This window comes from Streptomyces spongiicola (genome assembly GCF_003122365.1).
Classification (GTDB): Bacteria; Actinomycetota; Actinomycetes; order Streptomycetales; family Streptomycetaceae; genus Streptomyces; species Streptomyces spongiicola.
Map to the genome: position 1 here is coordinate 4,050,898 of NZ_CP029254.1, position 56,787 is coordinate 4,107,684.

At 73.0% G+C, this 56,787-nt stretch carries 49 protein-coding genes and 3 pseudogenes (2 of these 52 cut by a window edge); 31 read left to right on the forward strand and 21 right to left on the reverse strand.

What is annotated here, in order from left to right; translation table 11 throughout:
* The 6 genes from dacB (DDQ41_RS17840) to folE all read left to right on the forward strand — a co-directional run.
* On the forward strand, positions 1–773 hold the 3' portion of the coding sequence (dacB, locus tag DDQ41_RS17840) for a D-alanyl-D-alanine carboxypeptidase/D-alanyl-D-alanine endopeptidase (protein WP_262508492.1). The gene continues 637 nt to the left of window position 1, outside the view; the window shows 773 of its 1,410 coding nt (coding positions 638–1,410); its start codon lies beyond the left edge, outside the window; it ends in the stop codon at positions 771–773.
* A gap of 328 nt (positions 774–1,101) precedes the next feature.
* A complete protein-coding gene (locus DDQ41_RS17845) occupies positions 1,102–2,229 on the forward strand; it encodes a zinc-dependent metalloprotease (protein WP_109295381.1) in 1,128 nt (375 codons plus the stop codon).
* Between the two features lie 219 nt (positions 2,230–2,448).
* The gene (gene tilS / locus DDQ41_RS17850) at positions 2,449–3,501 is read left to right on the forward strand and encodes a tRNA lysidine(34) synthetase TilS (protein ID WP_109295382.1); all 1,053 of its coding nucleotides are present in this window, start codon (positions 2,449–2,451) and stop codon (positions 3,499–3,501) included.
* A 63-nt stretch (positions 3,502–3,564) separates the two neighbouring features.
* A complete protein-coding gene (hpt, locus tag DDQ41_RS17855; RefSeq protein WP_109297800.1) occupies positions 3,565–4,104 on the forward strand; it encodes a hypoxanthine phosphoribosyltransferase in 540 nt (179 codons plus the stop codon).
* A 182-nt stretch (positions 4,105–4,286) separates the two neighbouring features.
* Complete coding sequence (gene ftsH, locus DDQ41_RS17860) at positions 4,287–6,311, forward strand: ATP-dependent zinc metalloprotease FtsH (protein WP_109295383.1); 2,025 nt, start codon at positions 4,287–4,289, stop codon at positions 6,309–6,311.
* Positions 6,312–6,429: 118 nt separating this feature from the next.
* Positions 6,430–7,035 carry a GTP cyclohydrolase I FolE gene (gene folE, locus DDQ41_RS17865; protein WP_109295384.1) on the forward strand — a complete coding sequence of 202 codons (606 nt, stop codon included), beginning with the start codon at positions 6,430–6,432 and terminating at the stop codon, positions 7,033–7,035.
* A gap of 149 nt (positions 7,036–7,184) precedes the next feature.
* Here folE and DDQ41_RS17870 read toward each other — a convergent pair whose 3' ends face one another.
* From DDQ41_RS17870 to DDQ41_RS17900, 6 genes are all read right to left on the reverse strand, one after another.
* Entirely contained in the window at positions 7,185–7,670 is a 486-nt protein-coding gene (locus tag DDQ41_RS17870) for a DUF3180 domain-containing protein (protein WP_174720365.1), read from the reverse strand.
* A gap of 54 nt (positions 7,671–7,724) precedes the next feature.
* Positions 7,725–8,312 (reverse strand): 2-amino-4-hydroxy-6-hydroxymethyldihydropteridine diphosphokinase, encoded by a 588-nt coding sequence (folK, locus tag DDQ41_RS17875; RefSeq protein WP_109295386.1) that lies wholly within the window; start codon positions 8,310–8,312, stop codon positions 7,725–7,727.
* Positions 8,309–8,668: a dihydroneopterin aldolase gene (folB, locus tag DDQ41_RS17880; RefSeq protein WP_109295387.1), complete on the reverse strand. Its 360-nt coding sequence runs from the start codon at positions 8,666–8,668 to the stop codon at positions 8,309–8,311. Before folB ends, folK begins: the two co-directional genes overlap by 4 nt.
* Before the next feature lie 192 nt (positions 8,669–8,860).
* On the reverse strand, positions 8,861–9,322 hold the full coding sequence (locus DDQ41_RS17885; protein WP_109295388.1) for a nuclear transport factor 2 family protein: 462 nt from the start codon (positions 9,320–9,322) through the stop codon (positions 8,861–8,863).
* Positions 9,319–10,179 (reverse strand): dihydropteroate synthase, encoded by an 861-nt coding sequence (gene folP / locus DDQ41_RS17890; protein WP_109295389.1) that lies wholly within the window; start codon positions 10,177–10,179, stop codon positions 9,319–9,321. Before folP ends, DDQ41_RS17885 begins: the two co-directional genes overlap by 4 nt.
* A 644-nt stretch (positions 10,180–10,823) precedes the next feature.
* Positions 10,824–11,969, reverse strand: coding sequence for an ABC transporter ATP-binding protein (locus DDQ41_RS17900; protein ID WP_109295390.1), 1,146 nt, complete (start codon positions 11,967–11,969; stop codon positions 10,824–10,826).
* A 205-nt stretch (positions 11,970–12,174) separates the two neighbouring features.
* Here DDQ41_RS17900 and DDQ41_RS17905 point away from each other — a divergent pair, with 205 nt between their 5' ends.
* The 4 genes from DDQ41_RS17905 (at position 12,175) to DDQ41_RS17920 (ending at position 15,927) form a co-directional block, all read left to right on the forward strand.
* The gene (locus DDQ41_RS17905) at positions 12,175–12,867 is read left to right on the forward strand and encodes an ABC transporter permease (RefSeq protein ID WP_109295391.1); all 693 of its coding nucleotides are present in this window, start codon (positions 12,175–12,177) and stop codon (positions 12,865–12,867) included.
* Positions 12,867–13,535 (forward strand): ABC transporter permease, encoded by a 669-nt coding sequence (locus DDQ41_RS17910; RefSeq protein ID WP_109295392.1) that lies wholly within the window; start codon positions 12,867–12,869, stop codon positions 13,533–13,535. The genes DDQ41_RS17905 and DDQ41_RS17910 overlap by 1 nt, the downstream gene beginning before the upstream one ends.
* A gap of 28 nt (positions 13,536–13,563) precedes the next feature.
* Entirely contained in the window at positions 13,564–14,553 is a 990-nt protein-coding gene (locus DDQ41_RS17915) for an ABC transporter substrate-binding protein (RefSeq protein WP_109295393.1), read from the forward strand.
* Positions 14,554–14,841: 288 nt separating this feature from the next.
* Positions 14,842–15,927, forward strand: coding sequence for a hypothetical protein (locus DDQ41_RS17920; protein WP_172607804.1), 1,086 nt, complete (start codon positions 14,842–14,844; stop codon positions 15,925–15,927).
* Between the two features lie 188 nt (positions 15,928–16,115).
* Here the strand turns inward: DDQ41_RS17920 and DDQ41_RS17925 are convergent, their stop codons facing one another.
* Positions 16,116–17,258, reverse strand: a complete 1,143-nt coding sequence (locus DDQ41_RS17925) for an NADH-quinone oxidoreductase subunit D (protein WP_109295395.1) — start codon at positions 17,256–17,258, stop codon at positions 16,116–16,118.
* Positions 17,259–18,177: 919 nt separating this feature from the next.
* Complete coding sequence (locus DDQ41_RS17930; protein ID WP_109295396.1) at positions 18,178–19,173, reverse strand: SAM-dependent methyltransferase; 996 nt, start codon at positions 19,171–19,173, stop codon at positions 18,178–18,180.
* A 96-nt stretch (positions 19,174–19,269) separates the two neighbouring features.
* Here DDQ41_RS17930 and DDQ41_RS17935 point away from each other — a divergent pair, with 96 nt between their 5' ends.
* Together DDQ41_RS17935 and DDQ41_RS17940 are read left to right on the forward strand one after the other, a co-directional pair.
* Positions 19,270–20,469, forward strand: coding sequence for a sensor histidine kinase (locus DDQ41_RS17935; protein ID WP_109295397.1), 1,200 nt, complete (start codon positions 19,270–19,272; stop codon positions 20,467–20,469).
* Between the two features lie 370 nt (positions 20,470–20,839).
* Complete coding sequence (locus DDQ41_RS17940; protein ID WP_109295398.1) at positions 20,840–21,517, forward strand: response regulator transcription factor; 678 nt, start codon at positions 20,840–20,842, stop codon at positions 21,515–21,517.
* 374 nt (positions 21,518–21,891) lie between these two features.
* Here the strand turns inward: DDQ41_RS17940 and DDQ41_RS17945 are convergent, their stop codons facing one another.
* Positions 21,892–23,208 carry a threonine aldolase family protein gene (locus DDQ41_RS17945; RefSeq protein ID WP_109297801.1) on the reverse strand — a complete coding sequence of 439 codons (1,317 nt, stop codon included), beginning with the start codon at positions 23,206–23,208 and terminating at the stop codon, positions 21,892–21,894.
* A 248-nt stretch (positions 23,209–23,456) separates the two neighbouring features.
* Here DDQ41_RS17945 and DDQ41_RS17950 point away from each other — a divergent pair, with 248 nt between their 5' ends.
* From DDQ41_RS17950 to DDQ41_RS17995, 10 genes are all read left to right on the forward strand, one after another.
* Positions 23,457–24,374 (forward strand): Rossmann-like and DUF2520 domain-containing protein, encoded by a 918-nt coding sequence (locus DDQ41_RS17950; protein ID WP_245991449.1) that lies wholly within the window; start codon positions 23,457–23,459, stop codon positions 24,372–24,374.
* Positions 24,371–25,369, forward strand: a complete 999-nt coding sequence (gene panC, locus DDQ41_RS17955; protein ID WP_109295400.1) for a pantoate--beta-alanine ligase — start codon at positions 24,371–24,373, stop codon at positions 25,367–25,369. The genes DDQ41_RS17950 and panC overlap by 4 nt, the downstream gene beginning before the upstream one ends.
* A complete protein-coding gene (locus DDQ41_RS17960) occupies positions 25,366–27,195 on the forward strand; it encodes an L-aspartate oxidase (protein ID WP_109295401.1) in 1,830 nt (609 codons plus the stop codon). Before panC ends, DDQ41_RS17960 begins: the two co-directional genes overlap by 4 nt.
* Complete coding sequence (gene nadC / locus DDQ41_RS17965; RefSeq protein ID WP_109295402.1) at positions 27,192–28,217, forward strand: carboxylating nicotinate-nucleotide diphosphorylase; 1,026 nt, start codon at positions 27,192–27,194, stop codon at positions 28,215–28,217. Before DDQ41_RS17960 ends, nadC begins: the two co-directional genes overlap by 4 nt.
* Before the next feature lie 4 nt (positions 28,218–28,221).
* Entirely contained in the window at positions 28,222–29,019 is a 798-nt protein-coding gene (locus DDQ41_RS17970; protein ID WP_109295403.1) for a type III pantothenate kinase, read from the forward strand.
* 385 nt (positions 29,020–29,404) lie between these two features.
* A complete protein-coding gene (locus DDQ41_RS17975) occupies positions 29,405–30,052 on the forward strand; it encodes a hypothetical protein (protein ID WP_262508493.1) in 648 nt (215 codons plus the stop codon).
* 13 nt (positions 30,053–30,065) lie between these two features.
* Positions 30,066–30,257, forward strand: coding sequence for a hypothetical protein (locus DDQ41_RS17980; RefSeq protein ID WP_109295405.1), 192 nt, complete (start codon positions 30,066–30,068; stop codon positions 30,255–30,257).
* A 149-nt stretch (positions 30,258–30,406) separates the two neighbouring features.
* Entirely contained in the window at positions 30,407–30,880 is a 474-nt protein-coding gene (locus tag DDQ41_RS17985; protein ID WP_109295406.1) for a BlaI/MecI/CopY family transcriptional regulator, read from the forward strand.
* A gap of 9 nt (positions 30,881–30,889) precedes the next feature.
* Entirely contained in the window at positions 30,890–31,429 is a 540-nt protein-coding gene (locus DDQ41_RS17990; RefSeq protein ID WP_109295407.1) for an amino-acid N-acetyltransferase, read from the forward strand.
* A gap of 171 nt (positions 31,430–31,600) precedes the next feature.
* Positions 31,601–31,939 carry a histone-like nucleoid-structuring protein Lsr2 gene (locus DDQ41_RS17995; protein ID WP_109295408.1) on the forward strand — a complete coding sequence of 113 codons (339 nt, stop codon included), beginning with the start codon at positions 31,601–31,603 and terminating at the stop codon, positions 31,937–31,939.
* On the opposite strand, the gene DDQ41_RS18000 is transcribed toward DDQ41_RS17995, so the two are convergent.
* Entirely contained in the window at positions 31,918–32,520 is a 603-nt protein-coding gene (locus DDQ41_RS18000) for an SCO3374 family protein (protein WP_109295409.1), read from the reverse strand. The genes DDQ41_RS17995 and DDQ41_RS18000 overlap by 22 nt on opposite strands.
* Before the next feature lie 429 nt (positions 32,521–32,949).
* On the opposite strand from DDQ41_RS18000, the gene DDQ41_RS18010 reads away from it, so the two are divergent.
* Positions 32,950–35,475 (forward strand): ATP-dependent Clp protease ATP-binding subunit, encoded by a 2,526-nt coding sequence (locus DDQ41_RS18010; protein WP_109295410.1) that lies wholly within the window; start codon positions 32,950–32,952, stop codon positions 35,473–35,475.
* A gap of 282 nt (positions 35,476–35,757) precedes the next feature.
* Here DDQ41_RS18010 and dacB (DDQ41_RS18015) read toward each other — a convergent pair whose 3' ends face one another.
* Positions 35,758–37,386 carry a D-alanyl-D-alanine carboxypeptidase/D-alanyl-D-alanine endopeptidase gene (dacB, locus tag DDQ41_RS18015; protein WP_109295411.1) on the reverse strand — a complete coding sequence of 543 codons (1,629 nt, stop codon included), beginning with the start codon at positions 37,384–37,386 and terminating at the stop codon, positions 35,758–35,760.
* A 993-nt stretch (positions 37,387–38,379) separates the two neighbouring features.
* Here dacB (DDQ41_RS18015) and DDQ41_RS18025 point away from each other — a divergent pair.
* On the forward strand, positions 38,380–38,982 hold the full coding sequence (locus tag DDQ41_RS18025; protein WP_109295413.1) for a M23 family metallopeptidase: 603 nt from the start codon (positions 38,380–38,382) through the stop codon (positions 38,980–38,982).
* A 212-nt stretch (positions 38,983–39,194) separates the two neighbouring features.
* On the opposite strand, the gene cseC is transcribed toward DDQ41_RS18025, so the two are convergent.
* From cseC to DDQ41_RS18050, 5 genes are all read right to left on the reverse strand, one after another.
* Positions 39,195–40,550, reverse strand: a complete 1,356-nt coding sequence (cseC, locus tag DDQ41_RS18030; RefSeq protein ID WP_109295414.1) for a two-component system sensor histidine kinase CseC — start codon at positions 40,548–40,550, stop codon at positions 39,195–39,197.
* Positions 40,547–41,251, reverse strand: a complete 705-nt coding sequence (cseB, locus tag DDQ41_RS18035; RefSeq protein WP_109295415.1) for a two-component system response regulator CseB — start codon at positions 41,249–41,251, stop codon at positions 40,547–40,549. Before cseB ends, cseC begins: the two co-directional genes overlap by 4 nt.
* 192 nt (positions 41,252–41,443) lie before the next feature.
* Entirely contained in the window at positions 41,444–42,052 is a 609-nt protein-coding gene (locus tag DDQ41_RS18040) for a hypothetical protein (RefSeq protein ID WP_109295416.1), read from the reverse strand.
* Positions 42,053–42,144: 92 nt separating this feature from the next.
* Positions 42,145–42,723 (reverse strand): SigE family RNA polymerase sigma factor, encoded by a 579-nt coding sequence (locus tag DDQ41_RS18045; RefSeq protein WP_109295417.1) that lies wholly within the window; start codon positions 42,721–42,723, stop codon positions 42,145–42,147.
* Positions 42,724–42,967: 244 nt separating this feature from the next.
* Positions 42,968–43,936 (reverse strand): HhH-GPD family protein, encoded by a 969-nt coding sequence (locus DDQ41_RS18050; RefSeq protein ID WP_109295418.1) that lies wholly within the window; start codon positions 43,934–43,936, stop codon positions 42,968–42,970.
* Between the two features lie 873 nt (positions 43,937–44,809).
* Between DDQ41_RS18050 and DDQ41_RS18055 the strand changes: the two genes are divergently transcribed.
* Positions 44,810–45,664: a hypothetical protein gene (locus tag DDQ41_RS18055; RefSeq protein ID WP_109295419.1), complete on the forward strand. Its 855-nt coding sequence runs from the start codon at positions 44,810–44,812 to the stop codon at positions 45,662–45,664.
* A 170-nt stretch (positions 45,665–45,834) separates the two neighbouring features.
* Here DDQ41_RS18055 and DDQ41_RS32550 read toward each other — a convergent pair.
* Positions 45,835–46,227: pseudogene (locus tag DDQ41_RS32550) on the reverse strand (IS982 family transposase); the annotation flags it as partial.
* Between DDQ41_RS32550 and DDQ41_RS32555 the strand changes: the two are divergent.
* Positions 46,209–46,417 (forward strand): annotated as a pseudogene (locus tag DDQ41_RS32555) (zinc ribbon domain-containing protein); the annotation flags it as partial. The pseudogenes DDQ41_RS32550 and DDQ41_RS32555 overlap by 19 nt on opposite strands.
* 31 nt (positions 46,418–46,448) lie before the next feature.
* Here the strand turns inward: DDQ41_RS32555 and DDQ41_RS32560 are convergent.
* The 3 genes and pseudogenes from DDQ41_RS32560 to radA form a co-directional block, all read right to left on the reverse strand.
* A pseudogene (locus DDQ41_RS32560) lies at positions 46,449–46,606 on the reverse strand (alpha/beta fold hydrolase); the annotation flags it as partial.
* A 324-nt stretch (positions 46,607–46,930) separates the two neighbouring features.
* Entirely contained in the window at positions 46,931–48,064 is a 1,134-nt protein-coding gene (gene disA / locus DDQ41_RS18070; protein ID WP_109295420.1) for a DNA integrity scanning diadenylate cyclase DisA, read from the reverse strand.
* 44 nt (positions 48,065–48,108) lie between these two features.
* Entirely contained in the window at positions 48,109–49,518 is a 1,410-nt protein-coding gene (radA, locus tag DDQ41_RS18075) for a DNA repair protein RadA (RefSeq protein ID WP_109295421.1), read from the reverse strand.
* A gap of 312 nt (positions 49,519–49,830) precedes the next feature.
* On the opposite strand from radA, the gene DDQ41_RS18080 reads away from it, so the two are divergent.
* A complete protein-coding gene (locus tag DDQ41_RS18080) occupies positions 49,831–51,717 on the forward strand; it encodes a hypothetical protein (protein WP_109295422.1) in 1,887 nt (628 codons plus the stop codon).
* Positions 51,718–51,979: 262 nt separating this feature from the next.
* Here DDQ41_RS18080 and DDQ41_RS18085 read toward each other — a convergent pair whose 3' ends face one another.
* The gene (locus tag DDQ41_RS18085) at positions 51,980–52,840 is read right to left on the reverse strand and encodes a hypothetical protein (protein ID WP_245991439.1); all 861 of its coding nucleotides are present in this window, start codon (positions 52,838–52,840) and stop codon (positions 51,980–51,982) included.
* Between the two features lie 40 nt (positions 52,841–52,880).
* Between DDQ41_RS18085 and DDQ41_RS18090 the strand changes: the two genes are divergently transcribed.
* The 4 genes from DDQ41_RS18090 to ilvD form a co-directional block, all read left to right on the forward strand.
* On the forward strand, positions 52,881–53,813 hold the full coding sequence (locus DDQ41_RS18090; RefSeq protein WP_172607802.1) for a Ppx/GppA phosphatase family protein: 933 nt from the start codon (positions 52,881–52,883) through the stop codon (positions 53,811–53,813).
* Between the two features lie 23 nt (positions 53,814–53,836).
* Positions 53,837–54,694, forward strand: coding sequence for a sugar phosphate isomerase/epimerase family protein (locus DDQ41_RS18095; RefSeq protein WP_109297805.1), 858 nt, complete (start codon positions 53,837–53,839; stop codon positions 54,692–54,694).
* Positions 54,691–55,302, forward strand: a complete 612-nt coding sequence (locus DDQ41_RS18100; RefSeq protein WP_109295423.1) for a TetR/AcrR family transcriptional regulator — start codon at positions 54,691–54,693, stop codon at positions 55,300–55,302. Before DDQ41_RS18095 ends, DDQ41_RS18100 begins: the two co-directional genes overlap by 4 nt.
* Positions 55,303–55,724: 422 nt before the next feature.
* Positions 55,725–56,787, forward strand: the 5' portion of a protein-coding gene (gene ilvD / locus DDQ41_RS18105) for a dihydroxy-acid dehydratase (protein WP_109295424.1). The gene runs 788 nt beyond the window's last position; the window shows 1,063 of its 1,851 coding nt (coding positions 1–1,063); it begins with the start codon at positions 55,725–55,727; its stop codon lies beyond the right edge, outside the window.

The following is a 56,787-nucleotide window of genomic DNA, read 5'->3' on the forward strand; positions in this document are numbered from 1 at the left end:
CGCTCTACCAGGGCCCCGCCAGCCACCCCATCGGCCCAGGCAACGACAACATCGCCCCCGTCACCGCCCTGATGGTCAACGCGGGGCGCCTCGACGACTCGACGGAGGGCACCGCACCCCGCAGCACCGACCCCGCGGGCGACGCCGCCCGCGCCTTCGTCGGCCTGCTCAGCGAGCACGGCGTGAACACCGAGTCGGGCCCCGTCCCGGGCAGGGCACCGGCGAAGGGGCCCGCCCTCGCCGCCACCCACTCGGCGCCGGTCCCGGTACTCGTCGAGCGGATGCTGACCAGCAGCGACAACGACATCGCCGAGGCACTGGCCCGGCAGACCGCCCTCGCCACGCGCCGCCCGGCGAGCTTCGCCGGGGCGGAGGCCGCGGTGACCGACCGGCTCAGGCGGCTGAAGCTGCCCCTGGCCGGAGCGCGCTTCGCCGACGGCAGCGGGCTGAACCGCGCCGACAGGGTCTCGGCCGCACTCCTCACCACGCTGCTGGTCCGGGCCGCCGATCCCGCCCACCCCGAGCTGCGCCCCGTACTCACCGGACTGCCCGTCGCCGGCTTCACCGGCACGCTCAGCGGGCGCGCCGCCGCCGGGTCCGGCGGCCTGGTGAGGGCCAAGACCGGCACGCTCAGGGGCGTGGACACGCTCGCCGGAACGGTCATGTCCGCCGACGGCCGGTTGCTCGCGTTCGCCTTCCTCGCCGGTGACACGCCGTCCGCGTCCGCGGCCCGCCCCGCCCTCGACCGCCTCGCGGCCGCCCTGCTGCCCTGACCGCCCCGCCGTTCCCGGGTGCCGTCGCCGTTCCCGGGTGCCGTCGCCGTAGCCGGGTGCCGCCGGCGTCCCCGCCGCTGCGTCCCCGGTGTCCCCGCGGCACTTCCCGCGGCCGTGTTCCCGGCGTCCTCGCCACCGCTTCCGGGGCTCCCGCGTGCGCGCCGACGCCGCCCCGTTGTCCCGGGCACCGGCCGTGGGACGCCCGGTCGCGCGCCCGCCCTCGTCCGGTCGCCCGCCCTCGTCTGGCGCCCCGCCCCCGCCCGCCCGGCCGCGGGCCCGGGGAGCCGACACCTCACCGCGCGCCGGGGCGACAACGTACGGTTGACGCATGACGAGCATCGGTGGTGCCCAGATGGTCGACTGGAACCTCGCGGTCGCGACCGCGATCCGCCTCGTCCGGCCGGGGCCGGACGTCACCCGGGAAGAGGCCCGTGCCGTCGTCGCCGAACTGCGGCGGCACGCCAGGGCCTCCGAGGCGCACGTCCGCGACTTCACCCGGATGATCCCCGACGGACACGAACCCGAGGACACCCCGGTCCTCGTCGTCGACAGGCCGGGCTGGGTCAGGGCCAACGTCGCGGGCTTCCGCGAACTGCTGAAACCCCTGCTCGACAAGATGCAGGAGCGCCGGGCCGGCACCGCCGGCGGAGCCGTGCTCGGCGCCGTCGGCGGCAAGGTGACCGGAGTCGAGCTGGGCATGCTGCTGTCGTTCCTCGCCTCCCGGGTCCTCGGCCAGTACGAGACGTTCGCCCCGCCGACGCGCGAGCTGCCCGGGGCGCCCGGCAGCGGCGGCAGACTGCTCCTGGTCGCTCCCAACATCGTCCACGTGGAACGCGAACTCGACGTCGCCCCGCACGACTTCCGCCTGTGGGTGAGCCTGCACGAGGAGACCCACCGCACCCAGTTCACCGCCGTGCCCTGGCTGCGCGACCATCTCGAGGGCGAGATCCAGTCGTTCCTCGCCGAGACCGACGTGGACCCCATGACCGTGCTGGAGCGGCTGCGCGAGGCCGCCCAGACGCTCGCCGGCGGCCGTCCCGAGGGCGAGGGGGACGAGGGGCGCTCGCTGGTCGAGATCGTCCAGAGCCCCGAGCAGCGCGAGATCCTCGGCCGGCTCACCGCGGTGATGTCCCTGCTCGAGGGCCATGCCGACTTCGTGATGGACGGCGTGGGGCCGCAGGTCGTGCCGTCCGTGGCGGAGATCCGCGAGAAGTTCCAGCAGCGCCGCGCCCGGGGGGCCTCCCGCCTCGACCTGGCGCTGCGCAAGCTCCTCGGCCTGGACGCCAAGCTCCGCCAGTACCGGGACGGCGAGCGGTTCGTGCGGGCCGTCGCCGAGGAGGTCGGAATGGACGGCTTCAACCGGGTCTGGACCTCGCCGAACACCCTGCCCACCAAGGCCGAGATCACCAAACCGGCGGACTGGATCGCGAGGGTGCACCGGAGGGCGGACTCCTGAGCCTGCGGAGCCTCCTGGGCCCCGTGCGGCCGGTGGCAGACGGACGCCCCGGTAATCACCCGTCCGAGGGACCGTAGGCGCTGGGTAGGCGTGCGATGCTCGGGGAACGGCGCGGTTCTGTCACCATCGAGACACTCTGAGTGACCAAATCCCCCCTCGCCTCCGCCTCCTCCACTTGGAGGCACCCCGACCACCCCCGACTCCACGAAGGGCACGGACATGGGTCCGCATCCCGCGGTCGCGGCGATACGCCTGGCGGTCCGCCGCGTACTGCACGACGTACTGAACGAACTGCACACGATCCCGAGCGCCGCACCCCGCTCCGGGAGGCGCTCCACCACAGCGCCGAGCCCGGACGGCCGCCCCGTCGTGCTGGTCGCCTGCTCCGGCGGCGCCGACTCCATGGCGCTCGCCTCCGCGCTCGCCTTCGAGGCCCCCAAGCTGTCCGTCCGTGCCGGCGCCGTCACCGTCGACCACGGCCTGCAGGCCGGATCCGACCTCCGCGCCGCCGAGGTCGCCGCCCGGCTCACCGCCATGGGGCTGGACCCCGTCGAGTCCGCCGCCGTGACCGTCGGCCGCGCCGGCGGCCCCGAGGCCGCCGCCCGGGACGCCCGGTACGCCGCCCTGGACGAGGCCGCCGAGCGGCACGGCGCGGCCGCCGTGCTCCTCGGCCACACCCGCGACGACCAGGCGGAGACGGTGCTCCTCGGCCTCGCCAGGGGCTCCGGCATCCGCTCGCTGTCCGGCATGGCGGACGTCTCCGGCGCCGGCCGCCGCTACCGGCGCCCCTTCCTCCGGCTCGACCGCCAGACGGCCCGCAAGGCGTGCCTGGTCCAGCACCTGCCCGTCTGGGACGACCCGATGAACGACGATCCCGCCTACACCCGCTCCCGGCTGCGCCACGAGGGCCTGCCCGCGCTGGAGAAGGCGCTCGGCAAGGGCGTGGTCGAGGCGCTGGCGCGCACCGCCCGGCTCTCCCGGGACGACGCCGACGCGCTGGACGCCTGGGCCGCGCAGGCCGATGAGAGCGTCCGCGACGACGCCGGACTGCTCGAATGCGCGAAGCTGTACGCACTGCCCCCCGCCGTCCGCCGCCGGGTGCTCCGCCGGGCTCTGGTGGCGGCCGGTTCACCTGCGGGTTCGCTGTTCGCCCGGCACGTCGAGGAGGTCGAGCGACTCATCGTGGGATGGCGGGGGCAGAAGCCCCTGAACCTGCCCGGCCGGGTCGAGGCGCTCCGCCAGGGTGGCAGACTGGTCATTCGGCAGAGCTGAGCCGGAAGCGGGCCGGGTGCCGGGACGCCGAGACAGAAAGCGACGCGGGTGAACGAGAAGGACATGGGAGCCGATCTCAAATCGGTGCTCATCACCAAGGAAGAGATCGACGCGAAGCTGGCCGAGCTGGCCGCGAAGATCGATGCGGAGTACGCGGGCAAGGACCTGCTCATCATCGGGGTCCTCAAGGGCGCCGTGATGGTGATGGCGGACCTGGCGCGTGCCCTGTCCACGCCCGTCACCATGGACTGGATGGCGGTTTCCTCGTACGGCGCGGGCACCCAGTCCTCCGGAGTGGTCCGCATCCTCAAGGACCTGGACACCGACATCAAGGGCAGGCACGTCCTGATCGTCGAGGACATCATCGACTCCGGTCTGACCCTGTCCTGGCTGCTGTCGAACCTCGGCTCCCGCGAGCCGGCCTCGCTCGAGGTCTGCACGCTGCTCCGCAAGCCGGACGCCGCCAAGGTGGCGATCGACGTGAGGTGGATCGGGTTCGACATCCCGAACGAGTTCGTCGTGGGCTACGGCCTCGACTACGCGGAGAAGTACCGCAACCTCCCGTTCGTGGGTACCCTCGCGCCCCACGTGTACGGGGGCTGAGGCGAGGACGCGCCCCGGGGAACCCCGGCCGCCCTCCCGCCGTTGGAGCATGGGAAGGCGGTCCCGAGTGACAATGCTGGGGTACCGTCCGAAGAGCAGTCTTTCAGTCAGTCTCACAGCAGCAGTCTCAGAGCAGCATTTACCTACGGGCAGGAGGGACGGGGCGGCACCGCTCCGTATGGATGGACGTGAAGCGATACTTCCGTGGGCCGGTCATGTGGATCGTGCTGGCCGTCCTCGCCGTGGTCGTGCTGATGCAGGTCGTCGGCTCGTCGGGCGGCTACAAGACGGTGGACACCGCAAAGGTCGTCCAGGCGATCACCAAGAACCAGGTAGATCAGGCCAGGCTGACCACCGGCGACGAGCAGATCATCAAGATCGAGCTGAAGGACGGCCAGAAGGTCGACGGCAGCGACAAGGTCCAGGCGAGCTACATCGGCGACCAGGGCGTCGAGCTGGCCACGACCCTGCAGCAGAAGTACGACGCGGGTGAGATCGAGAAGGGCTACACGGTCACGCCCGAGCGGCAGAGCCCGTTCCTCTCGGTTCTCCTCTCGCTACTCCCCTTCGTGCTCATCGTGGTCGTCTTCCTGTTCCTGATGAACCAGATGCAGGGCGGCGGCTCCCGGGTCATGAACTTCGGGAAGTCCAAGGCCAAGCTCATCACCAAGGACACGCCGAAGACCACCTTCTCCGACGTGGCCGGGTCGGAGGAGGCCGTCGAGGAACTCCACGAGATCAAGGAGTTCCTGCAGGAGCCGGCGAAGTTCCAGGCCGTCGGCGCCAAGATCCCGAAGGGCGTGCTGCTGTACGGCCCGCCCGGCACGGGCAAGACGCTGCTCGCCCGTGCCGTCGCGGGCGAGGCGGGCGTGCCGTTCTACTCGATCTCCGGCTCCGACTTCGTCGAGATGTTCGTCGGCGTCGGCGCCTCCCGGGTCCGCGACCTCTTCGAGCAGGCCAAGGCGAACGCCCCGGCAATCGTCTTCGTCGACGAGATCGACGCGGTGGGCCGCCACCGCGGCGCCGGCCTCGGCGGCGGTCACGACGAGCGGGAGCAGACCCTGAACCAGCTCCTCGTCGAGATGGACGGCTTCGACGTGAAGGGCGGCGTCATTCTGATCGCCGCCACGAACCGGCCCGACATCCTCGACCCGGCACTGCTCCGCCCGGGCCGCTTCGACCGGCAGATCGCCGTCGACCGCCCGGACATGCAGGGCCGTCTGGAGATCCTCAAGGTCCACCAGAAGGGCAAGCCGGTCGCACCGGACGTCGACCTCTCGGCCGTCGCCCGCCGCACCCCCGGCTTCACCGGCGCCGATCTGTCGAACGTGCTGAACGAGGCCGCCCTGCTGACGGCCCGCAGTGACAAGAAGCTGATCGACAACCACTTCCTGGACGAGGCCATCGACCGCGTGGTCGCGGGCCCGCAGAAGCGGACCCGGATCATGTCCGACAAGGAGAAGAAGATCACCGCGTACCACGAGGGCGGACATGCCCTGGTGGCGGCGGCCTCCCCCAACTCGGACCCGGTCCACAAGATCACGATTCTGTCCCGCGGCCGGGCACTCGGCTACACGATGGTGCTCCCGGACGAGGACAAGTACTCCACCACCCGCAACGAGATGCTGGACCAGCTGGCGTACATGCTGGGCGGTCGAGCGGCCGAGGAGCTCGTGTTCCACGACCCGACCACGGGCGCGGCGAACGACATCGAGAAGGCCACGACCACCGCCCGCGCGATGGTCACGCAGTACGGCATGACCGAGCGCCTCGGGGCGATCAAGTTCGGCGGCGACAACTCGGAGCCGTTCCTCGGCCGCGAGATGGCGCACCAGCGCGACTACTCCGAGGAGGTCGCCGCGCTGGTCGACGAGGAGGTCAAGAAGCTCATCGAGGCCGCGCACAACGAGGCGTGGGAGATCCTCGTCGAGAACCGCGACGTCCTCGACAACCTCGTCCTCGCGCTGCTGGAGAAGGAGACCCTCGGCAAGGAGGAGATCGCGGAGATCTTCGCCCCGATCGTGAAGCGCCCGGCCCGTCCGGCGTGGACCGGTTCCTCCCGCCGTACGCCGTCCACCCGTCCGCCGGTGCTGTCGCCGAAGGAACTCGCGCTCACCAACGGCGCCAACGGAGCCTCCGCGCCGACGGTGACCGATGTCACCAAGGCGCCCAAGGAGGCGGTCCAGGACGAGCGTCCGGAAGCCTGACCAGGCATGATGCGGCGGTGAGAGCCGCCGTGCCGGAATGAACGCCGCACCTCCCGGGTTCTAGCCTGGGAGGTGCGGCGTTTTTCGTGCCGCGGCAGAGCACAGGAACGAGGCACAGATGACCGACCCGGTGACGCTGGACGGCGAGGGTTCGATCGGCGAGTTCGACGAGAAGCGCGCCGAGAACGCCGTACGCGAGCTCCTCATCGCCGTCGGAGAGGACCCGGACCGCGAGGGCCTGAGGGAGACCCCGTCGCGGGTGGCACGGGCGTACAGGGAGATATTCGCGGGACTCTGGCAGCAGCCGGAGGACGTTCTCACCACGACCTTCGACCTCGGCCACGACGAGATGGTCCTGGTGAAGGACATCGAGCTGGTGAGCTGCTGCGAGCATCACCTCGTCCCCTTCCGGGGCGTCGCCCACGTCGGCTACATCCCGTCGACCACGGGCAAGATCACCGGTCTGTCCAAGCTCGCCCGCCTGGTCGACGTGTTCGCCCGCCGTCCCCAGGTGCAGGAGCGGCTGACCACGCAGATCGCGGACTCCCTGATGGAGATCCTGGAGCCGCGCGGGGTGATCGTGGTCATCGAGTGCGAGCACATGTGCATGTCGATGCGCGGCATCCGCAAGCCGGGCGCCAAGACGATCACCTCCGCCGTACGCGGCCAGCTCCGCGACGTCGCCACGCGCAACGAGGCGATGAGCCTCATCATGGCGCGCTGATCATCGCCCCGATCGGCGGAGCGCCCCCGGGCCCGTGAGGCCGGGGCGCTCCGCCGTGCTCCGCCGTGCTCCGCCGTGCTCCGCCGTGCTCCGCCGTGCTCCGCCGTGCTCCGCCGTGCTCCGCCGTGCTGCGGCGGCCGGGACGGCCCTCAGCGCGCCGGGACCTGACCCGTGCCGTCGTCCTCGTCGTCCGGGAGCTTGCAGACCCGCTCCACGAACAGGCCCGCAGCGATCACCGCGATGCCGGCCAGGACCGAGAAGCCGGCATAGACCGCCTGGTCACGGCGTGCCGGGACGTCGAGCGAGCCGAGCAGGAAGACGCCCACACCGCCGTACACACCGCTGACGAGCGCCGCCACGAGGGCGCTCGCCTGGCCGAAGACGACAGCGCGGGCGGCCATCAGCGGCTCGACTCCCTTGGCCCCCGGACGGCGCTCCCGCTGGGCCCGCAGCCGGGCGCGCAGCGACAGCGCGGTGGCCAGGAGGATCGCGGCGATCGCCGCGAGGACGATGGGCGCGGCCAGCGGCACGCTCGGCAGCGTGCCCACCGAGTCCCACAGTCGGGCGCCGCCCCAGGACAGCACCCCGGCCGCCACGAACAGCCCGGCCAGTACCCCAAGCCGTAGTTGCTTCACCACGCGCCCCTGTGTCCTTCGTCTTGGTGCCGGAGACCCTGAAGAGGGTAACGACTACTCGGGGAGGCGGAGTTCCAGGTCCTCGCGCGGAGCGACACCCGTCCGAGCCATACCGTCCAGCAGCTCCGCGATGCCGCCCCGGCCGGGCAGCTGGGCCTCGGGCTCCACATCGTGCCAGGGTGCGAGGACGAAGGCACGCTCGTGCGCCCGGGGATGCGGAAGGGTGAGGATCGGATCGTCCGAGATCACGTCCGCGTACGCCACGATGTCGACGTCGATCGTGCGCGGACCCCAGCGCTCCTCGCGCACCCGGTGGAACGCCTCCTCGATCGCCTGGCCCCGCTCCAGCAGGGAGGCGGGCGGCAGGGTCGTCCTCACGAGCACCACGGCGTTGAGGTACGACGGCTGGCTGCCCGGCTCGACGCCCCACGGCTCCGTCTCGTACACCGGGGAGACCGCCTTGACCCGCACGCCGGGCGTGTCCTCCAGCAGGTCGACGGCGCCCTGGATCGTCTCCAACCGGTTGCCGAGGTTGGATCCGAGCGCGATCACGGCGCGTTTGGGGTTGGACAGGGTGATGTCGGCCGCGTCGACCTGCTCGACGACGGCGGTGGGCACGGGCTGCACGGTGGGGTCGCTCATGCACGGCTCCGGGTGATGGTGATGGTGACGTCGTCGAACGGGACGGTGATCGGGGCATCCGGCTTGTGCACGACGACCTCGACCTCCTGGACGCCCGCGTGCTCGAGGCACTGCCGGGCGATGCGCTCGGCCAGCGTCTCGATCAGATCCACCGGCTCCCCCTGGACGACGCCGACGACCTCCTCCGCCACCACTCCGTAGTGGACGGTCTTCGCCAGGTCGTCGTCGGCCGCCGCGGGACGGGTGTCGAGGCCGAGCACCAGGTCCACGACGAAGGTCTGGCCCTCCTCGCGCTCCCGGGGGAAGACGCCGTGGTGCCCGCGGGCCCTCAGGCCGCGCAGCGCGACACGATCCACGCGAATCACTCCTGCTGTCGTAGTCCGGCGAGCACGCGGCCGCGTGCGGGCGGCAGCAGTGCACGGATTCGAATCTACCTGCGGGCTCGGACACGGCCTGCCCGCGGGGGCCGCGGACGAGAGCGTCACCGGTCGCCGGCCACCCCTGCCCCCAGCCGCGGAAACGAACCTCCCACATGCCGGTTTACCCACTCAAGGGGTGGAATCGCCGTCCTCTTCGCCGTCCGTTTCCGCCAGAACGGGCGAACCGTGGTGTGACCAGATTCTCCACCCGTCAGGTGTGCGGCGGAACACATTGGTGGCAACGACCAGCTGCCCGACGAGGGGCCCGAGCTCGCCGGCCTCCTCCGCGGGGCCGCCGCTGAGGATGTTCTCGGTGCAGGTGACGACGGCCGTGCCGGCGAAGACGCTGACGCGCACATCGGTGAGGAAGAACTGGATGTACTCGGTGTTCGCCATGATCAGGGCGTATGAGCGGAGCACCTCGCCGCGCCCCGAGAGCACCGGCCAGCCCGGGTGCACGCAGGAGATGTCGTCGGCGTCCCCGCCGTCCAGCCAGAGCCCCGACACCTCCTCGAAGTCGCCCCGCTCCACGGCCTCGTAGAAGGCGGTGTTGGCCGCTTCGACGTTCTCGACGTCGGTACGCGAGGTCACCGGGCTCCCTCGACAGCCCGCGCGACCCGGACGGCGTCCGCCGTGGCCCGCACCTCGTGGACCCGCACCGCCCAGGCACCCTCGTGTGCGGCGATCGCGGAGACCGCGACGGTGGCCGCGTCCCGCTCGCGGGCGGGTGGCGGGGTCGCGGCGCCACCGGCCAGGACGCGGCCGAGGAACCGCTTGCGGGAAGCGGCGACGAGGAGCGGACGGCCCAGCGCTCCCAGCTCGGAGAGGTGGGCGACCAGGGAGAGGTCGTGCCCGGCCTGCTTGGCGAAGCCGAGGCCCGGGTCGACGATGATCCGTTCGGCGGCGATACCTCCCGTGACGACGGCGTCCATCCGCGCGCGCAGTTCCGCGGCGACCTCGGCGACGACGTCCCCGTACACCGCCCGGCCGTTCATGTCCTCGCTGAAGCCGCGCCAGTGCATGACGACGAACGGGACCTCCGCGGCGGCGACGGCCGGAACCATCTGCGGGTCGGCGAGCCCGCCGGAGACGTCGTTGACGAGCGTGGCGCCCGCGGCGACCGCCTGCGCGGCGACGGAGGCGCGCATGGTGTCGACGGACACCGTGACACCCTCGCCCGCCAGGCCCCGCACAACGGGGAGGACACGGCGCAGCTCCTCCTCCTCGTCGACGCGTGAGGCGCCGGGCCGGGTCGACTCGCCGCCGACGTCCACCAGGTCCGCGCCCTCGGCGACGAGGTCGAGGCCGTGTTTGACGGCGGCCGTGGTGTCGAACCAGCGGCCGCCGTCGGAGAAGGAGTCGGGCGTCACGTTGACGACTCCCATGACCGCACAGCGGTCCCACTCCGGCAGGCCCGTGGGCGTGCCCCGTGCGCGCAAGGTACTCATACGACCAGCCTAGGCCCGGTAGCGTCCCGTCCCTGCCGCTGCCCGGTCCCCACCGGTCGGCGGCCGCCCGCGCTGCTGTCCGGCCTGCCGGTCCGGCTGCCGGGGATGCCCGGTCCCACCGGTCCGCGGCTGCCCGGACACCGCCCCACCGCGCGGGCCCCCTTGTCGCGGCGGAGCGCGAGGCGGCCGAGGGAGTCGCGGCCGCCGTGCCTCGCGAGCAGCTCGCGGAGCCCGGCCCCGTCGCCCGGTGCGAGTGTCGCGGCCGGGTGTTCGGGCCGGAGGGCGAAACGGATCGTGGTGACGGATCGTGGTGACGGCGGTCGGCAGGTCGAGCGCGCCGAGCGGGTAGGCGACGGTCCAGTCGACACCGCCCTCGTATCCGACCGGTCGAGGGGGCCCTCGTACCCGACCGGCCCCTCGGAACCGAACAGGCCGAACGGGATGAATGGGATAAAGGAGACGAACAGGACGTGCTTGAGACGGTCGTCCGGCCTGGCAGCGGTTTGGTACGGGTCCCGAACGGTCCCTGCCGCGTTGACCGAGTTCTTGCCGGGTCCATGGAACGCGGCGGGCGCCTCGGCTCGGCTCGGCTCGGCCTCGTCCGGCCGGACCGTGCCGGACCGCGCCGGGTGCGTCGGCGGCGCTCAGTGCGACGGGACCCGGTCGATGTCCACGGTGGTGCGGGGGACGTCCCGGGTGTCCGCGTCGACGGAGCGGCGCAGGGCCTCGTGCAGGCGATCCGGGGTCAGCACCCCGAGGAACCGTCCCTTCTCCTCCCGGTCGACGACCGCGATCCACCCCGCGTCGTGCTGCAGCATCGTCGAGAACGCCTGCTTCAGCGAGGCTCCGACCGGCATCCGGGCGTCCATGCGCCGGGCGTGCTCGCGCACGGTGCCGGTGCGGCCCGCGTGCTCGGCGGAGATCCAGCCGTGCAACTCGCCACCCGAGTCCAGGACGACGGCCCAGGGCGCATCCAGGGCACGGGGCAGCGGGTCGTCGAGGCGGACCATGGGAGGCTGTTCGAGATCCCCCTCCTCGACCGGGGTGACCGACAGCCGCTTGAGGCCCCGGTCCGCGCCGACGAAGTCCGCCACATACGGGCCGGCCGGTGCCCCCAGCACGGCCGCGGGTGCGCCGAACTGCTCGATCCTGCCCTGCCCGTAGACGGCGATGCGGTCGCCGAGCCGGACGGCCTCCTCGATGTCGTGGGTGACGAAGAGCACCGTCTTGCGGACCGCGGCCTGGAGCCTGAGGAACTCGCTCTGCAGCCGCTCCCGGACGACGGGGTCGACGGCGCCGAACGGCTCGTCCATCAGCAGGACGGGGGGATCGGCCGCCAGGGCCCGGGCCACGCCCACCCGCTGACGCTGGCCGCCGGAGAGCTGCTCGGGGTAGCGGTCGCCGTACACGCGGGGGTCGAGGCCGACGAGGTCGAGGAGTTCGGCCGCCCGCTCGCGGCCCCGGGAGCGCTTCCAGCCGAGGAGGCGGGGCACGGTCGACGTGTTCTCCAGGACCGTTTTGTGCGGGAAGAGGCCCACCTGCTGGATGACATAGCCGATCCGGCGCCGCAGTTGTACGGGATCGATGGTGGATATGTCGTCCCCGTCCAGGAATATCCGACCCTCCGTCGGTTCGATGAGGCGGTTGACCATCTTCATGGTGGTCGTCTTTCCGCAACCGGACGGTCCCACGAGGGTGACCAGTTCACCCGCGGCGACCTCGAAGGAGAGGTCGTCCACAGCGGTCGTGCCGTCCGGGTACCGCTTGGTCACGTGCTCGAATCGGATCATGGTTCCCCATTGTGACGGGTGACGACGGGCCCTGCGCGGGGCGGTCCCGCCGGAGCAGGAGGCCCCGGGCGGCTCTCGGCTTCCCGGCGGCCGCCGGTTCCCCGGTGGCCGCGGGCTCCTCGGCGACTGTCGGTGGCGGGGGTTAGGGTCGTTCTTCGTTCGGCAAGCAGTCGAACGGGCCGGACACGAGGACGGGGGTGGGGAGATGGCGGGCCGGGACTGCCTGGTCGCCAACGACTGGATCTGCGGCGAGTACCTCCGCTCCCGCAGCCAGGAACTGGTCGACGCCACGGCGCAGCACGTCCAGATCACGGTCGCCTCGGTCGCGATCGGACTCGTCGTGGCCTTTCCGCTTGCGCTCATCGCACGCGGTCGTCCCCGGTTCGCCGGCCCGGTCCTGGGGCTGACGACGGTGCTCTACACGATCCCGTCGCTCGCCATGTTCTCGCTGCTGCTGCCCTTCTTCGGCCTTTCCGCCGCCCTGGTGGTCACGGGCCTGGTGCTCTACTCGCTGACCATCCTGGTGCGGAACACCGTGGCCGGGCTGGAGGCGGTCCCCGCGGAGACCCGTGAGGCCGCCCGCGGCATGGGCTACGGACCGGTCCGGATGCTGTGGGAGGTCGAGCTTCCGCTCGCGCTGCCCGCCGTGATGGCCGGGCTGCGGATCGCGACCGTCTCCACGGTCGCGCTCACCACCGTCGGGTCGATCGTCGGCCGCGGCGGCCTCGGCAATCTCATCGAGGACGCGCTGCCCAGCTTCTTCAAGGCGCAGGTGCTGACCGCCTCGGTGCTCTGCGTGCTCCTCGCGGTCGCCGCGGACCTGCTGCTGCTCGGCGTGCAGCGGCTGCTCACGCCCTGGACCCGAATACGTACGGCCGGAAGCCGGGAGGCCCGCTGATGGACGTGCCGGCCAGGACCTGGGCATGGCTCACCAACGGCGCCAACTGGTCCGGGGAGGGCGGAGTCTGGCACCTGCTGGGCGAGCATCTGTATGTCAGCGGGGTCGCCCTGGCGCTGGCCTGTGCGGTCGCCCTGCCCGTCGCGTTCTGGCTGGGGCATACCGGACGCGGTGGCGCCCTCGCCGTGAACATCTCGAACGTGGGGCGGGCCGTTCCCGTGTTCGCGGTGCTCGCGCTGTTCATGGTCACGCCGCTGCGCGGTGCGGGATACGTCCCGACGATCGTCGCCCTGGTCCTGTTCGCCGTGCCGCCGCTGCTCACCAACGCCTATGTGGGTATGCGGGAGGTCGACCGGTCGGTCGTCGAGGCGGCACGGGGCATGGGGATGTCGGGCGGGCAGCTGCTCGTCCGGGTCGAACTGCCCCTCGCCTATCCGATGGCCATGACCGGGCTGCGGTCCGCCGCGGTCCAGGTGGTCGCCACGGCGACGATCGCGGCGATGGTCGGGCAGGGCGGCCTCGGCCGCATCATCACGGCCGGTTTCAACACGTACGACACACCGCAGGTGGTCGCGGGCGCGCTGCTCGTGGCCGTGCTCGCCCTCCTGGTGGAGGCCGTGCTGGTTGCGGTGGACCGCATGGCCGCTCCACTCCGGAGGACCGTGTGACGACTCACTTCTTGGATGGTGAACCTTGATGGGCAAGACCTCGCGCCTCGCGGGAGCGGCACTGGGCGCCATGGCTCTGGCGGGCTCGCTCGCCGGCTGCGGCGCCGACGGCCTGGAACAGGAGAAGGGCGGTGCCGGAGCCTCGGGCGGCGGCGCGAGCGCCGGGGGCAAGGGCTCCCTGGTGGTAGGGGCGGCGGCCTTCACCGAGTCCAAGGTGCTCGCCGAACTCTACGCCCAGGTGCTGCGCGACGCCGGATACGACGCCTCCGTCACCACGGTGAAGAACCGCGAGTTGTACGAACCGTCCCTGGAGAAGGGCGAGATCGACGTCGTACCGGAATACGCGGCCACGATCGCCGAATTCCTCAACGCCAAGACGAACGGTCCCAAGGCCCCCGAGGAGAAGCCCGTCGCGTCCAGCGATGTCGGCGCCACGGTGGCCGCCCTGGAGAAGCTCGCGGCGCCCCGCGGCCTGAAGGTGCTGCCCCCCGGGGAGGCCGTCGACCAGAACGCGTTCGCGGTGAGCAGGGAATTCGCCGAGAAGAACGACCTCGAGTCCCTTTCCGATCTTGGACGGTCGAAGATCAGAGTGAGGATCGCCGCCGGGGACGAGTGCGAGGTGCGCCCGTTCTGCGCGCCGGGGCTGAAGAAGACGTACGGCATCGACGTGGCGGGGGTCGACCCGAAGGGCGTCGGCACCCCGCAGGCCAAACAGGCGGTCAAGGACGGCGAGGACCAACTGGTCCTGACCACCACGACCGACGCCACACTGGAGAGCTTCGGGCTGGTGCTGCTGGAGGACGACAGAAAGCTCCAGAACGCCGACAACGTGCTGCCCGTGGTCAACGCCGAGGACGCCGGATCAACGGAGATAGCCGACGCGCTCGGCAGAGTCACCCGGTCGCTGACGACCGAGGACCTGGTCGAGCTGAACCGCAAGGTGGACGCCGAGAGGGCGAAGCCCCGGGAGGTGGCGGAGGAGTACCTGGCGTCCAAGGGGCTGCTGGCGAAGCGGTGAACCTCCCGGCGGGCTCTGCCCCGTCCCACCCGGGGACGGCAGCGTTCGCGGTACCGGCCGGACCGTCAGTCGGTCCCGGGCGGCCGGCCCGCGGTTCAGGAGCCGCGGGCCGGGCGGGAATTCCGCGACCGGCCCCGGCGCGTCCCGGGCGCCGGGCCCGGACCGAATCGGCGCGGGGCGCGGAATACGGCTGGGTGACCCGGTACATCGAAAGCGGGGTGTTTCCGATGCGAAGAGATTGCCGGTCCGACCCCCCAATCGTCACCTACGCACGGTAAATTTCGGGCCATGCCACGTGGACGCCACCGCCATTCCCCACCTCTGCACAGGCTCCTCCCGCCCTCGGCGGTCGCCGGAGCTTCGATCCTCTGTGCTTTGGGCGCCTGGCTGCTCTCCGATCCGGTCCTGCTCCGCACCCTGGTCGCGGCCGCAGCCGTCGCAGCGGTCACCGGCGCTTTCCTCATGCGCAGTTGGGACCGGTACGCGGGCCGCCGGGTCGCCGAACTCACCCGGCTCCGTGCCAGCGACCTCTGGAAGACGGAGGAGCGCACAGCGGAACTGGAGGCCGATCTGGACGAGTCCCGCGAACTGCGGACCAAGCTCGACGCCAAGCTGCGCGCCAAGCGGGTCGAGCTGGCCGGGCTGCGCAACGAGCACGCCGCCCTGCTCCGCCGGTACGCGAACGCGGAGACCGAGCGCGCCAGCGCGCTCGAGGGCCGCAGGCAGCTCGCGATCGAGGCGGGCTCGCCCAGGGAGCTGCCCCCGGCGGGTTCCACGCCGACACCGTCCGCCTATCTGCGCGCCGCAAAGGCGCTTGACGAGCTGCCGCGCCGGGCCGCCGAGCAGCAGGCGAGGCGCACCGTCGAGGAGGCCCGTCAACGCGACATCGCCGAGCGGGCCCGAGAGGCGGACGAGTCGAAGGGGAAGCACGCGGCGGTCGCCGGGGGAGCACAGCACGCCCACCCGTCGTCCGCCGCCCCCGCCAGGCGGGTGCCGGTCGCCGCGGCGATCGTCCCCCACTCCGGGCAGCGCCGGCCCGTGCGCCCGCAGGGCGGTTTCGACTTCTTCGGCACCCAGGGTGTGAAGGGCGCCGAGGGCGCTGAGGGCGCCGGACCGGCCGGGGGAGCAGGCGGGTCCGCCGGGCCGGCCGCGGCCGCCGGGGGCGGCACCCGGAGGAAGAAGCCGGTCGCCGCCCTCGAGCCGGCACGGCTCGCCTCGGTCCAGGACGAGGACCTCGCCGACGTGGTCGGTGAGGAGGCGCTCGCACAGCGCGGTCCTACGGAGGAGCGGGCCGTGGGCGAGGTCATCGACCTGACCGCGCACGACGAGACGGAGCAGCTGGACATCGTGCAGCTGCGCAGCGCGATCTCCTGACCGGGCGGGGGCCCGGGGCGCGGCCCCGGCCGTGGAGCGCCGGGTGGCGGGAGCCGCCCGGCGCTCTCGTCGTCCTCGGTGCGGCGGGGCGCGAAGCCCGACCGGGTGTCCCGATGCCCATCCCACCCCGGCGCGGGCGGATGTCCGCCGCCGCCCCGTCGATCCGTGTGCCCTACGCCCCGCCGGGTCTACTTGTCGATGTCTCCGACCACGAAGAACATCGATCCCAGAATGGCCACCATGTCGGAGACGAGGGTGCCGGGCAGCAGTTCGGTGAGCGCCTGGATGTTGTTGTACGACGCCGAGCGCAGCTTGAGCCGGTACGGGGTCTTCTCCCCCCTGGAGACCAGGTAGTAGCCGTTGATGCCGAGCGGGTTCTCGGTCCAGGCGTACGTGTGGCCCTCGGGTGCCTTCAGGACCTTGGGCAGCCGCTGGTTGACCGGCCCGGGCGGCAGTTCGGCGAGCCGGTCCAGGCAGGCGTCCGCCAGCTCCAGCGAATTATGCGTCTGCCACAGCAGGCACTCGAACCGGGCCAGGCAGTCGCCCTCGGTGCGGGTCACCACCTCGAGGGTCTCCCGCAGGTCGGCATAGGCCAGGTACGGCTCGTCGCGCCGCAGGTCGAAGTCGACGCCGGAGGCCCGGGCGAGGGGGCCCGAGACGCCGTACGCGTGCGCGGTCCGCTCGCTGAGCACGCCCACCCCTCGGGTGCGGCCCCGGAAGATCTCGTTGCCGAGGACGAGCCGGTCGTAGACGTCCATCCGCGAACGGACCTCGGCGATCGCGCTCCTCGCCCGCCCGGTCCAGCCGGCGGGCAGGTCCTCCTTGAGGCCGCCGACGCGGTTGAACATGTAGTGCATCCGGCCGCCGGAGATCTCCTCCATCACGTGCTGGAGGTCCTCCCGTTCCCGGAAGGCGTGGAAGATCGGGGTGATTCCACCCAGTTCGAGGGGATACGAACCCAGGAACATGAGGTGGTTGAGCACCCGGTTCAGCTCCGCGAGGAGGGTGCGCAGCCACACGGCGCGCTCCGGGACCTCCATGCCGAGCATCCGCTCGACGGCCATCACGACGCCCAGTTCGTTCGAGAAGGCGGACAGCCAGTCGTGGCGGTTGGCCAGCATCACGATCTGGCGGTAGTCGCGTGCCTCGAAGAGCTTCTCCGCGCCGCGGTGCATATAGCCGATCACCGGCTCGGCCTGCTCGATGCGCTCGCCGTCCAGGACGAGACGGAGACGCAGCACGCCGTGCGTGGAGGGATGCTGCGGTCCGATGTTCAGCACCATGTCGGTGCTCTCCGCCGCGCCGCCGATGCCGATCGTCGTCTCCGTCATGGGCGACAGTATCCCCCGCGTGGGGCGGCGGCCGGGGGGCCACCTTCAGGATCCGGTGCCCTCCGGCGGTGTCCCCCGCGTGGGGCGGCGGTCGGCGCCATGCCCGGGGCCGGTGCGCGCGTGGCCGGGACGACCTCGCACGAGCCGGCCGCGGCATCCCTCCGGGACCGGTACGCGCCCGGCCCGGGACCCCGATCGCGCTCCCGGCCCGCCGGCGCGCAGGTGCCTGCCTTCCGGGGAGGGGGCCGCGCCCCGGCTTTCACGGCGCACCATCCGCGGCGTGCGCATCCTTGCGGGTGGCACCTGCCCTCGCTCCGAACCACGGTCCGTCCGAACCACGGTCCGTCCGCGCCATGACCCGTCCGTGCCAGGGCCTGTACTCTCCGCGGCCGGGTGTGCCGGTCCGCGTGAGGTTTCCTCGGGGCGGTGGGTGTGCGGTGGGTGTAGTGCGGTTCCGCCCGCCCGGTCCCGCCCGGTCCCGCCCGGTCCCGCCCGGTCCCGCCCGGTCCCGCCCGGTCCCGCCCGGTCCCGCCCGGTCCCGCCCGGTCCCGCCCGGTCCCGCCCGGTCCCGCCCGGTCCGTTCGGCGCCGGGCTGCTCCGGCACACTCACGGCCGTGCGGCGGAAGCCCGGGTGCAGTCCCGATCCGGTGGCGGTGGAGCCGGCGGTCCGGTGGGTTCTGGTCCGTTTGAATCCATTTCGGTTTAGTTCATTTGGTTTCGATGCAGTTTGGTGTGGTTCGGATCCGGCGGCGGTAGGTCCTGGTGCGGTGCCTTGATTCCCGGGCCTGGGGCCGGGGCCGGGGCCGTACGCGGCGAGCTTGCGACCTCGGCGGGCACGGCGCGCTCGGCGGCCCGGGCGGGTCGGGTGGTCGGGTGGGAGCCCGGGCCGGCGACGGCTCAGGTCCGCGCGCCGGTCCCCTCAGCGTGCCGGGACCGGCTGAAGGAGCCAGGTGAAGTCGCCGAGGCCGCCGGGCGCGGTGAGTTCGGCGGCCTCGCCCGCGGAGGCGAGCGCGCGTACGTAGGCCGTGGGGTCGGCCGAGGCCAGGGCGAGCGGCGGCCGCGCGCCGGATACACCGAGACGGTGCAGTGCCTCGCGCTGACTCACCAGCTCGGCGCCCGGCCCGGCGCAGGCGTCGAGGGCCACATGGGCCGTGATGTCGCAGCCGCCGTCCGGGACGGGGCGGACCTCGCGCCCACGGCTGAACCCGGTCAGCGTGCCGAAGGGCGGACGGTCGTCGGCGCGGTGGGCGTAGTCCACGGCGACCGCGAGCCCCGCGTCCAGGCAGGACACGGCAGCCGCCCAGGCCGCGTCGCGAGGCCGCCCGATCTCGGCGCGCGTGCCGGGATCGGCCTGCGGCCACCAGCGGTCCAGCCATGCGGCGTCGGCCCCGGCCACCGGATCCCCGAGACGTTCCTCGCCGTCGGCCCTGACCAGGACGTAGCGGGGGACACCCGAGCCGTCGACCTCGGCGACGTCCACCGGGACGTTGTCCAGCCACTCGTTCGCGAACAGCAGCCCCGAGACCCCGTCCGGCGGCCGTTCGCCCCACTCGATACGCGGGTCGAGCCCCGACGGGCGGCCCGCCCGTTCGACGGCGTAGGCGCGCACCGGGAAGCCGTCCGGCAGCGCGGCCAGCACTCCGGTCAGCAGTTCCCCGCGCCCCGCGCCGATGTCGACCAGCGCGACCTCCGCCGCCGGGGTCGGCAGCTCCTCCGCGGTCTCCCGCAGCAGCCGTGCCACCGCGGCGGCGTACAGCGGGGAGGCGTGCACGGATGTGCGGAAGTGCCCCGCCGGCCCCTCGGGCCTCCGGTAGAAGCCGTTCGGCCCGTAAAGGGCGCGTTCCGCGGCCTCCCGCCAGGGCACCCATTCCGCGCCTCCGGTGCACTCCGACTCGTTCGCCGCCTGGTACGTCACGCGCCCAAGTCTCCACCTTGGGGAGTAGCCGCCCCGGGATCGGATCGCCCCTCCGGTTGACCCGGGCGGCTCGTCGGACTGCCTACGCTGGGTTACGTGCAGCGCCTCTATGATTTTCTCCGCCGGCACCCGACGGGCGTCGACAGCTTCTGGGCTGTGGTGCTCTTCGGGTTCTCCATGCTGTGGGTCGCCCAGGAGCATGTCGGGGTCGAGCCGCGCGTGGCGCCCACCGTCATGGTGCTCCTCCTGTGCCTCGCCGTAGCGCTGCGCCGCCGGGTGCCGGAGCGGATGCTGCTGCTGGTCGCCGGGGTCGGTCTCGCTCAGCTGGTGCTGGACGTGGCGCCCAACCCGGCCGACTTCGCGATGCTCGTGCTCATCTACACCGTCGCCGCGCACGACGGACAGCGCTTGGCCTCCCACCTCGCGCTCGCCGGTGGGCTGTGCGCCGCGACACTCGCCCAGATCCGCTGGCCCGAGCCGGGCATGAGCGCGGGGACGAGGATCTTCTTCACGGTCGTCATGACCGTTCCGTTCGCCCTCGCCTGGGTGCTCGGTGACTCCCTGCGCACCCGGCGCGCCTATTTCGCCCAGCTCGAGGAGCGGGCGTCCCGGCTGGAGAAGGAGCGTGAGGCGCAGTCCAAGGTCGCCGTGGCGGCGGAGCGCGCCCGGATCGCGCGCGAACTCCACGACGTCGTCGCGCACAACGTCTCGGTGATGGTCGTGCAGGCCGACGGCGCCGCCTATGTGCTGGACGCGGCGCCCGACCAGGCCCGGCAGGCCCTGGAGACGATCTCCTCCACGGGCCGCCAGGCGCTCGCCGAGATGCGCCGGCTGCTGGGTGTCCTGCGCACCGGCGACGCACCGGAGAGCGGCGAGTACGTGCCGCAGCCGGACGTCGAGCAGATCAAGGAACTGGTGGAGCAGGTGCGCGGTGCGGGCCTGACCGTCGACTTCCGGATCGAGGGCACCCCGCGGCCGCTGCCGAGCGGTGTGGAACTCACCGCCTACCGGATCGTCCAGGAGGCCCTCACCAACACCCGCAAGCACGGCGGTCCGGACGCCGGGGCGAGTGTCCGGCTGGTCTACTTCGACGACGGCCTCGGGCTCCTCGTCGAGGACGACGGCCGGGGCGCGGCTCACGAGCTGTACGAGGACGGCGGCGCTGACGGCAAGGGCCACGGCATGATCGGCATGCGGGAGCGCGTCGGCATGGTCGGCGGCACGCTCGACGCCGGTCCGCGGCCCGGCGGCGGATTCCGGATCAGCGCGCTGCTTCCCCTCAAACCCGCCCACTAGCCTGCCGTCAACGGCCCGCCCGAACGCGCACTCTCCACTCCTTTTCGCCCCCCTTTTTCTCGAGATCAATCCACTTCCGACCGCTTTAGCCGATCTTCAATTGTTTCCAGCACTTTTAGCCCCTTTGGATCGCCTTTCCTTGGTTCGCCTTCCACCGCTTGGATGCCTTTGCCCCGGGCCTGTCGGCCCTGTCGGCCCCTGCCCGTCCGTCCGCCCCGTTCCGACGAACCCCGCCCCCCGATCCAGCCCAGCCGCCCTGCCCGCCCCCGCCCCGCCCGGCGCACTCCGCCCACCCGGTGGCAAGAACCGTCCGGCCGCAAGCCACAAGCCACGAGCCACAAGCCACAAGCCACGAGACAAGGACCCGCCCATGACCATCCGCGTGATGCTCGTCGACGACCAGGCGCTGCTGCGCACCGGCTTCCGGATGGTGCTCGCCGCCCAGCCGGACATGGAGGTAGTCGCCGAGGCCGGCGACGGGGCCGAGGCCATCGAGACCCTGCGCGCCACGGCGGTCGACGTGGTGCTGATGGACGTCCGCATGCCGAGGCTGGACGGGGTGGAGGCGACCGGCCGGATATGCGCCCAGCCCGATCCGCCGAAGGTACTGATCCTGACCACGTTCGACCTCGACGAGTACGCGTTCTCGGGGCTCAAGGCGGGTGCCAGCGGCTTCCTGCTGAAGGACGTGCCCCCGGCCGAACTGCTCGGCGCCATCCGCTCCGTGCACAGCGGGGACGCGGTCGTCGCCCCGTCCACGACACGCCGGCTGCTCGACCGGTTCTCGCCGATGCTGCCCTCCCACGGGAAGGAGCCGCGGCAGAAGGAGTTGGAGCGGCTCACCGACCGCGAGCGCGAGGTCATGCTGCTCGTCGCGCAGGGCCTGTCGAACGGCGAGATCGCCGCCCGGCTGGTGCTCTCCGAGGCGACGGTGAAGACCCATGTGGGCCGCATCCTCACCAAGCTCGGGCTGCGCGACCGGGTGCAGGTCGTGGTGCTGGCCTACGAAAGCGGCCTGGTTCGCGCGGGCGGCGGGGCCGCGTCCTGACCGTGGCGCCGGGGTGATCAACGGCTGGTTCGGGGACGGGGCACCGCGGGTGTACGGGCCGTGGCGGCCCCATCCGGCCCCATCCGGCCCCATCCGGCGCGGTCCGTGGCTGCCGTGCCGGGGCCGCGGGAACCGGATGACAGGCCCGCCGGATCGGGCCGGTAGAGCCGTGCCGGGGATCGCGCCCGCCTGGCGCGGCGTCCCCCACGGGAGAGGCGTCCCGCGCCGGGCGGCCGCGTCCGGCCGTGCCGTCGCCGCCGCTGCCGGTTCGCCGCCTCCGCCGTCGCATCTGCCGGTTCGCCGCCTCCGCCGTCACCGCTGCCGCCGGCGCGTCCGCCGGGCGGTTCCGGCGGCCGAGGGCGGGATGCCCGGTCTCAGCGGCGCCCCCGCCCGCCCCCGGCCGGCACCCGCGCCATGAAGTCCGCGAGGGCCGTCCTGACGTCGTCCGCGGACCATGACAGCCCCGGCGAGGACACCGTCACCTCCGTGGTGCTGACTCCCGGGGGGCCGGACCGGGCGGGGAACCAGTGGCGGAAGAGGGTCACCCCCGTCTCCTCCGCCTGCCGCACACCGGCCTCGTCCAGCGGGCCGGCGTCGAAGGGCAGCCACACCTGGAACTGGTGGGTGTGCGGCGGGTCCGGATGCACCCGGAACCAGGGCACTCCGGGCTCCTCCGCCAGCCCGGCAGACAGCGCCGCCGCGACCGTCCTCGCATGAGCCACGTACGACGGCAGCCTCGGCAGCTGCCGCTCCAGGCCGAGCAGTGCCGAGAGCGCCGCGGGGTACTGCTGGAAGACCTGCCCGCCGTAGCGGTGGCGCCACGCGCGCGCCTCCGCCACCAGGGACTCGGGCCCGGCCAGCACGGCGCCGGAAAGTCCCGCGAGGGACTTGTAGAACGACACGTACACGCTGTCCGCGAGTCCGGCGATCTCGTCCAGTGCACGGCCGAAATGAGTGGCGCATTCCCAGAGTCGCGCGCCGTCGAAATGCACCACCGCCTCCATTTCGCGCGCCGCCTCGACGGCCTCCACGAGTCCGTCCCACTCCGGCAGCACGAACCCGGCGTCCCGCAGCGGCAGCTCCAGCATCAGCGTGCCGAACGGCTCGTCCAGACCGCGTATCTCGTCGGCCGTCGGCAGCCGAGGCTCCCGTGTCGGGTGGACCGTGCGCAGTCCGCCGACCGCCGCCAGCGCGCCCCGCTCGTGCACCTCGGGATGGGCGAGTGGATGCAGTGCGACCGTTCGGTTTCCGGTGCGTCCGGCCCAGCAGCGAAGCGCCACCTGCTGTGCCATCGTGCCGGTGGGGAAGAAGGCCGCTGCCGGGAAGCCGAGCAGTGCCGCCACGCGCCCCTCCAGCTCCGCGACCACCCCGTCGCCGTAGAGGTCCACCTGCTCGTCCAGGTCGTGGACGGCTCCCGCGTCGGCAGCCAGGGCCGCGAGCCGCTCACCGAGCCGGGCGTCCGCCGAGCCGTGCCACAGCAGCCGGTCGGAGGCCCGCCAGGCAGCCAGCCTGCGGTGCCGCTCGGCCTCCTCGCTCCCGTCCGAGTGCTGCTCCCGTGCGGTGGCCGGGCCCGCGACGGCCGCTCTCTCCGTGCCGCCTACCGCCTCCTCCGCACGGCCTACCGCCTCCTCCGGGTCGGCGGCCGCCTCCGGGGTGTCGATGGGCAGCGTCCCCTCCGCGTTCTGATTCATGCTGCGATCATCGCCCACGTCCGGCCCCGCCATGCCGTTGTCCACAGGCCCGTGAGGTTGTGGCCGGTGCCGTCTCCACAGCCTGTGGACAAGTGGAAGCCCCTGCGAAACGCTGGCGTAGCATGGCGAGGAATCGTCCGGTACCCCCTGCGGACTGGAACGGAAGGCCGCCCGTGAACGCACCATCGCCAGCAACACCACCGGCGCGGGAGCCGGTCGACCCCCGGGACCGTCCGGCCCGCCTCGCCGTGGGTGTCGTCGGCGCCGGCCGCGTCGGCCCGGCCCTCGCCGCATCCCTCCGGCTCGCCGGCCACCGCCCCGTGGCGGTCTCCGGGGTCTCGGACGCCTCCGTGCGCCGGGCCGCCTCGATGCTGCCGGACGTGCCGCTCGTCACCCCCGCCGAAGTGCTCGCGCGCGCCGAACTGGTGCTGCTGACCGTCCCCGACGACGTGCTGCCCCAACTGGCCGAGGGCCTCGCCGAGACCGGCGCCGTGCGCCCCGGCCAGCTGCTCGTGCACACCTCGGGCCGCTACGGCGCGGCGGTCCTCGACCCCGCCCGCCGGGCCGGGGCGCTCCCGCTCGCCCTGCACCCCGCCATGACCTTCACGGGGACGTCCGTGGACGTCCAGCGGCTGGCCGGCTGCTCCTTCGGCGTCACCGCCCCGGAGGAGCTGAGGCTCGCCGCGGAGGCTCTCGTCATCGAGATGGGCGGCGAGCCCGAGTGGATCGCGGAGGCCGACCGCCCGCTGTACCACGCGGGCCTCGCCCTCGGCGCGAACCACCTGGTCACTCTGGTCGCCCAGGCCATGGAGCTGCTGCGCGCCGCCGGTGTCTCGGCACCCGACCGGATGCTCGGCCCGCTGCTCGGCGCCGCGCTCGACAACGCCCTGCGCTCCGGCGACGCGGCGCTGACCGGGCCGGTCTCCCGGGGCGACGCGGGGACCGTGGCGGCCCACGTGGCCGAGCTGCGCAGGCACGCCCCGGGTATGGTCGCCGGCTATCTGGCCATGGCCCGTGCGACCGCGGACCGCGCCCTCGCCCACGGGCTGCTCAAGTCCGAACTCGCCGAGGACCTGCTGGTGGTGCTCGCGGAGGGCCATGACTCCCGCGACGGCCGGGGCCGCCCGGACGCCCCGGAATCCCCGGACGGGGAGAGCGGTCGATGATCAACCACCTGCGCACCGCCGCGGAACTCGGCGCCCTCGCGCCGGCGTCCACGGCGCGCCGCGCCGTCGTCATGACCATGGGCGCCCTCCACGACGGCCACGCCGCCCTGATCCGCACGGCCCGCTCACTGGTCGGGCCGGAGGGCCAGGTCGTGGTCACGGTGTTCGTGAACCCCCTGCAGTTCGGCGCGGGCGAGGACCTCGACCGCTATCCGCGCACCCTCGAGGCGGACCTGAAGACCGCTGCGGAGGCAGGCGCGGACGCCGTCTTCGCCCCGTCCGCGGACGAGGTGTACCCGGGCGGCGGGCCCCGGGTGCGGATCACCGCCGGCCCCATGGGGGAACTCCTCGAGGGCGCCTCCCGGCCCGGGCACTTCGACGGGATGCTGACCGTCGTCGCCAAGCTGCTGCACCTCACCCGCCCCGACGTCGCGCTCTACGGGCAGAAGGACGCTCAGCAGCTGGCCCTGATCCGCCGCATGGTCGAGGACCTGGACTTCCCGGTGCGGATCGTCGGGGTGCCGACCGTGCGGGAGCCGGACGGCCTCGCCCTCTCCAGCCGCAACCGCTACCTCTCGCCGGAGGAGCGCCGCACCGCCCTCGCGCTGTCCCGGGCCCTGTTCGCCGCCCGGGACCGGCTCGCCGCCCAGGCCGCCCTGCGCGCCCGGGCCGAGTCCGCACCCGCCTCCAACGCCCGGGCCGCCGCGCTGTCCGCGCTCGGCGAGGCCCGGGCGGCGGCCGACGCCCACGCGGTCGCGGCGGCCCAGCCGGGTGGCGGTGCCGACGCCGTGCGGGCCGCGGCGAGCGCCGTCCTCGACGAGGCCGCGGCGTCCTCGCCGCCCCTCGAACCCGACTACCTCGCCCTGGTCGACCCGGCCGACTTCTCCGAGGTGGCGGACGACCACACCGGCGAGGCGATCATGGCGGTAGCCGCGCGGGTCGGTGCGACCCGGCTGATCGACAACATCACCCTGACCTTCGGAGCAGCCCCGTGACGAGCACCGGTATACGGCTCGACGCCCCGGCCCCGGGCTGGTTCATCGACGCCGACGTCGTCGTGGTCGGTTCCGGCGTCGCGGGCCTCACGACGGCACTTCGCTGCTCGGCCGAGGGCCTGCGCACCGTGGTGGTCACCAAGGCGCTCCTCGACGACGGGTCCACCCGCTGGGCACAGGGCGGTATCGCCGCGGCCCTCGGCGAGGGCGACACACCTGAGCAGCATCTCGAGGACACGCTCGTCGCGGGCGCCGGGCTGTGCGACGAGAAAGCCGTGCGCGCGCTCGTCACGGAGGGCCCGGACGCCGTGCGGCGGCTGATCGCGACCGGAGCGCGGTTCGACACCGACGGCGCGGGCGGCATCGCGCTGACCCGCGAGGGCGGCCACCACCGCCGCCGTATCGCCCACGCGGGAGGCGACGCCACGGGTGCCGAGATCTCCCGCGCGCTCGCCGCGGCGATACGCGAGGGCGCGGTCCGCGTCATCGAGCACGCGCTGGTGCTCGACCTCCTGACGGACGCGGAGGGCCGCACGGCCGGCATCACCCTGCACGTCATGGGCGAGGGCCAGCACGACGGCGTCGGAGCCGTGCACGCTCCCGCGGTGGTGCTGGCGACCGGCGGCATGGGCCAGGTCTTCTCGGCCACCACCAATCCGCCCGTGTCCACCGGTGACGGCGTGGCGCTCGCGCTGCGTGCCGGGGCCGAGGTGAGCGACCTCGAGTTCGTCCAGTTCCACCCGACGGTCCTCTGGCTCGGCCCGGACTCCGAGGGGCAGCAGCCGCTGGTCTCCGAGGCGGTGCGCGGCGAGGGCGCCCACCTCGTCGACGCGGCCGGCACCCGTTTCATGGTGGGGCAGCACGAGCTGGCCGAACTCGCCCCCCGGGACATCGTCGCCAAGGGCATCATGCGCCGTATGCGGGAGCAGGGCGCCGACCACATGTTCCTCGACGCCCGGCACTTCGGCGCCGGGATGTGGGAGAACCGGTTCCCGACCATCCTCGCCGCCTGCCGGGCCCACGGCATCGACCCGGTCACCGGGCCGGTCCCGGTGGCGCCGGCCGCCCACTACGCCTCCGGCGGCGTCCGCACCGACCTCCGCGGCCGTACCACCGTCCCCGGTCTGTACGCCTGCGGCGAGGTGGCCTGCACCGGCGTCCACGGCGCCAACCGGCTGGCCTCCAACTCCCTCCTGGAGGGCCTCGTCTTCGCGGAGCGCATCGCCGGGACGATCGCCGAGGCCCACCCGGCCGGTGCCGCCCGCCCCCTCCCCGCGGGAGGTCCGGGCGGCGGCCTCCCACCCGCCGCGGGCGAGGGATCGGCGCACGCCGCGGGAGCCCCGGTGGAGGGCGGCTCCCGGGGCGGCATGCCGCTCCTCGCGCCCGAGGCCCGGCGCGAGATCCAGCGGATCATGACGAACGGAGCCGGAGTGCTGCGCTCCGCGGCGAGCCTGGAGCAGGCGGCGGACGCCCTGGAGGCCCTGCGACTGTCCGCGCTGCACGAGGCCGGCGACACGGACGCCGTCGCCAAGGCCGCCGAGCCCGGCGTCGAGTCCTGGGAGGCCACCAACCTGCTGCTCGTCGCCCGTGTGCTGGTCGCCGCCGCCCGCGAGCGGACCGAGACGCGCGGCTGCCACTGGCGCGAGGACCACCCCGGGCGGGACGACGCCGGGTGGCGCCGTCATATCGTCGTGCGTCTCACTCCCGACCGCCGCCTCGACGTACGCCAAACGGCGACCGAGGCCTTCCCGCCCGCCAGCCCCGCACCCACCCTCGCCTCCGCACCCACGCCAGCCCCCACCGCCGACAGGGAGCCCCAACAGTGAGCACGCCCGAAGAACGTCCGGAACCCGTGGACGTACCGCTGATCCAGATCGGCGCCCGCGCCGCCGAAGACCAGGGCTGCGGCGACGACTGCGGCTGCGGCGACGAGGTGTACGAGTGCGGCCTCGACCCCGCCCTCGCCGGGCTCCTCGCCGAGTCGGGCCTCGATCCCGTGCAGGTCGAGGACATCGCGCACCTCGCCGTCGAGGAGGACCTGGACGGCGGCGTCGACGTGACGACCGTCGCCACCGTCCCCGAGGACGCGGTGGCCACCGGCGACTTCACCGCCCGCGAGGCCGGCGTCGTCGCGGGCCTGCGCGTCGCCGAGGCGGTCCTCTCGATCGTCTGCGCCGACGAGTTCGAGGTCGAGCGCCATGTCGAGGACGGCGACCGCGTCGAGCCGGGCCGGCGGCTCCTCTCCGTCACCGCCCGCACCCGGGACCTGCTCACGGGCGAGCGCAGCGCCCTGAACCTCCTGTGCCGCCTCTCGGGCATCGCCACCGCCACCCGGGCCTGGGCCGACGTGCTCGAGGGCACCGGTGCCCGGGTTCGCGACACCCGGAAGACGACGCCGGGCCTGCGCGCCCTGGAGAAGTACGCGGTGCGCTGCGGCGGCGGGGTCAACCACCGGATGTCGCTCTCCGACGCCGCCCTCGTCAAGGACAACCATGTGATCGCCGCGGGCGGGGTGGCCCAGGCGTTCAAGGCCGTCCGGGAGACCCTGGCCGGGCTGGGCACCCCGGACCTGCCCGTCGAGGTCGAGGTGGACACCCTCCACCAGGTCCGCGAGGCCCTCGACGCCGGCGCGGACCTGATCCTGCTGGACAACTTCACGCCCGTCGAGACCGCCGAGGCCGTCGCGATCGTCGGGAAGCGGGCGGTGCTGGAGTCCTCCGGCCGGCTCACCCTGGCGAACGCGCGTGCCTACGCGGAGACGGGTGTGGACTACCTCGCGGTCGGGGCGCTCACCCACTCCTCCGCGATCCTCGACATCGGCCTCGACCTGCGAGAGGCCGAGGTCTGATCCGATGCTGCTCACCATCGACGTCGGCAACACCCACACCGTGCTCGGCCTGTTCGACGGCGAGGACATCGTCGAGCACTGGCGTGTCTCCACCGATCCGCGCCGTACGGCCGACGAACTGGCCGTGCTCCTCAACGGCCTCATGGGCATCCATCCGCTGCTCGGCGAGGAACTGGGCGACGGGATCGAGGGCATCGCGATCTGCGCCACCGTGCCGTCCGTGCTCCATGAACTCCGCGAGGTCACCCGCCGCTACTACGGCGACGTGCCCGCCGTGCTGGTCGAGCCCGGCATCAAGACCGGCGTGCCGATCCTGATGGACAACCCCAAGGAGGTCGGCGCGGACCGCATCATCAACGCCGTCGCCGCCGTCGAGCTCTACGGGGGCCCGGCGATCGTCGTCGACTTCGGTACGGCGACGACCTTCGACGCGGTCAGCGCCCGCGGCGAGTACGCGGGCGGTGTCATCGCCCCCGGCATCGAGATCTCGGTCGAGGCCCTGGGCGTGAAGGGCGCCCAGCTCCGAAAGATCGAGCTGGCCCGCCCGCGCAGCGTGATCGGCAAGAACACGGTCGAGGCCATGCAGGCCGGTATCGTCTACGGCTTCGCGGGCCAGGTCGACGGCGTCGTGCAGCGTATGAAGCGCGAGCTGGCCGACGACCCGGAGGACGTGACGGTGATCGCCACGGGGGGCCTGGCCCCGATGGTGCTCGGAGAGTCCTCCGTGATCGACGAGCACGAGCCGTGGCTGACGCTGATCGGCCTGCGCCTGGTCTACGAGCGGAACGTCTCGCGCATGTGATCCGCCGGCTGATCCGCACCGCCCCCCCCCCGGGCGGAGCGCCCGGGGGCGCCGTATGCCACTCCGTGCGTCTGTGCGTCTGTGCGTCCGTGCGTCCGTGTTCTTGCGTCCACGTGCGTCCGTGCCTCTGCGCCCACCTGCGTCCGCGGGCCGGCTCATGTGCGGGGCGCCCGCCCCAACCGCGCCGGGCGTCCCGTACCCCGCCGTCGCGGCGCCGGGGCCGGGCCGCGGGTCGGCGCCGCCGGGCACCCGTCCGCCGCTGTACCGGGCGAAGCGCTTCCGAGGGCCGCGGCCCGTGCCGGCCGCCCCACGGTTCCGCCGCACACGCCGCGCCGGAAATGGGAAGTTAAACGAATTTTGTCCGATTAGCTCGTATCGTCGGTCCATGCCCACGCCACACGGATCCCGCGGCGGCATGGCGTTCAGTGCGGACGAACTGCGTGTGCTCCGCCGCGCTCTCGCCATCGCCCTCAATCCCGACCAGTCCCGTCGCTCCGGCCGGAGCGACGCCCCCGGTGCCCATGCCGCCCGGGAGTACCTGCGGCTCGCACAGTCCGTGGACGAGGCCGTCCGCGAGGCGGGCCGGCTGCGGGTGTTCCTGCTCGCCGACCTGGCGCGGTACCGCGACGCCCTCCCCGGCTCCGCGAGCGGCTACCTGGGACTCCTCCAAGAGGCCCTGGCCGCCGGCCACGTCCTCACTCCCGAGGACGTCGCGGCCCTTCGCTCCCTGCGCCGTGCGCCGCTGGCCGAGGCCCTCCCGGACCACGGCGGGGCTGCGGCCGAGGAGTCCCTGTCCGCCCGGGCGCCGGACCGGGCGCCGGCCGCGGACCGGGTGGCGGCCCCGTCGCGCGCACGGTTGCAGGCGCTGCCCGGCGGCCGCGCCTCCGGCGGGGACAAGCAGGAGCCCCGTCCGGCCGCTCCGAAGCCCGCCCGTCCCGCTCCCCGCCCGGACCGGCCCATCCCCACTCCGGGTGAGGTCTTCCCGCCGCGCCGCCGCCCGGCGCCCCCGCCGGAGAAGCGGGCCGCGGGATAGCTACCCTGGAGGCATGGACTACGTCGCCGCGCTCCTGCCCCCGGTCGTGATGGCCGCGTTCTTCACCGCCCTCGTCGTCACGATTGTGAAGAGCCAGGGCGGCCCCAACAAGGCCAAGGAGGACGCCGCCGTGGACGCGGCGATCGCCCGTGCGGAGGCCGGTGCCGGCCGGCCCGCACCGCCGGACCGCCCGATCGAGGCCTGACGGAGACCCGGCGGAGACCCGGCGGAGACCCGGCGGCGGTTCCCGCCGGCCGCTCGCAGGACGTACGGCTCACCGCGGCCGTACGTCCTTTTTCGTACCCTAAGTACGTCAATGCCGACCATTGCGGCATCTCCGACTATGGTGGCGATGTGCCCCGCCAATTGGGAGAGCTCGAAGACGCCGTCATGACGCGCATCTGGCAATGGAACCGCCCGGTGACGGTGCGCGAAGTGCTGGAGGATCTCCAGCGGGAACGGTCCATCGCGTACACCACGGTCATGACCGTAATGGACAATCTCCATCAGAAGGGCTGGGTGCGCAGGGAAGTCGAAGGCCGCGCCTATCGATATACCGCGGTCTCCACCCGGGCCGCCTACTCCGCCGCACTGATGAACGAAGCCTGGTCGAAGAGCGACAACCCGGCGGCCGCCCTTGTCGCCTTCTTCGGCATGATGTCGCCGGAGCAGCGCCAGGCGCTGCGGGACGCGATCCGCGTCGTTCAGCGCGACCCCGCGGCACAGGCCCCGGAACCGGAGCGGGACGGGCCTTCGCAAGGGGCGGTGGAAGGTACTCCCGAACAGGACGCCGAGGGCGCCGACGGCGCGGACGGGGCGGGGCGATAGCGTCCGCTCATGTCGTCAGCGCAGTCGCTCCCCAATGCCGCAGCAAATGCCGTCACCGTCCGACGGGCCAGGACCGGCGATGTGCCGGCCGTACGCCGGCTCGTGGACCCGTACGTGAGCGAAGGCATCCTGCTCGACAAAGCGACCGTGACGCTTTACGAGGACATCCAGGAGTTCTGGGTCGCGGAACGCGACACGGACGCCCGGGTCGTCGGCTGCGGGGCCCTCCACGTGATGTGGGAAGACCTCGCGGAAGTCCGGACTCTCGCGGTGGACCCCCAGTTCAGGGGAGAGGGTGTGGGGCGTCATGTGCTGGGCAAGCTACTCCACACCGCCCGCTGGCTGGGTGTGCGGCGGGTATTCTGCCTGACCTTCGAAGTGGACTTCTTCACGAAGCACGGGTTCGTGGAGATCGGTGAGACTCCGGTCGACGGAGATGTCTACAGCGAGCTGCTGCGTTCCTATGACGAGGGCGTCGCCGAGTTCCTCGGTCTCGAACGGGTGAAGCCGAACACCTTGGGTAACAGCCGGATGCTTCTGCACCTGTGATCCCGCCGCGGCGGCAGCGCAAGCGTGACTCGGCCGCTGTACCGAACCCTATGTCCGAATCGCGTACGTTTCCCGCGTTCCCCGGGTTCTGAACCTCTGCCGAGGGTTTGTGTTTTCCAGAGAAAAGCGGTTTCCTTTCCGCGTACTGCATTTTCGATGAAAGGAAATCCGGTGGCACAGAAGGTTCAGGTCCTTCTTGTCGATGACCTCGACGGCGGCGAGGCGGACGAGACGGTGACGTTCGCTCTGGACGGCAAGACCTACGAGATCGACCTCACCACCGCCAATGCGGACAGGCTCCGCGGTCTGCTGGAGCCGTACACCAAGGGCGGCCGGCGCACCGGCGGCCGCGCCGCGGCCGGCCGCGGAAAGGGTCGTGCCGCGAGTTCGGCGGGTGGCAAGGACACCGCCGAGATCCGGAAGTGGGCCAAGGAGAACGGCTACAGCGTCAATGACCGCGGCCGCGTTCCGGCCGAGATCCGCGAGGCCTACGAGAAGGCCAACGGCTGAGCCCGGGTATGCGGCCCCGCCGCACCCGTGCGCATGAGGCGGGCCCGGTGGCAGGCGTTCGCCGCCGCGTCCACGAGCCGCACCAGATCGGGGGCGCCCCCGTCGTCCCCGGACCCGGCCCCGGCGCGCCCCGGGGCGCCGAACGCCGGCAGTGACGGTTCCACCTCGCGCCCCGGTTTCGGGGGCCGCAGCCACACGGCGGCCCCCGGCGGCGCCCCGGCCGGGGCGGCGCGCCCCGGGGGCGCCGGGGCGGGCACGGACCCGCCCCGCCCCAGGGCGCTCAGCTCCAGGCGGATCCCGCCCCACTCCAGCCAGTCGAGCAGTGACGGCAGTTCCTCCGCGGTGCCTGCCGCGACCAGCAGCAGCACGCCGTCTCCCGCTCGCGCGACCGGACCGGTGCGCACGCCGAACCGCAGCAGGGCCCTCCCGGCGTCCGCCGGAAGCCCCAGCACGTCGAAGCGCAGCCCGGTGGTCAGCCGTACCGGTGGCCCTTCGGCCGCGGCCCAGCCAAGCTCGTTCCTGTACCACCTCGCGCTGCCGTCATCGAACGGCACACGAGGCACCGGGAGAGTGAAGGCCATGCCCCGGGAACCGCCGGGAGGACCCGTCGGTTACGCAAGGTCCGGCGTGCGTCACCGGGAGTTCTGGTGAGGAGGTGGCAAGGGTGTGTTCGGGGGCGCAAGGGTGTTCGCCCGTAGCTGAGGGAACCGTCGCGCGCCGCATGGAGTGTCGGTCCATACGGGTAAGACATCCCTAGTGGGGACGGGTGAACCGCGGGCTCTGGGGTCTCACGTTCGCCATCGGCGTACTGATGGCACGGGTAACTGCCTGGCCTGCGGGAACATCGTCTCGCACCATCGGGTTGGAGCATTTGTCGGCGTTCGGGGCAGGAGGCCACAGACGGGTGTCGGCAGTTGGAATGAGCGGTCCCCGCTTGCGGGACTAAGCTGCGGAAGGACAGGGAGGGGATCGACCCCTAACTGACTGACCGCTCTGAGGAGCGATTAACGATGTTCGAGAGGTTCACCGACCGCGCGCGGCGGGTTGTCGTCCTGGCTCAGGAAGAAGCCCGGATGCTCAACCACAACTACATCGGCACCGAGCACATCCTCCTGGGCCTTATCCACGAGGGTGAGGGTGTCGCCGCTAAGGCCCTGGAGAGCCTCGGGATTTCGCTCGAGGCGGTCCGCCAGCAGGTGGAGGAGATCATCGGGCAGGGCCAGCAGGCCCCGTCCGGGCACATCCCCTTCACCCCGCGTGCCAAGAAGGTCCTGGAGCTGTCGCTCCGGGAGGCTCTCCAGCTGGGCCACAACTACATCGGCACGGAGCACATCCTGCTCGGCCTGATCCGCGAGGGCGAGGGCGTCGCCGCCCAGGTCCTGGTCAAGCTGGGCGCCGACCTCAACCGGGTGCGGCAGCAGGTCATCCAGCTGCTCTCCGGCTACCAGGGCAAGGAGGCCGCCACCGCGGGCGGCCCGGCCGAGGGCACGCCCTCGACCTCCCTGGTCCTCGACCAGTTCGGCCGCAACCTCACCCAGGCGGCCCGCGAGTCCAAGCTCGACCCGGTCATCGGGCGCGAGAAGGAGATCGAGCGGGTCATGCAGGTGCTGTCCCGCCGCACCAAGAACAACCCGGTCCTCATCGGCGAGCCCGGCGTCGGCAAGACGGCCGTCGTCGAGGGACTGGCGCAGGCCATCGTCAAGGGCGAGGTGCCCGAGACCCTCAAGGACAAGCACCTCTACACCCTCGACCTCGGCGCACTGGTCGCCGGCTCCCGCTACCGCGGTGACTTCGAGGAGCGCCTGAAGAAGGTCCTCAAGGAGATCCGCACCCGCGGCGACATCATCCTGTTCATCGACGAGCTCCACACCCTGGTGGGCGCGGGAGCCGCCGAGGGCGCGATCGACGCCGCCTCCATCCTCAAGCCGATGCTGGCCCGGGGCGAGCTGCAGACCATCGGTGCGACGACGCTCGACGAGTACCGCAAGCACCTGGAGAAGGACGCGGCCCTGGAGCGCCGCTTCCAGCCGATCCAGGTCGCGGAGCCGTCCCTGCCGCACACGATCGAGATCCTGAAGGGCCTGCGCGACCGCTACGAGGCGCACCACCGGGTCTCCATCACCGACGAGGCACTGGTCCAGGCCGCGACCCTGGCCGACCGGTACATCTCGGACCGCTTCCTGCCGGACAAGGCGATCGACCTGATCGACGAGGCGGGCTCCCGGATGCGCATCCGCCGGATGACCGCTCCGCCGGACCTGCGCGAGTTCGACGAGAAGATCGCCGGCGTCCGCCGGGACAAGGAGTCCGCGATCGACTCCCAGGACTTCGAGAAGGCGGCTTCGCTCCGCGACAAGGAGAAGCAGCTGCTGGCGGCGAAGGCCAAGCGGGAGAAGGAGTGGAAGGCCGGCGACATGGACGTCGTCGCCGAGGTCGACGGCGAGCTGATCGCCGAGGTCCTGGCCACGGCCACCGGCATCCCGGTCTTCAAGCTGACGGAGGAGGAGTCCTCCCGTCTGCTCCGCATGGAGGACGAGCTCCACAAGCGCGTCATCGGCCAGAAGGACGCCATCAAGGCGCTGTCCCAGGCGATCCGGCGCACCCGCGCCGGTCTGAAGGACCCGAAGCGCCCCGGTGGTTCGTTCATCTTCGCCGGCCCGTCCGGTGTCGGTAAGACCGAACTGTCCAAGACGCTCGCCGAGTTCCTCTTCGGCGACGAGGACGCGCTGATCTCCCTCGACATGTCGGAGTTCAGCGAGAAGCACACGGTCTCCCGGCTGTTCGGCTCCCCGCCCGGATACGTGGGTTACGAGGAGGGCGGCCAGCTCACCGAGAAGGTGCGCCGCAAGCCGTTCTCCGTCGTCCTCTTCGACGAGGTCGAGAAGGCCCACCCGGACATCTTCAACTCCCTTCTCCAGATCCTGGAGGACGGTCGTCTGACCGACTCCCAGGGCCGGGTCGTCGACTTCAAGAACACGGTCATCATCATGACGACCAACCTCGGCACCCGGGACATCTCCAAGGGCTTCAACCTGGGCTTCGCCGCCCAGGGCGATGTGAAGACCGGCTACGAGCGGATGAAGGCCAAGGTCAACGACGAGCTGAAGCAGCACTTCCGCCCGGAGTTCCTCAACCGCGTCGACGACACGGTCGTCTTCCACCAGCTCTCCCAGGACGACATCATCCAGATCGTCGACCTGATGATCGCCAAGGTGGACGAGCGGCTCAAGGACCGCGACATGGGCATCGAGCTCAGCCAGGAGGCCAAGCTCCTGCTGGCGAAGAAGGGCTACGACCCGGTCCTCGGCGCGCGTCCGCTGCGCCGGACGATCCAGCGCGAGATCGAGGACCTGCTCTCCGAGAAGATCCTCTTCGGCGAGCTGCGCCCCGGCCACATCGTGGTGGTCGGCACCGAGGGCGAGGGCGAGGAGAAGAAGTTCACCTTCCGCGGTGAGGAGAAGTCGGCCCTGCCGGACGTCCCGCCGATCGAGCAGGCGGCCGGCGGAAGCGGGCCGAACCTCTCGAAGGACGCCTGAGCGCTCTGAGCGCGAGTCGAAGGGGCTGCCCCGGACCCGAGGGTCCGGGGCAGCCCCTTCCGGCGATCGGAAGCCGTCGCCAGCCGGGACCCGCGGGGGCGTTCGCATGTTCGCGCGTTCGCACGAGGCCGACGGCACCGCTCCCCGTGGCCCGCACCGGCCGTTCAGGACGCGGTCCGGTCCGTCTGGTCCGTCCGGTCCGTCCGGTGGCCCGGTCCGTCCGGTCCGGACCACCGGACGCCAGGCGCGGCCGTCGCGTCGCGTCGCGTCGTGCCGGGCGGATCAGCAGACGTCCGGCTTCCGCCAGGTGCATTCGAGATCCACGGGTGCCGGCCGGTGCCCGTTGCGCGGACCCGGCGAGAGCGACGCGGCGATGGTGCCACCGGCCGTGTCGGACCTGGCCAGGGTCACCACGATCGCGTCCTCGATGCTCTTCACGGAGGACGCGAGGTGGTTGTTGAGCACGATGCTGAAGACGAGTTCGCGGCCGGCGGCGTCCGCCACGTACCCGGAGAGCGCCGAGGCGCCGGTCAGCGTACCGGTCTTGGCGCGGGCGTTGAGAGCCGCCGGGGTGCCGCACATCCGGGTGCGGAGCGTGCCGCCGACGGCGCGGTCGGGGTCGCAGGCGACGGGCAGGGAGGCGTGCCAGTCCGCGTACCAGGGCGCGTCGCGGACGGCGAGCAGCAGGCGGGCGAGCTGGTCCCCGGGGAAGAGGTTCATCCGGGACAGGCCGGAGCCGTCGGCCTGGCGCAGCTTCGCCGTATCGACGCCCTCCTTCCTCAGGTAGTCGTCGACGGCGGTGAGCCCCGCGCTCCAGGTGCCGCGTCCGGACGTCTCGTAACCGATGGTCTTGGTCAGCGCCTCGGCGTGCATGTTGTTGGACAGCTTCATGAACGGCAGCATCAGCTCCCTCAGCGGCATGGAGCTGTGGGTCGCGAGGACCCTCGCGCCGGGCGGGGCCGGCCTGCCCAGGCGGGGGGTTCCGGTGACGCGTACTCCCTGTTCGGCCAGGGCGTCGGCGAAGACGGCCGCCGCGTAGCCGGTGGGTTCCCAGACGGTGACCCACTCCTTCGTGGTGGGGCCGCCGACCGGGACGTCCCCGGTGACCACGATGGTGTTGGTGCCGTGTTCGCGCTCGACGGCCAGGGTGTCGGTCCCCCCGGCGGGCACGGTGCCGCCCTGCACGTCGACCCGTACGTAGTCGTTCGGCGGAGTCAGTTTCACCTTCGGCCTGTCACCGGGGGCGGCCCCCGGGGACGCCTCCACGACGACGGTGCCGGAGTCGTAGTCGGTGTCGGGAGCCACGGTCAGCGGAGAGATCTGGGCGGAGTAGTAGGAGGACTCGTCGTCGGCGGCCCAGGACCGGCCCAGGCGCCTGGTGTCGAAGCGGGTGTCGTCGGCGACGAGGCGTCCCGTGATCCTGCGGATGCCCGACTCCCGCAACCGGGTGGCGAGGCGCCCGTAGTCGGAGGCCAGCGTGGTGGGGTCGCCCCCGCCGCGGAGGTACAGGTCCCCGTGCAGGACCGGCCCGTGTCGGCGGCCCGTGGCCAGCACTTCGGTACGGAACCGGTAGCCCGGCCCGAGCAGCGCCATCGCGGCGGCGGACGTGGCGAGTTTCGTGTTGGACGCGGGCATCAGCCGGTCGCCGGCGTCGCGTTCGTAGAGCCGCTCTCCGGTCGCGGCGTCCGCGACGACGACGCTCGCGGCACCGCCGTCCATCCGGGAGTCGGCGAGGATCGTGTCGATCGCCCCCTTGAGTCCGGTGCCGGAGGGCCCGGCCCCGGCGGGCGCGCTGCCGCCGCTCCAGGTGAGCGCGGCGACGAGGCCGAGGGTGAGCGGCCAGGTCCGGGCGGCCAGGCCGCTGCGGCGGAAGCGGTCGCGGCGAAGGTGCCCGCGCCGGTCGGGGCTCATCACGGGTCTGCTCATGCCATAGGAGGATGGCGGAACGGTCCGGGGGCGGGAAGGAGGCGTGCGCGACACCCGTGCCGTCGAGGGGTTCCGGCGTCCGGTGGGACATGGCGGGGAGGGCCGTGCTTCCCCTGGAACGGGTGGAGCCGCCGGCGACGAGGATCCGGCCGCGGCGGCGGCGGGCGTGGCCGGCGGCAGGTGAGCGGGCCCGCCCTGCCGCGGGTGCGCGGGCACGCCGCCGCCGCGGTTCCCCGGAGCGCCCGGCCGGGGGCGGTGGGGTCGTCCCGACCGGCCGGGGGCGGTGGGCGGCCGGGCGCGGATTCGGGCGGCGTCGAGGCGGCCTGGGCGGTGGCGCCGAGCGGCGGCGCCCAACAGCGGCGCGCCCGGCACTCCGGGCGCGGTGCCGCCCGTCCGCCGTTCGGTGCCGCCGCTCGTCCGCCGCCCGCACGCCGGAGATTCGCCGGACGTCCGCCGTCTGCGGTCTGCGGTCTGCGGTCCGCCGTCCGCCGTCCGCCGTCCGCCGGACGTCTGCCGTTCGTCGGTCAGGTCCGCGGTTCGTCCGCCTGAGTGCCGCGGATATCGGGACTTTGGTCCCGAAACGGAAGGCCTTTGGTCCCACCGGCCGTGACAAGGCGCACAGGCGATTGCGGGCCTCCTAGGCGGCTTAGTGAAGGTGCCGGGCCCCGTTGCGCATCGCTGGGGCCGTCGAGGGCACGTTTCGCGGACATGAGAGGCCGGTGCGGCGCCGGTCTGACCCGGACAACACATCCGCACAGCCTCTACGTGCCGATAAACCATGCCTCGTCGGCAGATTTCGGACAGTGCGGGGGTGAAGGGGCCGACGGTGTCAAGGGTCCCGCTCACAGGGGCCGCTCTACGATGAGATGTCGTAGATGCGGTGTTTGAGATGGCTTGGGGGTGCGGGTTACCAAGGTGCTGCCCCGGTGCTCAGGCGTCGGGTCGCTTCATGTCCCACAGCCCGGAGGTTCTCCCCGCATGTCGAAGCGCACCGCCCTCACCCGTTTCCGCCCGTCCGTGCTCCGTACCCGCGGCGCCGTCATGGCCGCCGGACTCGGCGCCGCGATGGTCGTCGGAGCCGGTGCCGGTGTCGCGTCCGCCGACACGGTGCAGAGCGCCCCGGCGGCCGCCGAGGCCAAGCCCGCCGCGAAAGCCAAGGTCGGCGCCTGGGTCAAGCCGGTCTCCGGCTACACCCTGACCGCCGGCTTCAACCAGGGCGGCGCCATGTGGTCCCACAAGCACTCCGGCCAGGACTTCGCCGTCCCGGTCGGCACGCCGGTCAAGGCCGTCAGCAGCGGTGTGGTCGTCAAGGCCGGCCCGAACGGCGGTGGCGACGGCTCCGCCTACGGCAACGCCGTCGTGATCAAGCACGCCAACGGTAAGTACTCGCAGTACGCGCACCTCTCGAAGATCAGTGTGAACGTCGGCCAGACCGTGAACACCGGCAAGGTCATCGCCCTGTCCGGCAACACCGGGAACTCGTCCGGCCCGCACCTGCACTTCGAGATCCGTACGACCCCGAACTACGGCTCGGCGCTGAACCCCGCGAACTTCCTGCGCGCGCAGGGCGTCACCATCTGACGCTCCCCGCAACGGGCGGCACGGCTCACTCCCGCGGGCCGTGACGCGGCCCGGACTGCGGATCGGCGACCTCCGGGACGGCTTCGCGCCTCTCCCCGAGGTCGCCTCCGGCGTTCCTGGGTGTTCCGGGGCGCTCCGGGATGTTCCGGGGCGTTCTGCGGCGTTTCCCGGGGTTCCGCGGCCCGCCCCGGAACGCCACCCGGTGGTAACGATCAGTCCGGGAACACCGGCCTGGGGAAGCCGCCCGTGTCCGTCGGCGCGTGTTCCGGCAGCCAGAGGACCGCGATCGCGCCCCCGCAGGAGACGGGCGAGGAGACGGGCGAGGCGACCGGCGAGGCGACCGGCGGGGCATGCGCCTCGGGAGTCACGTTGCGGAAGGTCAGCCGTGCCCCGAGGACGCGGGCCTGCCCGGCGGCGATGGTGAGGCCCAGCCCGTGGCCCGTCCCCGCCCGGTCGCGCGCGCCGGTGCGGAACCGGCTGGGACCCTCGCGCAGCAGCGCCTCGGGGAAGCCGGGACCGTGGTCGCGGACCCGTACCACCCGGCCCTCCACCGCGACCTCCACCGGTGGTCCGCCGTGCCTGGCGGCGTTGGTCAGCAGATTCAGCAGAATCCGCTCCAGCCGCCTCGGGTCCGTACTGACCCATGACCCGTGTACGACGCTGATGCCGACCGCGGGGTCCAGCGCGGCGACCCGGCGGCTGACGAACTCGCCCAGCGAGATCTCCTGGAGTTCGGCCCGCTCGGACGCGCCGTCCAGCCGCGCCACCTCCAGGACCTCCTCGACCAGGGTGCGCATCGCCTGGGCCCGGTCCCGCACCAGTTCGGTGGGGCGGCCGGGCGGCAGCAGTTCCGCGGCGGTCAGGAGCCCGGTCACCGGTGTGCGCAGCTCGTGCGCGATGTCCGCGGTGACCCGGCGTTCGGCCTCGATCCGCTCGTTGAGGGCGTCGGTCAGCGCGTCGACCGCCCTCGCCAGCTCGTCGGTCTCGTCCCGTACGACGCCGCCGACGGCCTCCCGGACCCGCACGTCGGTGTTGCCCTGGGCCACCCTGCCCGCCGCGGCGGCGGCCTTGCGCAGCCTGCGCGAGAGCTGGCCGCCGATGAGCACGCCCAGCGCGCATCCGCCGACGACGACCGACGCCGAACCGATCACCAGGGCACGGTCGAGGTCCTTCATGATGCCGGCGCTTCGGTCGGGTACCCGGCTGTGCAGCGACAGCACGTCGCCGTTGCCGAGTGGTACGGCCGCCCAGACGTCGGGTGCCGGGCCCTCCCCCCGCACATAGGTGGCCTGCCGCCCGTCGGCGAGCAGGCTCCGCAGCGGTCGCGGCAGTTCCGGGTCGTTGAGCACGGAGCCGAGCTTCGGCTCGGTCCTCGGCTTGGTGGTCTCGTAGATGCGCTGGGCCAGGAGCAGCCGGCTCATCTGCAGATCGCGCGAGTTCTCGAGCATCGACACCCGGGCGGCGTTGTGCACGACCAGGCTCAGCGTGAACGCGATCAGGGCACCCACCGCTGCGATCGCGATGCTGATCTTCCAGCGGACGCCGGTGCGCAGCGCGGGTCTCCTCATGCCTTGAGCTTGTAGCCGAAGCCGCGGACCGTCTCGATCCGGTCCTGTCCGATCTTCGTACGGAGCCGCTGCACATGGACGTCGACGACACGGGTGTCGCCGCCCCAGCCGTAGTCCCAGACGCGCTCCAGCAGCTTGTCGCGCGAGAGCACGGTGCCGGGAACGGACGAGAACTCCAGCAGCAGCCGCATCTCCGTGGGCGTGAGTGCCACCGGCCGGCCGGCCCGGCGCACCTCCATGCCCTCCGTGTCCACCTCCAGGTCACCGAAGGCCAGCACGCCGCGCTCGCCCGGCCGCCCCGGCTCGCCGAAGTCGCCCGCGATCCCTCCCGCGTGGCCGAAGCGGCGCAGCACCGCCCGGATCCGGGCCACGAGTACGGCCCCGTCGAACGGCTTGGTGACGTAGTCGTCGGCGCCGGCCTCCAGCCCGAGCACCACGTCGATCGAGTCCGCCCGGGCCGAGAGCATGATCACGGGAACGGTCGACTCGTCCCGGATCCTGCGGCACAGGCTGACGCCGTCGAGGCCGGGCAGCATCACGTCGAGCAGCGCGATGTCGGGCCGGTCCGCGCGGAACGCCTCGAGACCGGCCAGCCCGTCCGGCATGGCCGTCACCGTGAATCCGGCACGCTCCAGCGCCAGCTGGGTGGCCTCGCGGATGACGTCGTCGTCCTCGACGAACAGCACATGTGTCTCGGCCATCCCTCAGCTCTCCCGGCTCTTGTCGTTCGGTCGCCGTCCGCGGCTCGCGGCCGGCTCCGGGCGGGTCACCGTTCCGGGCCCGGGGGCGGCTCCGGCCGGTTCGCGGGTACCCGGCCCGGTAGGGGTACCCGGCCGGGCCGGCGCCCGGCTGCCGCCGGTGGGCGGCGGCCCCCCGGTACGCCGCGAACGCCGTCAGTCCTCGCTCGGCGCCGACGTCGCCGGCGGTCCGTCCTCACCGCCGGCCACCCGGCCGTACTCGTTCTGCACCCGGTCGTGCTCCGTGAACGCGCTCCCGGACCAGCGGTACGTGGTCACGATCTCGCCCGACGGGTATGTGACCGGGTCGTCCTTGGCGTACACCTGCTGGGTGACGACGAGGTCCCCGCGGTCGATCGTCGCGTAGACGGCGGGCTCCTCCTTCGCGAAGACATTCTCGTACGTCCCGTTCGTCGCCCGGTACACATACGTACCGATCCCCACGGCATCCCCGCACGTCATCAGGTTCACCACCACGTCCGGCGCCGTGGCGTTGCCCGTGACGGTCCCGTACGAGGTGTCGATCGCGTACGCTTCGGCCGCGCAGGGCCGCAGGTCCGCCTTGGCCCGCTCGCTGACCTCGGGGTCGTTCTTCAGCAACGCGACGGCGTCCACCCTGCTCACCGCGGAGGCAGTGGCGGACGGTGCCCCCGTCGACGGCGACCGGGCCACCGGGTCCGAGGGCGCGGGACCCTCGTCACGAGGGCCCAGGCCACCGGTGGAGCAGCCCACCGCGAGCAGCCCGAGGGCGGCGAGGCCGGCCATCGCCGTGCTGCTCGCTGCCCAGGGCCGCAGGAGACCTCCGAGGGGAGGACCGCCCCGCGGAGCGGTCCCGCCCCCGGGGCCGCCGCCTCTGATCAGGCCGCGCAACGCTCCTGCCCCCGTTCCTCACGCCGTGCGTGCGAGTGGTTCCCGTGGTCCGGACGCTCCGCCGCCCGGGCGTGCGGCTCACGGCTCTCCAGCTCCTGGCGCAGCCGGGCGAGCGCCCGGTGCAGCGTGCTCTTCACGGTACCCGTCGACATGCCCAGCGCGGCGGCGGTCTCCTCGGTGCTCATCTGCTCCCAGTGCCGCAGTACGACCACACTGCGCTGCTTGGGCGCGAGCACCTTCAGGGCGTCCATGAGCAGGGCCCGGTCCGCGTGCTGCTCGGTGACGTCCTCGATGCTCGCGTCCGGCAGCTGCTCGGTGGGGACCTCCTCGAGCTTGCGGGCGCGCCACCACTCCGTACGTGTGTTGATCATGACGCGGCGCAGATAGGCGTCGGCGAGGGACTTGTCGGCGATGCCGTCCCAGCGGCCGTAGGTCCGCACCAGCGCGGTCTGCAGCAGGTCCTGGGCGTCGACCGGGTCGGGGACGAGCCGCCGTGCGCTGCGCAGCAGCGCCTCCTGCCGGGTACGGACGTACTCCTCGAACCCGAGCACCTCTGCGTGCGCCATGCCGACCGCCTCCGTTCCCCGTGCCGGCCCCGTGACAAGCCGTGTTCTTCCGTGGTCCCGCTTTCCAGGGAGAAGCTACGGAGCGGTTGTCACGAGGCTGTGCGGGGAAGCCGTCGGAGGCCGCACGGCCGTCCATCGGTTGTGTAACAGGTGCGGCCGCCCCCGACCCGAGGGCGACCGCCCGCCCTCGGACCGGGTGCGGCCCCTCGGGTCGGCTGCGGCTCCTCGGACCGGGGGTGAACCGTCAGGTCGGGGCGGCCCCCCGGGTCAGGGGCAACCGGAACAGGTCGTTGTCCAGGGGCTCGACCAAACCGTCCGAGACCAGCCCGTCCAGGGCGCGGGCCCGCTGGACGGGCTCGTCCCAGACCCGGTCGAGCACGGCGCGGGGCACCGGCCTTACGGCCTCCCGGAGTACCGCGAGGAGCTTGCCGCGCACCTGCCGGTCCGTGCCGGCGTAGGTCTGGCCCCGCCGGGGAGGCCCCTCGTGCGCCGGCTTGCCGGCGAGCCGCCAGGCGCACAGCGCGGCGACGGGACAGCGCCCGCAGTCCTCGTTGCGCGCGGTGCAGACGAGGGCGCCCAGCTCCATCGAGGCGGCAGCCCAGCGGGCCGCCCTCGGTTCGTCGTCCGGCAGCAGTGCGCGGGCCAGCCGGCGCTCGGCCGCGGTCGTCGCGTTCGGGGGGTACTGGACGCCGGTGACGGCGCGGGCGAACACCCGGCGGACATTGGTGTCCAGGACCGGATGCCGCTGCCCGTACGCGAACGACGCCACGGCGGCTGCCGTGTACTCGCCGATGCCGGGCAGGGCGAGCAACTGGGCGTGCTCGCTGGGAACGTCACCGCCGTGCCGCTCCGTTATCGCGACCGCGGCTCCGTGCAGCCGCAGCGCCCGGCGCGGGTAGCCCAGGCGGCCCCAGGCGCGCACCGCCTCGCCGGGAGCCTCGGCGGCCAGGTCCGCGGGGCGCGGCCAGCGGGCCAGCCACTGCTCGTACACCGGGAGAACCCGGCTGACGGGAGTCTGCTGAAGCATGAACTCACTGACCATCACGCCCCACGCGCCGGCCTCGGGGCGGCGCCAGGGCAGGTCACGGGCATGCTGGTCGAACCAGGCGAGTACGGGGGCGTGGAGCCCGGCGGCGGCCTCGGCGGCGCCGGGCACACCGTCCGGGTCGGAGGGGGCGTCGGTCAGGGAGGAGGGCATCTCGGTCGCAGTCATGGCACCTCCGATCCTGGCATGTTCAGCGCCGGTAGCGGCGTATGCGCTCCGGACCGCCACTGACGCGGTCCGGGTCGGAGTAACCCCCCGCGTCCGGATCGGTGTATTCGGCCCCGGGGACGTCCCGGCGGGGGCGTCTCCCCGGCGCCCCGCCCGGCGGGAGTCCGGGCCCGGGGCCTGTCCGCTCCCGGCCGCCGGGGCCCGGGCGTCCCTCCCGCCGAGTGGCGCCGTGGCGCCGAGTGGCGCGGCGCGGACGGCCGCGGCCCGCGGCGAGCGGGTGCCACGGTCCGGCCCGGGCGTCCCGGTCGGACAGCACCACGCCTTTCGCCCCGGCCGGGCCCCGGCGGCCGGCCGGCGGTCACGCCGCGCGGGCGGCGTGCTCCGGCGAGGGCGCGGGAGACGGCCGGACGCCGGCGGTGCGAGCGCCCCGCGCCCGGGCGAACCCCGGTGGCACGGGGGACGGTCTGCCCGCCGTCCCGCGCGGTCCCCGTTTCCGGCTCGCCGGCCCGCCGGCGGTCGTCGAGTGGCTGTCGGGGACGGCGGGTCGTCCTGTCGGGAGTACGGCTCGGTGCCGCTGCGGCTCCCTCGACGGTGCGGGCCCGGGGCCGCCGCCCCGGGCGGTGCCGGCGCGTGGCCGCGGCCGGGGCGGCTGCCGGGCGCTGCTCACCCATCCGCGTTCCCGGCCCGGACCGGTGCCCCGCCCGGACCGGTGCCCGGCCCGGACCGGTGCCCGGCCCGGACCGGACCGGTGCCTTGGCCGCGGCCCCCAAGACGGCCGGAATCAGGGGCGCATGATGATGATAGGTACATCGGGGAGCCATGAGCGGCGGGTGGGGCCTGAGTTGCCCACCGATCTCTCGTACAGTTCGGTATGTGGGATCTCTGCGCAATCCGGTCGGGCCCCTTCCCTCCACCATCTACTGGCGGCGGAGGGGGGTCGCACTGCTGCTGCTCGCGCTGCTCGCGCTGCTGATCGCCTGGGCCGTCAGCTCCGGCGACCCCGGTGCCGGAACGAGCGGCGACGGCAAGCCGGGCGGCGCCGGACCCGCGCCCTCGATCACCCCGGGCCCCAGCGGTTCGGGTACCGCGATCAGTGAACAGCCCGGCGGCCGTGACGAGTCGGGCGACGGCGGCGGCAGCGCCGGAACCGGCGGCAGTGCCGGAACCGGCGGCGGCGCCGGGGCAGGCGGCGCCGGGGCAGGCGGCGGTGACGCGGGCGCGGGCGGCGGTGACGGCAAGAACGGCGACCCGGGGGCCGGCGGTGCGGCGAACGGCGGTGGCACCGGCCCGGCCGAGCGGGTCCCGGCGGGCTCCCCCCTCCCCGACTGCGAGCCGGGGGCGGTCGAGTTGACGGTGCGCAGCGTCAGGCCGGCCTACGCTCCGGACGAGCGGCCGCGGTTCGAACTCGCCGTGCACAACACCTCGGCAGTCACCTGCAAGGCCGATCTCGGCCCCGGGAAAGCGGTGCTGACCGTGTCGGCCATCAACGACGGCGAGAACGACAGGGTGTGGTCCTCGAAGGACTGCCCGGCCGGCGGCGGCTCCCTGCTGCTGAAGGTTCCGGCGGGCCGGACCGTGACCCACGCCGTGGACTGGGACCGGCGCGGGAGCGCCCCGCGGTGCGCGACCCCGTCGGCCACCGCCGCCGCTCCGGGTTCGTACCTGCTGGAAGTCGCCTTCCCGGGAGCCTCGGTGGCTCCGGCGTCGTTCCGGCTGGAGACGGACTAGCGCAGGCGGGCTCGAACCGGCGCAGGCGGGCTGGGGCGTGGCGTCGTTGTCCTCTCTGTGAACCGCCCCCGGTTGGGCGGATGCGGTCCGGCTTCGGCGTCGCTCGTGACCCGCGGGACGGTCTCCAGACGAGTCTTTCCGAATACGGTCAGCGGCCGTCGGCGGCCGTCGGCGGTCAGTGAGCGGCTGACCGCCTGGCCGGCCTGGAAGTTGTGCCAGATCGCGGCGGCCAGGGCCGGCATCTGCTGAGCGACACGGACAGCCACACCCTCGACGGTACGTCCGCCGTGTTGTTCCAGGTCGAGCCGGCCGTTGAGGGTGTCGTTGACCGACTCGATCAGATGGCGGACCTTCTTGAGCATCGGCTCGCCGGGCCGCAGGATCTCCTTCTTCCGCGACGTCCGCAGCAGTGTGATGCCCTGTGCGGACAGTGACCGCTCGAAGGTCTTCGAGGCGAAGCCCTTGTCGCTGGTGAGAAGCAGTCCTGGCCGCTCGCGGACCAGTTCGGCGTCGACCTCCGGCATCGCGGCCAGGATCTCGCGCTCTGCGGGACAAGGTGCCGCTGAACGTCCGCACCCGGACGTGCGGCTGCGGGACGACCCACGACCGGGACGTGAACGCGGCGAAGAACATGCGGGCCGTCGGGCCGTCGGGCTGACGGCGTCTGTTTGTGGAGCTGGTGCAGAACCTCAACGGCGCACTCCCGGCGGGCAGTCGGCGATGAAGCAGAGAACCCCACGGCGCGAGCCGTAGGGATCCCCCTCCTTCGGGCGGGGGAGGGAGTCAAGAAGTCGAGCATCTTCCGGTTGGTCGGCTCCGCGTGGTCGATCTGCGGCCGTGGCCGGTCCGGGGGATGATCTCGGCCCGCGCGCCGGGGATCAGCCGGGGCACGCGTTCGACCTGCCGGTCGGGGTGGCCCAGGAGGCTCCAGCCCTGAAGCACGGACGCCGGCACCCGGGGCCCAGGGCACCCGCGAGGACATCCCGCCCTGCCTGCCGTGCCACCCCGAACCCCCGCCACGCCCACGAGGGGCAGGCGCAGGCGCAGGCGCACGGTGCCTGTGAAGTGGCCGCCGCATCCTGTGGGTTGCAAGGCGCCCGGGGTGCCGTGCTCTGCGGCGTTTTGCAGACCGTGGTCTTGCAGGCGGCCACGGCCCTTCAACCCGGCAGTCCCGCGACCCTCCGGACAAGCCCCACACAGCGAAAGGGCCGCCCGGCCCACGGCGGCCGGACAGCCCCTCAACCAGGATTTTCAGCAGTCTTCCAGCTAGACGTAGCGCTCCAGGATGGACGACTCGGCGAGACGCGAAAGCCCCTCGCGGACGCTGCGGGCGCGGGCCTCGCCGACGCCGTCGACCGTCTGGAGGTCGTCGACGCTGGCGGCCAGCAGCTTCTGAAGGCCGCCGAAGTGCTCGACGAGCCGTTCGATGATCGCACCTGGCAGCCGCGGCACCTTGGCGAGGAGCCGGTAACCACGCGGGGACACCGCGGAGTCCAGCGTCTCGGGCGATCCGCTGTAACCCAGAGCGCGTGCCACGATGGGCAGCTCCAGGAGTTCCGCGTGCGTCAGGTCGTTGAGTTCGGCGAGTGCCTCGTCGACCGTGCGGGAGCGCTTGGCGGTCGGCTCCGGGACGTAGTCGCGGACGACGAGTCCGCGCTCCGGCTCCACGCCGGCGATCAACTCGTCGAGCTGGAGCGCGAGGAGCCGGCCGTCGGTGCCCAGCTCCACCACGTACTGCTCGATCTCCGTGGCGATCCGGCGCACCATCTCCAGGCGCTGCGCGACGGCGGTGACATCGCGGACGGTCACCAGGTCCTCGATCTCCAGGGCCGACAGCGTGCCGGCGACCTCGTCCAGCCGGAGCTTGTAGCGCTCCAGCGTGGCCAGCGCCTGGTTCGCCCGGGACAGGATCGCCGCGGACTCCTCCAGGACCCGCCGCTCACCGTCCACGTAGAGCGCGATGAGGCGCATCGACTGGGACACGGAGACGACGGGGAAGCCGCACTGCTTGGACACGCGATCCGCGGTGCGGTGCCTGGTACCGGTCTCCTCGGTGGGGATCGAGGCGTCGGGAACGAGCTGCACACCGGCTCGGTGGATCTTGGTGATGTCCTTGTCGAGGATCAGCGCCCCGTCGAGCTTGCACAGCTCGCGCAGCCGGGTCGCGGTGAACTCGACGTCCAGCACAAAGCCGCCCGTGCACATGGATTCGACCGACTTGTCCATCCCCAGGACGATGAGGCCGCCCGTGCTGCCCCGAAGGATGCGCTCGAGGCCGTCACGCAGGGCGGTGCCCGGGGCGACCGCACTGAGCGAGGCGCGCATCAGCGCGTCCGTGCCGGATCCCCCGGGGCCTCCGCCGGACTTTCCGGGTGCTGAGCCCCGGTCGTTGGCTGCCACTGCACTCCTCCGGCTCGTACGGGCGGGCGAGACCAGGGCAAAGTCTACCGGCGCGGGCCGTCCGCCGGTGGGGCCTCCGCTCTGCGCCCGCGCGGGAGCACTCTCAGCGCGTCGCCCATGTCGGCGACTTCCGTGACCTTCATACCAGGCGGGACCCGGCCCGGATCGGACGGGACCAGCGCGTGGGTGAAGCCCAGGCGGTGCGCCTCGGCCAGCCGCCGCTGGACCCCCGTGACACGTCTCACCTCGCCCGCGAGGCCCACCTCGCCGATCGCCACCAGGTTCTTGGGCAGCGGGGTGTCGCTCGCCGCGGAGGCCAGCGCCAGGGCGACCGCGAGATCCGCCGCCGGCTCGGAGAGCTTCACACCGCCGACGGTCGCACTGTAGATGTCCCTTTTGCCCAGGGCGCTGATCCGCCCTCGCTGTTCCAGCACGGCCAGCATCATCGACACCCGCGAGGTCTCCAGCCCGGAGGTGGTGCGCCGGGGCGAGGGGATCTGCGAGTCGACGGTCAGCGCCTGCACCTCGGCGACCAGCGGGCGGCGGCCCTCGAGGGTCACCGTGAGGCAGGTGCCCGGCACCGGCTCGTCCCGCCGGGTGAGGAACAGCCCGCTGGGATCGGCGAGTCCGGTGATCCCCTCGTCGTGCAGCTCGAAGCAGCCCACCTCGTCCGTCGCCCCGTAGCGGTTCTTGACGCCCCGTACGAGACGCAGCCGGGCGTGCCGGTCGCCCTCGAAGTGCAGCACCACATCCACGAGGTGCTCCAGCAGCCGGGGGCCGGCGATCGCGCCGTCCTTGGTGACGTGCCCCACCAGCAGCGTGGACATGCCCCGCTCCTTCGAGGCGCGGATCAGCGCGCCCGCGACCTCCCGGACCTGGGCCATCCCGCCCGGGGCCCCGTCGATCTCGGGCGAGGCCACCGTCTGGACGGAGTCGAGGACCAGCAAGGACGGCTTGACCGCGTCGAGATGGCCGAGGACCGCGGACAGGTCGGTCTCGGCGGCGAGGTACAGATGGTCGTCGAGCGCGCCGATCCGGTCGGCACGCAACCGGACCTGGCTCGCGGACTCCTCACCCGTCACATAGAGCGTGCGGTGCTCGTCGCTCGCCGCCTTCGCCGCGACGTCCAGCAGCAGCGTCGACTTGCCGACGCCCGGCTCGCCCGCGAGGAGCACCACGGCGCCGGGCACCAGCCCGCCGCCGAGCACCCGGTCCAGCTCGTCGACGCCGGTCGTGCGGGCGGTCGCCTGCCGGCCGTCCACCTGCCCGATGGGCAGCGCTGCGTTGGTGACCCGGCCGACGGCGGTCGTGCGGACCGCGGGCGCCCCGTACTCCTCCACCGTGCCCCAGGCCTGGCACTCGGGGCAGCGGCCGAGCCATTTGGCGGTCGTCCATCCGCATTCGGTGCAGCGGTAGGACGGCCGGTCCTTGGAGGTCTTCGTACGGGCAGCCATGCGGGAAACCGTAGCGCCGGACACCGACAACGCGCCCGGGGGTGCCGAACCGGGTGCCGAACCGGGTGCCGAACCGGGTGCCCGGACCGGCGACCGGTAACCGGGGACCGGTCCCGGGTCGGGCGGCACGCCTGCCCGGTGACGGACGCACATGCGGTGCGCATAGGCCACGTTGATAAGCACAATCACCCGCACGGTGGCAAATGCTGCTGTTCTCTTTCGAGGGATCACTTCACCCGTATGGATTAAATGTGCTCAAGTCGCGCGAAGGGTGTGCCAACCCCTGCCTACGGTCGCCGGGTGACGAGCAGCATGCTGGAGCCCCCCGCGCAAACCACCGGTGCACACCGCGCACCCGGCCGTGCGCCCCGGCCGACGCTCGGGCAGACCCCGCCCGCGCGGTACGAGCCCTATCTGGACGGGCTGTTCACCTACTGCCTGTCCGTGCTCTGCGACCACGGCGCAGCGACGGCCGCGCTCGGGGAGGTCCTCGCCGCCGCCGAGCGGCACCACGGACGCGGCCCCGCCGACGAGGAGCACCGAAAAGCCTGGCTGTACGCGCTCGCCCGGTGGGCCTGCCTGCGCAGGCTGAGAGAGCAGCGCCGCCGGCGCCGGGGTCCCGGGGCGCACTCGGCCCGCACGCGCGGGCACGCGGCGGGGACCGGGGGACGCACCTCGGGGGCCGCCGCACCGGAGGGGCGGGACGAGACCCCGTCGGCTGCGTCGCCCCCGTCGCACCCGCCGGCTGGGTCGTCTGGGTCGTCTGGGTCGGCTCCGTCAACTCCGTCAACTCCGTCGGCTCCGTCGGCTCCGTCGGCTCCGTCGTCTCCGGAGGCCGAGGAGCGGCACCGGGCGGAACTCGCCAGGCTGGCCTGGCCGGAGGCCGCGGGCACCACCCCCGAGCAGCGCGAGGCGCTGGAACTGGCCGTGCGGCACCGGCTCGGTCCCCGCGGCGTCGCCGCCGTGCTGGGGATGGAGTCGGCCGCCGCGCGCGAACTCCTCTCGTCCGCCGCCTGTGAGGTGGAGCGCACCCGCGCGGCCCTCGCCGTCGTCGAGACCGGGAACTGCCCCTCGGTCGCCCGGCTCACCGAGGACCGCCGGGTGCTGCTCTCCGCCGCCCTGCGACGCGAACTCGTCCGCCATGTCGACGACTGTCCGCGCTGTCGCCGCGCCGCCGAGCGGGCGGGTGCCGGGGGACCGTGGCCGGGCTCGACCGCCACCCCCGCCGCCACCCCCGGCACGCTCCCCCTGGCCGTCGCGCCCCGGGAAGAGGCACACGCGGCGATGCTGCACGTACCGCGTGCCCGCGCCACCGCGCCCCGCTTCGGACGCGACGGCTTCCCGCTGGACCCCAAGGACCACGCCGCCCGGCGGAGCCGGTTGCGGTCCCGCGCCGTCACCACGACCGTGGTCGCGGCCGTGGTCGCCGCGCCCGTGCTCGCACTCTGGGCGTCCTACCGGGGTGACTCCCCGGCCGGCGAGGCGCACGACGGCCCCGCGGTCTCCGCGAGCGAGGCCGACGACCCGCAGTCGACGGGGGGTGCGCCGTACGACCGCTACGAGAACGCCGGCAACGCGCACCCGGACGGTCCGGACCCCCGGTTCGCCGTCGGTCTGCCGGGCCCGGAGGCCGGGGGAGTCACCGTCGAGGTGCTCAGCCCCGGCGCCCCGCCCGGCTCCGCCGGTGCGGCGGGCCGCGGTGCCGGCCGGATCTCCGTCGACGCGCGAACGTACGGAGGGTCCGTGCTGCTCACGCTCGCCGCCTCGGGTGACGCCCCGGTCCCCTGGTCACTGTGGACGGACGCGCGGTGGCTCTACGCCGACCTCACCTCGGGCACGCTGTCGCCGGGGGAGTCGGTCATCGTCCGTGTCCATGTGGACCGCACGGCGGAACCGTCTGGTCAGTGGAGCGCCCGTATCGGCATCGACCCCGCCGGAACGGTCCTGCAGATGCGCGGCGAGGGATCGCCGCAGACCGGGCCGCCGTCGCAGCCTCCACCGTCCACGCAGCCACCGTCCACTCAGCCTCCGCCGGCGTCCGGGCCGCCGTCGCCGTGGGAGCCTCCGCCGTCCACGCAGCCGCCGCAGACCGGGCCTCCGCCACCCGGGGCGCCCCCACCGGCGCCGGAGCCCACGCCGCCGTCCGAGCCTCCGCCCTCGGCCGAGCCCCTGAGCGAGGCCCCGGCCGCGCCCGGCTGACGAGGCGTTTCCCCCGGTACCGGGACCGCAAGGCGCCGTGCCTCCGGTGGACCGTCAGGTGGCGGCCGTCTCCCCGCCGCGAGGGCGGCCGCTACCGTGCAGCCGGATCCGGGCGGCCCGCCCCCGCCCCGGTGCCGCTCCACGCGCTTCGCGGATCCAGCGGTGTCCCGCACGGCGGACGCGGCCCCTCCGCCAGGTGCCGGCCGCCCGGATCCGGCCGAGCGGGGTCCGGCCGCGCGGGACGGGGTCCGTACGGCTCCGGTCACCCGGGACCCTGGGCCGCGCGACCCGGCCCAGAGGGATCCGCCGGGTGCGGTGCCAGCAGCGGCAGCTGCGAGGCCGGCCGCGCCTCGCACAGCTCCACGAGCACGTCGTAGGCGGCCTTGCCCATCAGCTCGGTCAGCTCGGGCCGGTAGGTCACGTACACCGGGTCGCCCGCCCCGTGCGCCGAGGTCGCCGACGTGCACCACCAGTGCAGATCATGGCCTCCCGGACCCCAGCCCCTGCGGTCGTACTCGCCGATCGACACCTGGAGGACCCGTGTGTCGTCCGGCCGGTCGATCCACTCGTACGTCCGACGGATCGGCAGCTGCCAGCACACGTCGGGCTTGGTCTCCAGCGGCTCCCGGCCCTCCCTCAGCGCCAGGATGTGCAGGGAGCAGCCCACACCGCCCGCGAACCCCGGCCGGTTCTGGAAGATGCAGGAGCCCTTCCACCGCCGGGTCTGCCGGTCCCCGTCCTCGTTGACCTCGGCCCAGCCCGACGCGCGGCCGACGTCGTGGAACTCCCAGACCTCCGGAGTGAGACGCGCCACATGACCGGCGACCCGCTCCTCGTCCTCCTCGTCGGAGAAGTGCGCACCGAGCGTGCAGCAGCCGTCGTCCGCCCGGCCCGTCTGGATGCCCTGGCAGCCGCTGCCGAAGATGCAGTTCCAGCGGGAGGTCAGCCAGGTCAGGTCGCAGCGGAAGACCTGCTCGCCGTCCGAGGGGTCCGGGAACTCGACCCAGGCCCGCGGAAAGTCCAGGCCCTTCTCGTCCGGTTCGGCGTGCGAGGGGGAGTGAGGGCTGACCTTGGGCTTCTTCGGCCGGTCTTTGTCCTGCTTCGCCTTTTTCGTCTTTGGCACGACTCCAGCGTATGCGGGTCGCCGCAGTAGCGTTCCGCACATGAGACTCGGAGTCCTCGACGTCGGTTCGAACACAGTGCACCTCCTGGTGGTGGACGCCCACCCCGGCGCCCGGCCGCTGCCCGCCCACTCCCACAAGGCGGAACTGCGCCTGGCGGAGCTGCTCGACGACGACGGAGCCATCCACCCCGACGGCGTCGACCGGTTGATCTCCACGCTCGAGAAGGCCCAGCAGGCCGCCGAGGACAAGGGCTGCGAGGACGTGCTGCCCTTCGCGACATCGGCCGTGCGGGAGGCCGCCAACGCCGACGAGGTCCTGTCGCGGGTGAAGGCGGTGACCGGGATCGACCTCCAGGTCCTGAGCGGCGACGAGGAGGCCCGGCTCACCTTCCTGGCCGCCCGCCGCTGGTTCGGCTGGTCGGCGGGCAAGCTGCTGGTCCTCGACATCGGAGGCGGCTCGCTGGAGATCGCCTACGGGATCGACGAGGACCCGGACATCGCCGTCAGTCTGCCGCTCGGCGCCGGACGGCTGACCGCCGGGATGCTGCCCGGCGACCCGCCCGACCCGGAGGACGTGCGCGCACTGCGCCGCCATGTGCGGGCGCAGATCGCCCGCACGGTCGGCGAGTTCACCCGGTTCGGGAGGCCGGACCACGTCGTCGCCACCTCCAAGACGTTCAAGCAGCTCGCCCGGATAGCGGGCGCCGCCCGCTCCACCGAGGGCCTCTACACCTCGCGGGAACTGGGCCGGACGTCGCTGGAGGGATGGGTGCCGAAGCTCGCCGCGATGACGGCGACGCAGCGTGCCACCCTGCCCGGTGTCTCCGAGGGCCGGGCCGGCCAGCTGCTGGCGGGAGCGCTGGTCGCGGAGGGTGCGATGGACCTCTTCGGCGTCGACGGGCTGGAGATCTGCCCCTGGGCGCTCCGCGAGGGGGTGATCCTGCGGAGGCTGGATCACCTCCCCGCCTTCTGATGCGGGCCCGTAATCTGTCCCACGTGGCAGAACCAGTGGTGCGCATCCCGGATGCGAAGGTCGCCCTGTCGACGGCCTCCGTCTATCCGGAGTCGACGGCGACGGCCTTCGAGATCGCCGCGCGCCTCGGCTACGACGGTGTGGAGGTCATGGTCTGGACCGACCCCGTCAGCCAGGACATCGAGGCGCTGCGCCGGCTCTCCGGCTACCACGGGATACCGGTGCTGGCCGTGCACGCACCGTGTCTGCTCGTCACCCAGCGTGTGTGGTCGACCGACCCCTGGGTGAAGCTCCAGCGCGCCCGGGCCGCCGCCGAGAAGCTGGGTGCCTCGACCGTCGTCGTCCACCCGCCGTTCCGGTGGCAGCGGCAGTACGCCCGGGACTTCGTCTCCGGAATCTGGCGGATGGCGCACGAGACGGACGTCCGCTTCGCCGTCGAGAACATGTACCCCTGGCGGTACCGGGACCGGGAGATGCTCGCCTACGCCCCCGACTGGGACGTCACCAAAGAGGACTACCGGCACTTCACGATCGACCTGTCGCACACGGCCACGTCCCGCGCGGACACGCTCGCCATGGTCGACCGCATGGGCGACCGGCTCGGCCATGTGCACCTCGCGGACGGGAAGGGCTCGGCGAAGGACGAGCACCTGGTGCCGGGGCGCGGCGACCAGCCGTGCGCCGAGCTGCTGGAGCATCTGGCCCGCAGCGGCTTCGACGGCCATGTGGTGATCGAGGTCAACACCCGGCGGGCGATGTCGGCCGCGGAGCGCGAGGCCGACCTGGCCGAGGCGCTGGCCTTCACCCGGCTGCATCTGGCCTCGGCGAGCGCACCGTCCGGGGGCGGCCCCCCGGGCGCGGCGGGCCCGGGCGGATCATGACGGACCGAGCGCCCAGGCGGCGCGGCAGGCCGGCCCGCACCGCGGCCGAGACGGGGCCCGCCGCGCGGGAGCGGATCCTTCAGACGGCCCGCGCGGAGTTCGCCCAGCGCGGGTACGACAAGACCTCCGTCCGGGGCATCGCCAAGGCCGCCGGGGTCGACCCCGCTCTCGTCCACCACTACTTCGGCACCAAGGACGAGGTCTTCGCGGCCGCCATCGAGGTCTCCTTCGAGCCCGCGCTGGTGGTGCCCGCCATCCTCGGCGAGGGCAGGGACGGCGTGGGCGAGCGGCTGGCCCGCTACTTCATCGGGGTGTGGGAGAACCCGGCGACGCGCGCCCCGCTGCTCGCGATCCTCCGGTCCGCCCTGACGCACGAGGCGGCCGCGAAGGTGCTGCGCGGCTTCGTCCTGCGGCGGTTGCTCGAACGGATCGCGGCCGACCTGGACGTCCCGGACCCGAAGCTCCGGGCCGAGCTGGCCGCCTCGCACATGATCGGCATTGCCGTGCTGCGGTATGTGGTCCAGGTGGAGCCGCTGGCCACGGTGGACCCGGAGGAGATCATCAGGATGGTCGCGCCGACGCTCCAGAGGTATCTGACCTCGGCCTGAGCGGGGCGGACCGCACGGGCTTCCCGGGCCCGGGGGCACCGGCCCGGTCTCGGCGGTCGAGGTCCGTGGCCGGCGGGCGGCGGCCCATCCGGGGCTCAGGCCCGGGCCGGTTCCGGCCCCGGCCCGGTGCACCTGGCGTCTGCCCGGTGCAGTCGGCGCCCGCCCGGTGCCTTCGGCAAGCCCTGGTCCGCCCCGCCGGAGCCGCCGCCTGGCGCGTACGGCGGGTGCGGCTCGGCGCGTACGGCGGTGCGGCGGGTGCGGCCTGGCGCGCGTACGGCGGTGCGGTCGAGCGGGCCGCGCGGCCCCGCCGTGGAGCTGACCGAAGGGCGGACCGTCGTCCCGTATTCCGGACATGTCGTCCAGATCTTGGAGCACCGGCGTAGGCTCGTCTGAGCCAGAACTGTCTGAAGGAGCGAGCGACGATGCCCGAGCTGAGGTCCCGCACAGTCACCCACGGCCGCAACATGGCGGGCGCCCGCGCCCTGATGAGGGCCTCGGGCGTAGCGAGCGCGGACATCGGCAAGCCGGTCGTCGCGGTCGCCAACTCCTTCACGGAGTTCGTCCCCGGGCACACCCACCTCGCCCCGGTCGGCCGGATCGTCTCCGACGCCGTCCTGGCGGCGGGGGCGGTGCCGCGCGAGTTCAACACCATCGCCGTCGACGACGGCATCGCCATGGGCCACGGCGGCATGCTCTACTCGCTGCCGTCCCGCGACCTGATCGCGGACTCCGTGGAGTACATGGTCGAGGCCCACTGCGCCGACGCCCTGATCTGCATCTCCAACTGCGACAAGATCACCCCCGGCATGCTGATGGCCGCCATGCGCCTCAACATCCCGGCGGTCTTCGTCTCGGGCGGCCCGATGGAGGCCGGCCAGGCCACCCTCGTCGACGGCACGGTCCGCAAGCTCGATCTGATCAACGCCATCGTGGACTCGGTCGACGAGAACGTCTCGGACGAGGACGTGCTGCGCATCGAGGAGAACGCCTGCCCCACCTGCGGCTCCTGTTCCGGCATGTTCACCGCCAACTCGATGAACTGCCTGACCGAGGCCATCGGCCTGTCCCTTCCGGGCAACGGATCGGTCCTCGCCACCCATACCGCCCGCCGGGCGCTGTACGAGAACGCGGGCCGCACGGTCGTCGAGATCACCAAGCGCTACTACGAGCAGGGCGACGAGTCCGTCCTCCCGCGCAACATCGCCACCCGTGAGTCCTTCGAGAACGCCATGGCCCTCGACATCGCCATGGGCGGCTCCACCAACACGATCCTCCATCTGCTCGCCGCCGCCCAGGAGGCCGAGCTCGACTACGACCTCACCGACATCGACGCCGTATCGCGCCGGGTGCCGTGCCTGGCCAAGGTCGCGCCGAACGTCGCCCCCGGCGGCACGTACTACATGGAGGACGTCCACCGGGCCGGCGGCATCCCCGCCATCCTCGGCGAGCTGTACCGGGGCGGGCTGCTGAACGAGGACGTCCACA

Bases quoted from the DNA above. Each gene is read 5' to 3' on its own strand.
- tilS (WP_109295382.1), top strand. From the start codon at position 2,449: ATGGGTCCGCATCCCGCGGTCGCGGCGATACGCCTGGCGGTCCGCCGC.
- DDQ41_RS17945 (WP_109297801.1), bottom strand. From the start codon at position 23,208: ATGAATCAGAACGCGGAGGGGACGCTGCCCATCGACACCCCGGAGGCG.
- DDQ41_RS18010 (WP_109295410.1), top strand. From the start codon at position 32,950: ATGTTCGAGAGGTTCACCGACCGCGCGCGGCGGGTTGTCGTCCTGGCT.
- DDQ41_RS17900 (WP_109295390.1), bottom strand. From the start codon at position 11,969: ATGATCCGATTCGAGCACGTGACCAAGCGGTACCCGGACGGCACGACC.
- DDQ41_RS18040 (WP_109295416.1), bottom strand. From the start codon at position 42,052: ATGGCCGGCCTCGCCGCCCTCGGGCTGCTCGCGGTGGGCTGCTCCACC.
- cseC (WP_109295414.1), bottom strand. From the start codon at position 40,550: ATGAGGAGACCCGCGCTGCGCACCGGCGTCCGCTGGAAGATCAGCATC.
- DDQ41_RS17920 (WP_172607804.1), top strand. From the start codon at position 14,842: ATGCCACGTGGACGCCACCGCCATTCCCCACCTCTGCACAGGCTCCTC.
- cseB (WP_109295415.1), bottom strand. From the start codon at position 41,251: ATGGCCGAGACACATGTGCTGTTCGTCGAGGACGACGACGTCATCCGC.
- panC (WP_109295400.1), top strand. From the start codon at position 24,371: ATGATCAACCACCTGCGCACCGCCGCGGAACTCGGCGCCCTCGCGCCG.
- DDQ41_RS17940 (WP_109295398.1), top strand. From the start codon at position 20,840: ATGACCATCCGCGTGATGCTCGTCGACGACCAGGCGCTGCTGCGCACC.
- ftsH (WP_109295383.1), top strand. From the start codon at position 4,287: ATGGACGTGAAGCGATACTTCCGTGGGCCGGTCATGTGGATCGTGCTG.
- folP (WP_109295389.1), bottom strand. From the start codon at position 10,179: ATGAGTACCTTGCGCGCACGGGGCACGCCCACGGGCCTGCCGGAGTGG.
- DDQ41_RS18100 (WP_109295423.1), top strand. From the start codon at position 54,691: ATGACGGACCGAGCGCCCAGGCGGCGCGGCAGGCCGGCCCGCACCGCG.
- DDQ41_RS17910 (WP_109295392.1), top strand. From the start codon at position 12,867: ATGGACGTGCCGGCCAGGACCTGGGCATGGCTCACCAACGGCGCCAAC.
- DDQ41_RS17925 (WP_109295395.1), bottom strand. From the start codon at position 17,258: ATGACGGAGACGACGATCGGCATCGGCGGCGCGGCGGAGAGCACCGAC.
- DDQ41_RS18080 (WP_109295422.1), top strand. From the start codon at position 49,831: ATGCTGGAGCCCCCCGCGCAAACCACCGGTGCACACCGCGCACCCGGC.
- DDQ41_RS17905 (WP_109295391.1), top strand. From the start codon at position 12,175: ATGGCGGGCCGGGACTGCCTGGTCGCCAACGACTGGATCTGCGGCGAG.
- dacB (WP_109295411.1), bottom strand. From the start codon at position 37,386: ATGAGCCCCGACCGGCGCGGGCACCTTCGCCGCGACCGCTTCCGCCGC.
- DDQ41_RS18045 (WP_109295417.1), bottom strand. From the start codon at position 42,723: ATGGCGCACGCAGAGGTGCTCGGGTTCGAGGAGTACGTCCGTACCCGG.
- DDQ41_RS18090 (WP_172607802.1), top strand. From the start codon at position 52,881: ATGAGACTCGGAGTCCTCGACGTCGGTTCGAACACAGTGCACCTCCTG.
- DDQ41_RS17970 (WP_109295403.1), top strand. From the start codon at position 28,222: ATGCTGCTCACCATCGACGTCGGCAACACCCACACCGTGCTCGGCCTG.
- DDQ41_RS17915 (WP_109295393.1), top strand. From the start codon at position 13,564: ATGGGCAAGACCTCGCGCCTCGCGGGAGCGGCACTGGGCGCCATGGCT.
- DDQ41_RS17980 (WP_109295405.1), top strand. From the start codon at position 30,066: ATGGACTACGTCGCCGCGCTCCTGCCCCCGGTCGTGATGGCCGCGTTC.
- DDQ41_RS17990 (WP_109295407.1), top strand. From the start codon at position 30,890: ATGTCGTCAGCGCAGTCGCTCCCCAATGCCGCAGCAAATGCCGTCACC.
- DDQ41_RS17845 (WP_109295381.1), top strand. From the start codon at position 1,102: ATGACGAGCATCGGTGGTGCCCAGATGGTCGACTGGAACCTCGCGGTC.
- folK (WP_109295386.1), bottom strand. From the start codon at position 8,312: ATGAGCGACCCCACCGTGCAGCCCGTGCCCACCGCCGTCGTCGAGCAG.
- radA (WP_109295421.1), bottom strand. From the start codon at position 49,518: ATGGCTGCCCGTACGAAGACCTCCAAGGACCGGCCGTCCTACCGCTGC.
- DDQ41_RS18000 (WP_109295409.1), bottom strand. From the start codon at position 32,520: ATGGCCTTCACTCTCCCGGTGCCTCGTGTGCCGTTCGATGACGGCAGC.
- hpt (WP_109297800.1), top strand. From the start codon at position 3,565: ATGGGAGCCGATCTCAAATCGGTGCTCATCACCAAGGAAGAGATCGAC.
- DDQ41_RS17975 (WP_262508493.1), top strand. From the start codon at position 29,405: ATGCCCACGCCACACGGATCCCGCGGCGGCATGGCGTTCAGTGCGGAC.
- DDQ41_RS18050 (WP_109295418.1), bottom strand. From the start codon at position 43,936: ATGACTGCGACCGAGATGCCCTCCTCCCTGACCGACGCCCCCTCCGAC.
- folE (WP_109295384.1), top strand. From the start codon at position 6,430: ATGACCGACCCGGTGACGCTGGACGGCGAGGGTTCGATCGGCGAGTTC.
- DDQ41_RS18025 (WP_109295413.1), top strand. From the start codon at position 38,380: ATGTCGAAGCGCACCGCCCTCACCCGTTTCCGCCCGTCCGTGCTCCGT.